The organism is Ruthenibacterium sp. (assembly GCF_017421385.1).
GTDB lineage: Bacteria > Bacillota > Clostridia > Oscillospirales > Ruminococcaceae > Ruthenibacterium > Ruthenibacterium lactatiformans.
Window position 1 is genome coordinate 1 of sequence record NZ_JAFOIN010000032.1, and the last position, 57671, is coordinate 57671.

52 protein-coding genes, 1 pseudogene and 2 riboswitches (1 of these 55 running past the window's edge) are annotated in these 57671 nt (G+C 59.6%); of the genes and pseudogenes, 26 read left to right on the plus strand and 27 right to left on the minus strand.

Going from position 1 to position 57671, the window contains the following annotated elements; all coding sequences use genetic code 11:
* Positions 1-231: 231 nt before the first annotated feature.
* The 3 genes from IIY41_RS03795 to secG form a co-directional block, all read right to left on the minus strand.
* Positions 232-498, minus strand: coding sequence for a pro-sigmaK processing inhibitor BofA family protein (locus IIY41_RS03795; protein WP_009326020.1), 267 nt, complete (start codon positions 496-498; stop codon positions 232-234).
* A gap of 175 nt (positions 499-673) precedes the next feature.
* Positions 674-2773, minus strand: a complete 2100-nt coding sequence (gene rnr / locus IIY41_RS03800; protein ID WP_287399783.1) for a ribonuclease R — start codon at positions 2771-2773, stop codon at positions 674-676.
* A 99-nt stretch (positions 2774-2872) separates the two neighbouring features.
* Positions 2873-3121 (minus strand): preprotein translocase subunit SecG, encoded by a 249-nt coding sequence (gene secG, locus IIY41_RS03805; RefSeq protein WP_009326022.1) that lies wholly within the window; start codon positions 3119-3121, stop codon positions 2873-2875.
* Positions 3122-3414: 293 nt separating this feature from the next.
* Here secG and IIY41_RS03810 point away from each other — a divergent pair, with 293 nt between their 5' ends.
* Positions 3415-5151 carry a gluzincin family metallopeptidase gene (locus IIY41_RS03810; RefSeq protein WP_287399785.1) on the plus strand — a complete coding sequence of 579 codons (1737 nt, stop codon included), beginning with the start codon at positions 3415-3417 and terminating at the stop codon, positions 5149-5151.
* Between the two features lie 99 nt (positions 5152-5250).
* Here the strand turns inward: IIY41_RS03810 and IIY41_RS03815 are convergent, their stop codons facing one another.
* The 4 genes from IIY41_RS03815 to IIY41_RS03830 all read right to left on the minus strand — a co-directional run bounded on the left by IIY41_RS03815 (position 5251) and on the right by IIY41_RS03830 (position 11807).
* A complete protein-coding gene (locus IIY41_RS03815) occupies positions 5251-7497 on the minus strand; it encodes a DNA gyrase subunit A (protein WP_050004433.1) in 2247 nt (748 codons plus the stop codon).
* A 114-nt stretch (positions 7498-7611) separates the two neighbouring features.
* On the minus strand, positions 7612-9591 hold the full coding sequence (locus IIY41_RS03820; protein ID WP_287399787.1) for a DNA gyrase/topoisomerase IV subunit B: 1980 nt from the start codon (positions 9589-9591) through the stop codon (positions 7612-7614).
* A 151-nt stretch (positions 9592-9742) separates the two neighbouring features.
* A complete protein-coding gene (locus IIY41_RS03825) occupies positions 9743-10672 on the minus strand; it encodes a hypothetical protein (RefSeq protein WP_287399788.1) in 930 nt (309 codons plus the stop codon).
* 16 nt (positions 10673-10688) lie between these two features.
* A complete protein-coding gene (locus IIY41_RS03830) occupies positions 10689-11807 on the minus strand; it encodes a putative NPN-dependent ornithine cyclodeaminase (RefSeq protein ID WP_055080972.1) in 1119 nt (372 codons plus the stop codon).
* Positions 11808-11928: 121 nt separating this feature from the next.
* Between IIY41_RS03830 and IIY41_RS03835 the strand changes: the two genes are divergently transcribed.
* The 3 genes and pseudogenes from IIY41_RS03835 to IIY41_RS03845 all read left to right on the plus strand — a co-directional run bounded on the left by IIY41_RS03835 (position 11929) and on the right by IIY41_RS03845 (position 15343).
* A complete protein-coding gene (locus IIY41_RS03835; RefSeq protein WP_270248419.1) occupies positions 11929-13359 on the plus strand; it encodes an aldehyde dehydrogenase in 1431 nt (476 codons plus the stop codon).
* A gap of 182 nt (positions 13360-13541) precedes the next feature.
* Positions 13542-14444: pseudogene (pyrB, locus tag IIY41_RS03840) on the plus strand (aspartate carbamoyltransferase); the annotation flags it as partial.
* Positions 14445-14770: 326 nt separating this feature from the next.
* The gene (locus tag IIY41_RS03845; RefSeq protein WP_117460870.1) at positions 14771-15343 is read left to right on the plus strand and encodes a hydrolase; all 573 of its coding nucleotides are present in this window, start codon (positions 14771-14773) and stop codon (positions 15341-15343) included.
* A 107-nt stretch (positions 15344-15450) separates the two neighbouring features.
* Here IIY41_RS03845 and IIY41_RS03850 read toward each other — a convergent pair whose 3' ends face one another.
* From IIY41_RS03850 to IIY41_RS03860, 3 genes are all read right to left on the minus strand, one after another.
* On the minus strand, positions 15451-16782 hold the full coding sequence (locus tag IIY41_RS03850; protein WP_287399792.1) for a redoxin domain-containing protein: 1332 nt from the start codon (positions 16780-16782) through the stop codon (positions 15451-15453).
* Positions 16783-16971: 189 nt separating this feature from the next.
* Complete coding sequence (locus tag IIY41_RS03855; protein ID WP_009326032.1) at positions 16972-17454, minus strand: RrF2 family transcriptional regulator; 483 nt, start codon at positions 17452-17454, stop codon at positions 16972-16974.
* Positions 17455-17669: 215 nt separating this feature from the next.
* Complete coding sequence (locus tag IIY41_RS03860) at positions 17670-17993, minus strand: winged helix-turn-helix transcriptional regulator (protein ID WP_009326033.1); 324 nt, start codon at positions 17991-17993, stop codon at positions 17670-17672.
* Between the two features lie 203 nt (positions 17994-18196).
* Between IIY41_RS03860 and acgA the strand changes: the two genes are divergently transcribed.
* From acgA to IIY41_RS03895, 7 genes are all read left to right on the plus strand, one after another.
* Positions 18197-18340, plus strand: a complete 144-nt coding sequence (gene acgA, locus IIY41_RS03865; protein ID WP_117460872.1) for an ACGX-repeat peptide — start codon at positions 18197-18199, stop codon at positions 18338-18340.
* Between the two features lie 98 nt (positions 18341-18438).
* Positions 18439-19470 carry a radical SAM/SPASM domain protein, ACGX system gene (gene acgM, locus IIY41_RS03870; protein WP_287399795.1) on the plus strand — a complete coding sequence of 344 codons (1032 nt, stop codon included), beginning with the start codon at positions 18439-18441 and terminating at the stop codon, positions 19468-19470.
* A 2-nt stretch (positions 19471-19472) separates the two neighbouring features.
* The gene (locus tag IIY41_RS03875) at positions 19473-20051 is read left to right on the plus strand and encodes a nitroreductase family protein (RefSeq protein WP_287399797.1); all 579 of its coding nucleotides are present in this window, start codon (positions 19473-19475) and stop codon (positions 20049-20051) included.
* 9 nt (positions 20052-20060) lie between these two features.
* Positions 20061-20357 (plus strand): pyridoxamine 5'-phosphate oxidase family protein, encoded by a 297-nt coding sequence (locus IIY41_RS03880; protein ID WP_287399799.1) that lies wholly within the window; start codon positions 20061-20063, stop codon positions 20355-20357.
* Positions 20358-20423: 66 nt separating this feature from the next.
* On the plus strand, positions 20424-20675 hold the full coding sequence (locus IIY41_RS03885) for a 4Fe-4S dicluster domain-containing protein (protein ID WP_287399801.1): 252 nt from the start codon (positions 20424-20426) through the stop codon (positions 20673-20675).
* A gap of 59 nt (positions 20676-20734) precedes the next feature.
* Positions 20735-21619, plus strand: coding sequence for an SIR2 family NAD-dependent protein deacylase (locus IIY41_RS03890; RefSeq protein ID WP_287399803.1), 885 nt, complete (start codon positions 20735-20737; stop codon positions 21617-21619).
* On the plus strand, positions 21612-22403 hold the full coding sequence (locus IIY41_RS03895) for a protein-ADP-ribose hydrolase (RefSeq protein ID WP_287399805.1): 792 nt from the start codon (positions 21612-21614) through the stop codon (positions 22401-22403). The genes IIY41_RS03890 and IIY41_RS03895 overlap by 8 nt, the downstream gene beginning before the upstream one ends.
* A 62-nt stretch (positions 22404-22465) precedes the next feature.
* Here IIY41_RS03895 and IIY41_RS03900 read toward each other — a convergent pair whose 3' ends face one another.
* On the minus strand, positions 22466-23302 hold the full coding sequence (locus IIY41_RS03900; protein ID WP_058723484.1) for a deoxyribonuclease IV: 837 nt from the start codon (positions 23300-23302) through the stop codon (positions 22466-22468).
* A gap of 133 nt (positions 23303-23435) precedes the next feature.
* Between IIY41_RS03900 and IIY41_RS03905 the strand changes: the two genes are divergently transcribed.
* Positions 23436-24128: a DNA alkylation repair protein gene (locus IIY41_RS03905; protein ID WP_050004441.1), complete on the plus strand. Its 693-nt coding sequence runs from the start codon at positions 23436-23438 to the stop codon at positions 24126-24128.
* A 66-nt stretch (positions 24129-24194) separates the two neighbouring features.
* Here the strand turns inward: IIY41_RS03905 and IIY41_RS03910 are convergent, their stop codons facing one another.
* Positions 24195-24818, minus strand: a complete 624-nt coding sequence (locus IIY41_RS03910) for a DUF6198 family protein (protein WP_009326046.1) — start codon at positions 24816-24818, stop codon at positions 24195-24197.
* 143 nt (positions 24819-24961) lie between these two features.
* On the opposite strand from IIY41_RS03910, the gene IIY41_RS03915 reads away from it, so the two are divergent.
* From IIY41_RS03915 to IIY41_RS03925, 3 genes are all read left to right on the plus strand, one after another.
* Positions 24962-25798 carry a MerR family transcriptional regulator gene (locus IIY41_RS03915; RefSeq protein WP_278886339.1) on the plus strand — a complete coding sequence of 279 codons (837 nt, stop codon included), beginning with the start codon at positions 24962-24964 and terminating at the stop codon, positions 25796-25798.
* A complete protein-coding gene (locus IIY41_RS03920; protein WP_117472325.1) occupies positions 25788-26099 on the plus strand; it encodes an MGMT family protein in 312 nt (103 codons plus the stop codon). Before IIY41_RS03915 ends, IIY41_RS03920 begins: the two co-directional genes overlap by 11 nt.
* A gap of 105 nt (positions 26100-26204) precedes the next feature.
* Positions 26205-27080, plus strand: coding sequence for an AraC family transcriptional regulator (locus IIY41_RS03925; RefSeq protein ID WP_050004443.1), 876 nt, complete (start codon positions 26205-26207; stop codon positions 27078-27080).
* 631 nt (positions 27081-27711) lie between these two features.
* Here IIY41_RS03925 and IIY41_RS03930 read toward each other — a convergent pair.
* Positions 27712-28644, minus strand: a complete 933-nt coding sequence (locus tag IIY41_RS03930) for a DUF1848 domain-containing protein (RefSeq protein ID WP_287399810.1) — start codon at positions 28642-28644, stop codon at positions 27712-27714.
* 400 nt (positions 28645-29044) lie between these two features.
* Here IIY41_RS03930 and IIY41_RS03935 point away from each other — a divergent pair, with 400 nt between their 5' ends.
* Both IIY41_RS03935 and glgB read left to right on the plus strand, forming a co-directional pair.
* Positions 29045-29611, plus strand: a complete 567-nt coding sequence (locus tag IIY41_RS03935; protein WP_058724044.1) for an MntP/YtaF family protein — start codon at positions 29045-29047, stop codon at positions 29609-29611.
* Between the two features lie 103 nt (positions 29612-29714).
* Positions 29715-31553 (plus strand): 1,4-alpha-glucan branching protein GlgB, encoded by a 1839-nt coding sequence (gene glgB / locus IIY41_RS03940; protein ID WP_287399812.1) that lies wholly within the window; start codon positions 29715-29717, stop codon positions 31551-31553.
* Between the two features lie 52 nt (positions 31554-31605).
* On the opposite strand, the gene IIY41_RS03945 is transcribed toward glgB, so the two are convergent.
* The gene (locus IIY41_RS03945) at positions 31606-32841 is read right to left on the minus strand and encodes a BaiN/RdsA family NAD(P)/FAD-dependent oxidoreductase (protein ID WP_009326056.1); all 1236 of its coding nucleotides are present in this window, start codon (positions 32839-32841) and stop codon (positions 31606-31608) included.
* Positions 32842-33290: 449 nt separating this feature from the next.
* Here IIY41_RS03945 and IIY41_RS03950 point away from each other — a divergent pair, with 449 nt between their 5' ends.
* The 3 genes from IIY41_RS03950 (at position 33291) to ytvI (ending at position 37181) form a co-directional block, all read left to right on the plus strand.
* The gene (locus tag IIY41_RS03950) at positions 33291-34514 is read left to right on the plus strand and encodes a helix-turn-helix domain-containing protein (protein ID WP_287399815.1); all 1224 of its coding nucleotides are present in this window, start codon (positions 33291-33293) and stop codon (positions 34512-34514) included.
* A 225-nt stretch (positions 34515-34739) separates the two neighbouring features.
* On the plus strand, positions 34740-35951 hold the full coding sequence (locus tag IIY41_RS03955) for a S1C family serine protease (RefSeq protein ID WP_009326058.1): 1212 nt from the start codon (positions 34740-34742) through the stop codon (positions 35949-35951).
* Positions 35952-36107: 156 nt separating this feature from the next.
* Complete coding sequence (gene ytvI, locus IIY41_RS03960) at positions 36108-37181, plus strand: sporulation integral membrane protein YtvI (protein ID WP_009326059.1); 1074 nt, start codon at positions 36108-36110, stop codon at positions 37179-37181.
* 72 nt (positions 37182-37253) lie between these two features.
* Here the strand turns inward: ytvI and IIY41_RS03965 are convergent, their stop codons facing one another.
* The 7 genes from IIY41_RS03965 to IIY41_RS03995 form a co-directional block, all read right to left on the minus strand.
* On the minus strand, positions 37254-38138 hold the full coding sequence (locus tag IIY41_RS03965) for a helix-turn-helix domain-containing protein (protein WP_287399817.1): 885 nt from the start codon (positions 38136-38138) through the stop codon (positions 37254-37256).
* Positions 38139-38289: 151 nt separating this feature from the next.
* Complete coding sequence (locus IIY41_RS03970; RefSeq protein ID WP_058723900.1) at positions 38290-38967, minus strand: ComF family protein; 678 nt, start codon at positions 38965-38967, stop codon at positions 38290-38292.
* 17 nt (positions 38968-38984) lie between these two features.
* Positions 38985-41195, minus strand: a complete 2211-nt coding sequence (gene recD2, locus IIY41_RS03975) for an SF1B family DNA helicase RecD2 (protein ID WP_050004562.1) — start codon at positions 41193-41195, stop codon at positions 38985-38987.
* 253 nt (positions 41196-41448) lie between these two features.
* Entirely contained in the window at positions 41449-41769 is a 321-nt protein-coding gene (locus IIY41_RS03980) for a hypothetical protein (protein WP_050004464.1), read from the minus strand.
* Between the two features lie 75 nt (positions 41770-41844).
* On the minus strand, positions 41845-43605 hold the full coding sequence (locus IIY41_RS03985; protein ID WP_117472339.1) for a glycosyltransferase family 2 protein: 1761 nt from the start codon (positions 43603-43605) through the stop codon (positions 41845-41847).
* A 292-nt stretch (positions 43606-43897) separates the two neighbouring features.
* Entirely contained in the window at positions 43898-45040 is a 1143-nt protein-coding gene (gene metK / locus IIY41_RS03990) for a methionine adenosyltransferase (RefSeq protein ID WP_050004466.1), read from the minus strand.
* Between the two features lie 73 nt (positions 45041-45113).
* Positions 45114-45213: riboswitch (SAM riboswitch) on the minus strand.
* A 44-nt stretch (positions 45214-45257) separates the two neighbouring features.
* The gene (locus tag IIY41_RS03995) at positions 45258-45824 is read right to left on the minus strand and encodes an ECF transporter S component (protein ID WP_287399822.1); all 567 of its coding nucleotides are present in this window, start codon (positions 45822-45824) and stop codon (positions 45258-45260) included.
* A 110-nt stretch (positions 45825-45934) separates the two neighbouring features.
* Positions 45935-46092: riboswitch (FMN riboswitch) on the minus strand.
* Positions 46093-46244: 152 nt separating this feature from the next.
* Between IIY41_RS03995 and IIY41_RS04000 the strand changes: the two genes are divergently transcribed.
* The 6 genes from IIY41_RS04000 to IIY41_RS04025 all read left to right on the plus strand — a co-directional run bounded on the left by IIY41_RS04000 (position 46245) and on the right by IIY41_RS04025 (position 50461).
* Positions 46245-47363: a mechanosensitive ion channel family protein gene (locus IIY41_RS04000; protein ID WP_009326067.1), complete on the plus strand. Its 1119-nt coding sequence runs from the start codon at positions 46245-46247 to the stop codon at positions 47361-47363.
* A complete protein-coding gene (locus IIY41_RS04005; RefSeq protein ID WP_287399825.1) occupies positions 47360-48088 on the plus strand; it encodes a hypothetical protein in 729 nt (242 codons plus the stop codon). The genes IIY41_RS04000 and IIY41_RS04005 overlap by 4 nt, the downstream gene beginning before the upstream one ends.
* A 270-nt stretch (positions 48089-48358) precedes the next feature.
* Positions 48359-48733, plus strand: a complete 375-nt coding sequence (locus IIY41_RS04010; RefSeq protein WP_009326069.1) for a GntR family transcriptional regulator — start codon at positions 48359-48361, stop codon at positions 48731-48733.
* 3 nt (positions 48734-48736) lie between these two features.
* Positions 48737-49600 carry an ABC transporter ATP-binding protein gene (locus tag IIY41_RS04015; protein ID WP_050004469.1) on the plus strand — a complete coding sequence of 288 codons (864 nt, stop codon included), beginning with the start codon at positions 48737-48739 and terminating at the stop codon, positions 49598-49600.
* Positions 49597-50238 (plus strand): ABC-2 transporter permease, encoded by a 642-nt coding sequence (locus IIY41_RS04020; protein ID WP_205485539.1) that lies wholly within the window; start codon positions 49597-49599, stop codon positions 50236-50238. The genes IIY41_RS04015 and IIY41_RS04020 overlap by 4 nt, the downstream gene beginning before the upstream one ends.
* A gap of 1 nt (position 50239) precedes the next feature.
* Positions 50240-50461, plus strand: coding sequence for a hypothetical protein (locus IIY41_RS04025; RefSeq protein WP_009326072.1), 222 nt, complete (start codon positions 50240-50242; stop codon positions 50459-50461).
* 110 nt (positions 50462-50571) lie between these two features.
* On the opposite strand, the gene IIY41_RS04030 is transcribed toward IIY41_RS04025, so the two are convergent.
* From IIY41_RS04030 to IIY41_RS04055, 6 genes are all read right to left on the minus strand, one after another.
* Complete coding sequence (locus IIY41_RS04030; protein ID WP_287399829.1) at positions 50572-51273, minus strand: L-ribulose-5-phosphate 4-epimerase; 702 nt, start codon at positions 51271-51273, stop codon at positions 50572-50574.
* Positions 51274-51288: 15 nt separating this feature from the next.
* Positions 51289-52872 (minus strand): xylulokinase, encoded by a 1584-nt coding sequence (locus IIY41_RS04035; protein ID WP_287399831.1) that lies wholly within the window; start codon positions 52870-52872, stop codon positions 51289-51291.
* Between the two features lie 125 nt (positions 52873-52997).
* The gene (locus tag IIY41_RS04040) at positions 52998-54473 is read right to left on the minus strand and encodes an L-fucose/L-arabinose isomerase family protein (RefSeq protein WP_287399833.1); all 1476 of its coding nucleotides are present in this window, start codon (positions 54471-54473) and stop codon (positions 52998-53000) included.
* A 32-nt stretch (positions 54474-54505) separates the two neighbouring features.
* A complete protein-coding gene (locus tag IIY41_RS04045; protein ID WP_009326076.1) occupies positions 54506-55141 on the minus strand; it encodes a DUF4867 family protein in 636 nt (211 codons plus the stop codon).
* A gap of 45 nt (positions 55142-55186) precedes the next feature.
* Entirely contained in the window at positions 55187-56680 is a 1494-nt protein-coding gene (gene xylB, locus IIY41_RS04050; RefSeq protein WP_287399835.1) for a xylulokinase, read from the minus strand.
* Between the two features lie 240 nt (positions 56681-56920).
* Positions 56921-57671: the 3' portion of an AraC family transcriptional regulator gene (locus tag IIY41_RS04055; RefSeq protein ID WP_287399852.1), read on the minus strand. Its footprint extends 200 nt past the window's final position; only the last 751 of its 951 coding nucleotides appear in the window; its start codon lies beyond the right edge, outside the window — the gene reads right to left on this strand; the stop codon is at positions 56921-56923.

A 57671-nucleotide genomic window follows, 5' to 3' on the forward strand; every position in this document is an offset into this window, starting at 1 on the left:
CCCTGTTTCGTCCAGGCCCAATACATGCAGGGCGTTCTTGTCCTGCTCGTCCCTGTCCGCCTCCAGCGAAAAGCCCTGCTCGTCCACGAATACCTCTTTGCGCAGCCCATGGGCCAGCGCCATGCGCGCTGCGTCGTCAAACCCAAACCATTCAAAGTGCAGCGTCAATTTTATTCCTCCCTCCGCGGCGCGGCATGCGCCGCCTTTGGGGAATATTGTAGCCGACGGACGTTAAAAAAGCAACAGCACACGCAGCAGCAGCATGGTGACCACGCCCGGCGCGCCCAGCACCACGGCTACAAACGCCGTGGCGTAATTAAGCGCGATGGAAACGCCCGTGTACCCTGCCAGCAAATTCACCGCGCCCAGAGATGCGGCCCCGCACACCGCGCTGCCCAGCGCCCGCAGCAGCGGCCGCTTTGCCTTGGATGCTGCCAGCACTACGCCGATCACGCTCATCAGCGCCGCGAACACTCCGATGGTCTGTACCAGGATCATTTTCCTCACCTCGCCACAGCATATGCGGACAAGGCCCCCGGTATGACACCCGGATGCGCCCGGGGAGCAGCCGCCGCGGCAGCGCTTTTCCCGGGCGCGCAAAAGCCCCGGCGGGTACGGCTGTCTGCCGCACGCCCGCCGGGGCCCGCCGGGCCGGAAGCACCGGCTCCTTCCGCTACTGTTCCTGTGCCGGAACGAAATCCACATTGCCCTGAGAGACATCCACGCCCGCCACACGCACGCGCATGACGTCGCCCAGCCGCCATTCCCGACCGGACAGAATATCCCGCAGCGCCACGCCCTCGGTGAGCGTAAGCGCGTTTTCCGAAAGCGCCTGCGCGCGCACAAGGCCTTCTACGGTATTGGGCAGCTCCACATACAGGCCGAACTGCGTGATCGACGAGATCACGCCGTCGAATTCCTCTCCCTCGAAGCGGCGCATGTATTCGGCCTTGTAGCAGTCCTCCACATCGCGCTCCGCCGTCATGGCCAGCACCTCGCGCTCGGAGGACTGCACCGATGCTTCGGCCGCGAACTGCGCATATTTTTTCTGCACCGCGCCGTCGTCCATACCCGCGCAAACGTCGGAAAGGATACGGTGGATGGCAAGGTCCGGATAGCGCCGGATGGGCGAGGTGAAGTGGGCGTAATCTGCCAGCGCAAGGCCGAAGTGGCCCTTGGGCTGCGGCTCGTACTTTGCCTTGGCCATGCTGCGCAGCACACTTGTGTGCACCGGGCGCTCCAGATTGGTGCCCCGGGTATCGGCCAACAGCTTCGCAAGCTCCAGCGTGGTGGGCGTATCGCCCGCAAAATGGAAGTCCACACCCGCCGCCGTCAGCGTCTGCTTCAGCTTTTCGATCCGCTCTGGGTCCGGCGCTTCGTGCACACGGTACACGAACGGCAGCTTCAGCCGCCGCGCCAGCGCCGCCGCCGAGGAATTGGCCAGCAGCATAAATTCCTCGATCATCTGCTCCGCCTCGCCGCGTTCGCGCTTCACCACGTCCACACAGCGGCCCGCCTCGTCCAGCACCAGCTTTGCCTCGCCGCTCTCAATATCCATCGCGCCCCGGGCTGCGCGCAGCTTGGCCAGCTTGTGGTACAGCTCGCGCATCAGCGGCAGCTCCTGCGCCACGGCGGCGTAACGCTGGCGCAGCGCGTTGTCCGCCGTGCCGTCAAAAATGGCGTTCACCTCTTTGTACACACCTTTCACGCGGGAACGGATGACGGATTTCACGAACGCGTAATCCACTACACGGCCCGCGGCGTCCAGCTCCATCATACAGGAGAATGCCAGCCGGTCCGCGCCCTCGTTCAGGCTGCAGATGCCGTTGGAGAGCTGGCGCGGCAGCATGGGAATGACGCTGTCCGCATAATATACCGATGTGCCCCGCGCAAACGCCTCGGCGTCCAGCGCGCTGCCGGGGCGCACATAATGGCTCACGTCCGCGATGTGTACGCCCAGCCGGTATCCCGTATCGGTCTTTTCCAGGGAAATGGCGTCGTCGATGTCTTTCGTCTCGGCGGAATCTATGGTGAAGACAGGCATGCCGCGGTAATCCCTGCGGCCCGCCGCCTCTTTTTCCGCCACGGCCGCGCCTTCGTACTTTTTCGCTTCAGCCTTTGCCTTGAGCGGGAAATGGCGCGAGAGCCCCGCGCCATACAGCAGTGCCTTTGCGCACTGCTTGGCCTCCCCGGCGCTGCCGAAGCGCATGGCTACGCCCGCCCGGTGGTCCTCGTGGGAATCGCCGCGCTCCAGAATCTCCACCGCAGCCTTTTCACCGTCGCGCGCGCCGCCGTCGGCGCTCTTTTTGATATAGATGGGGCAGTGCGGACACGCGTCCGGCACCAGCGCCAGCCTGCCCTCAATGGTCTCCACCGTTCCGGTAAAGCGGTTGTTTTCCTTCACCACGGCCAGCACCTCGCCCTCGGACGAGCCCTCTACGCGCGGATGCTCGAACAGCGACACCAGCAGCGTGTCGCCGGGCATGGCTCCCATCAGGTATTTGCCCGGAATGAAGATATCCTGCCCGTCGGGCTGCACAGGCCGCGCGAAGCCAAACTTGCCCGCCAGCTTCACCAGCGTACACTCCACGGCGTTCCCTGTTTTCGGGTCCGGCACGGCGTACACGCCCTTGCGGCACACCACCTTGTTCCGCTCCACCAGCTCGTCCACGGCGCGGGCCACTTTTTTGTCGTTGCCCAGCTTCGCCTTCAGCTCTTTCAGGCGGCGCGGCTTCTTTTGCAGCTCTTTCAGTATTTTTGCTTTGATTCCCATAATATGCTCCTTACTCCACACACATAACAATACTTTTCCCCGGTCTTCGGAGATATATAGCAAAAAAGCCCGCCAAAAGCTGGCGGGCTTTTTTCTGGCTTATTTCAGATAGATGCTGATGACGCCCACCAGGATAGCGAGCACAAAGAACACGATGGCCGCATACTTGGTGTATTTGGCAAGCATGGCATTGGAGGAACGCGAGCGCCCTTCGTTGCCCATCATCTCACCGCCGGCGATCGCACCGGACAGGCCGTTGCCCTTGGATTCCTGGAACAGAACCATCACGATGATGGCAATGCTGCACAAAATCAGCAAAACACCGCTGATAATCTCTAAAACACCCATTTTGAAACCTCCAGTTCATTCGCGTAAATAACTATACCATAGCCCGCGGCAAAAAGCAAGCATATTTCTCGCGCGGCGCGCGGGTTTGCGAGGCCTTTCGTGTTTTATCCCATCTTTTGGCGCGCCCGGCGCCCGGCCGCGGGGCAAATTTGCAAAAAAGAGCGGCTTTTCCCCGCGTTTTGTGGTATGCTATTAACAGCCGCCGGTGCGCCTGTATGGGCGCACCGGCCATGCGCGCGGCGCACCCCCGGGGCGTCCCGCCGCTTTCTAAAAAACGAGCAAGGAGAGATCATATGATTCACCGCCGTAAAGCCGGCCGCGCGGCCGCCGCCGTGCTGGCCGCCTGCCTGCTGTTTTCCGCCTGCGGGCCGAACCTGTTCCAGACGCAGGCCGAGGAACGCCCGCCCGTTGTGCATGCCGATGTGGATTTCAGTACGCTGGAGTACGCACGTCCCGATCTGGACGCGCTGAACGCGAAGATCGACACAGCGCTGGAGCAGGTCTCCGCCGGAGACAAGGAAGAAGAAACATTGGCCCTCTACGACGACATTCTGGCGGATATCAGCGAGCTGGACACCATGAGCGCCATCGCCGGCATCCGCTACAATATCGACCTTACGGACGAATATTACGAAGCCGAGGAGCTGGCTCTGGACGAAGCATACACCCGTCTGGACAACCGCATGAACGAACTGACGGGCGCGATCCTGGAATCCGGCTACGGCAAGGCCGCCCGTGCGCGCTGGGGTGACGGCTTTGTGGAGCGTTACGAGGTGAACAGCAAGCTCAATTCTCCTGAGATAGAAGAGCTGAGCATACAGGAACAGGCCCTTGTGAGCGAGTATCAGAAGCTGTCCGCCACCGAATATACGGCCGAGCGCGACGGAGAAGCCGTGACGCTGAACGATCTGGATCTGACGCAGGAATCCGATATCGCGCTGTACTATGCGATCTATGAAAAGCGCAACGCAGAGCTGGGACAGATCTACCGTGAACTGGTGCAGCTGCGCGTGGAGATCGCCAAAAAGCTGGGTTATGACAGCTACACCGATTACGCCTATGACCTCCTGGGCCGCGATTTCACCAAAGAGGATGCGGCCGCGTTCAGCGAAAAGGTCAAGGAGTACCTGGCCCCCATCAGCGACGCGATCTACAACCGCTATTACAGCGATATTGCCGCGGCACAGGCCCGCACGGACGTTACCTTTGACGACGGCATCCCTGTGCTGGAACAGGCGCTGAAGAACGGTGGATATCCCGCCGCCATGAGCGACGCGCTGACCTACATGCTGGAACACAACCTGTACAGCTTCGGCGGCGGCGCAAACAAAATGGCTGCGGGCTACACCACGCTGCTGAACCGTTACGCCGCGCCGTATATGTTTGTGAATACCGATTATTATACCGACCCGGGTACACTGTTCCACGAGTTCGGCCACTATTACAACTTCTACCTCATGGGAGAGACGCTCTGGAACGACGGCAACAATCTGGATCTGGCGGAGATCCACTCCCAGGGTCTGGAAGTGCTGATGTTCGACACCTACGAGGATATGTACGGCGAGGACGCCTCCTATATCGAGTACGCACAACTGATGAACCTGGTGGATTCCGTACTTCAGGGCTGTGCCGAGGACGAATTCCAGCAGGCCGTGTTTGAGGACCCGGACATGCCGCTGGACGAGATGAACCTTCTGCATGCCCAGATCTATCAGGACTACATGGGTTATCCTCTGGTTTACGAGTGGGTGGATATCCACCATCATTTCGAAACGCCGTTCTACTATGTCAGCTATGCCACCTCCGCCGTGTCCGCGCTGGAACTCTGGGCGGACGCGCTGGAAAACCGGGACAAAGCCATGCAGATCTATGATAAGCTGACGCAATATACCATCAACGTGGAATACCTGGAAACACTTAAGAAAGTGGGGCTGAGCGACCCGTTCTCCTCCGATTGCGTGCAGCGCGTGGCGCAGGCGCTGAATGACGAGATGCAGCTTTCCGGCAAGCCGGGCTCCAAGGCCGCATGACCTTTATTCCGCCACCATTCCTTCGTATCAAAAAAGCCGCCGCGGCTCCCGCTGAAACGGGGAGCCGCGGCGGCTTTTTTGATTCCGTTTTCCGGGCCCTTACAGCAGCTGCATCTGCTCGGCGGTGTCCTCGCCGCGCAGGATAGCACCTGCCGCGGGCAGCGTACGCACGCGGTAGCGGTGCGGGTCCGTCAATTCCAGATTGGCTGCGCGGCGCACATGGATGATGGACTGGTTCTTTTTAAGCGTAACAACGTTCACACCTGCGGTATTCTTTGTCTGCTTCGCGGGCACCTGGGCCGAATTCACCAGCAGCATGCGGCCTGCGCTGGTGTAAATGGCAAGCTCGCATTCCTCGTGCAGGTGTGCCGCGTACACCAGCGGCGATTTGTCGCTGAAGGCATTGAGCAGCTTGCGCCGGTTCTGCTTGGTGGCGTAGCTTTCCATGGGCACCTTTGCCGCTTTGCCGTTGGCAAACAGGAAGAACATATGGCCTTTGTAATCCGTTGTAAGGGCCATATACACGGGCGTTTCGCCCTCCTCCATGCCCAGCCGCGCGGCGATATAGTCGCCCATCACGCTGGCCTTGCCGTCGTCAAAATCGCCCACGCGGCACTTGTACACCTGGCATTTGCTGGTGAAGAACAACAGCTCGGCGTTGTTCTTCGTTTCCATCTGGACGGTGATCTCATCGCCCTCCTTGAGCTTTTGCTCACCGGACATCCGCAGGGACTGCGGCGTGATCTTTTTAAAATATCCTTCGCGGGTATAGAACACGGTAACGGGATAATCCGGCATGCCTTCGTCCTCGTCCTCATCCTCGGGCAGCTCCGCCTCGTACAGGATCTCGCTGCGGCGCGGCTCGCCGTATTGCTTGGCGACCGCCGCCAGTTCGTCGATGATGACCCTTTTGATTTTTGCCGGGCTGTTCAGGATATCCTTCAGCCGGGCGATGTCCGCTTCCAGGTCCGTCGTTTCCTGTGTACGCCTGAGGATGTATTCGCGGTTCAGGTGGCGCAGCTTGATCTCAGCCACATACTCTGCCTGCACCTTGTCGATGCCGAAGCCGATCATCAGGTTGGGCACCACCTCGGCTTCCTCTTCGGTCTCGCGCACAATGCGCACAGCCTTGTCGATATCCAGCAGAATGGCCTCCAGGCCCTTGAGCAGATGCAGGCGCTTTTCCTTGCCCTGCAGATCGTAATACGTACGGCGGCGCACGCACTCGGTGCGGAATGCGGCCCACTCGCCCAATATCTCGCGCACGCCCATCACACGCGGCATGCCCGAGATGAGGATATTGAAATTGCATGGGAAACTGTCCTCCAGCGGCGTCATGCGGAACAGCTTCTGCATCACCTTGTCCGCGTCCTGCCCGCGCTTGAGGTCAATGGTCAGCTTGAGGCCGTTGAGATCCGTCTCGTCGCGCATGTCGCTGATCTCTTTTACGCGGCCGGATTTTACGAGCTCGGCGATCTTGTCCATAATGGCCTCGATCGTGGTCGTGGGCGGGATCTGGGTCACCTCGATCATATTGCCGTCTTTCTGGTACTCATATCGGGCGCGCACGCGCACGCCGCCCCGGCCCGTCTCATAGATCCTGCCGATATCCTCCTCATTGTACAGGATATAGCCGCCGCCCACGAAATCCGGTGCGGGCAGGGTGGAGCGGATGTCATGATCCGGGTTCTTAAGCAGGGCAATGGTGGTCTCGCACAGCTCCGCCAGGTTGAATGAGCAGATGCTGGACGCCATACCCACGGCGATGCCCAGTGTGTTGTTGGCCAGGATCGTCGGGAACGTGACGGGCAGCAGCGTGGGCTCCTGCGTGGTGGCGTCGTAGTTGTCCACAAAATCGACGGTATCCTTGTCGATGTCGCGGAACAGCTCGTTGCACACCTCCTCCAGCTTCGCCTCGGTATAACGCGAGGCGGCGTATGCCATATCCCGGCTGTACGCTTTGCCGAAGTTGCCCTTGCCGGAAACGAAGGGCACCAGCAGGCTTTCGTTTCCCCGTGCCAGGCGCACCATGGTATCGTAAATAGCCTGGTCACCGTGGGGGTTCAGGTGCATGGTGCTGCCCACGATGTTGGCGGACTTTGTGCGGTTACCCTTCAAAAGGCCCATGTCATACATCGTGTACAGCACCTTGCGGTGGGCCGGCTTAAAGCCGTCGATCTCCGGCAGCGCGCGGGAGACGATGACGCTCATGGCGTAGGGCATATAGTTGGTTTCCAGCGTCTGGGTGATGGGTTCTTCCAGTACGCTGCCCGCGTCCAGTATCTCTACGCTGTCGCCCAACTGCGGGCGCGCGGCTGTTTTTTTCGGCTGTTTTTTCTTTGCCATCTGTTTTCCTCACATCTCAAGAATTGTGCGGCCGCCGAACGGGTCCAACGTATGGCCCTTGGGGCAGGCCGCGGACGCGGCTTGTTCAGCGTCCGTCCGGGAAGGACGCATCCGTCAGGACACGTCCAGCTCATCCAGATATTCGTAGCCATGGTTGGCGATATGCTCCTTGCGGCCCGCCAGGTTGTCGCCCAACAGCAGGTCAAACACTTCTCCCGTGCGCTTTGCATCCTCCGGCGTTACCTTGATGAGGCGGCGCGTCTCGGGGTTCATCGTCGTCAGCCACATCATCTCTGCGTCGTTTTCGCCAAGGCCCTTGGAACGCTGGATGGTATACTTTGCACCGCCGATGCGTTTCAAAAATTCAGCCTTTTCCGGTTCGGTATAAGCAAAGTACGTCTTGCCCTTGCTCTCGATCTCATACAGGGGCGATTCCGCGATATACACATAGCCTTCCTCGATGAGTGAAGGAACAAGACGGTAGATCATCGTCAGGATCAGCGTGCGGATCTGGTAGCCGTCCACATCGGCGTCGGTACAGATGATGACCTTGCTCCAGCGCAGGTTGGCGATGTCAAAGCTGGAGAGATCCTTTTTGCCCTTGCCGCCCAGTTCCACACCGCAGCCCAGCACCTTGATGAGGTCCGTGATGATATCGCTTTTGAAAATCCGGTCGTAATCCGCCTTCAGGCAGTTGAGGATCTTTCCGCGCACGGGCATGATGGCCTGGAATTCCGAATCCCGGCTGGTTTTGACGGCGCCCATGGCCGAATCGCCCTCCACAATATATATCTCACGGCGGGCAAGGTCCTTGGAGCGGCAGTCCACAAATTTCTGCACGCGGTTGGCGATGTCTATCTGGGCGGAGAGCGTCTTTTTCGCGCCCTGGCGCACCTTGTCCGCATGCTCGCGGCTCTGCTTGTTCACCAGCACCTGCTGGGCCAGCTTCATCGCCTCGTCAGGCTTTTCGATGAAGTACACTTCCAGGTTGTGCTTGAGGAACTCCGTCATGGCCTGCTGAATGAACTTGTTGGTGATGGCTTTTTTCGTCTGGTTCTCGTAGCTCGTCTGCGTGGAGAACGAACTGGAGACGAAAATCAGGCAGTCCTGCACGTCGGTGAAGGTGATCTTGCTCTCGCCTTTTTTGTACAGGTTTTTCGCCTTTAAAAATGCGTCGATCTGGTTGACGAAAGCCAGCTTCACGGCGCGGTCCGGGCTGCCGCCGTGCTCCAGCCAGCTGGAGTTGTGATAATATTCCAAAAGCTGATTTTTATTGGAAAAACAGAACGCGGCACTCATTTTGACCTTATAGTCCAGCCTGTCCTCCCTGTCGCGCCCTTCGGCGGTGGACTGGCAGAACACCACGGGGGTCAGGCTTTGAAGGTCGGCCACTTCCTCCACATAGTCCTTGATGCCGTTTTCGTAGCAGTATTCCGTTACTTCCTTTTTATCGCCGCTCTCGTCGGTGAACACAAAGGTGACGCCCGCGTTGACAACGGCCTGGCGCTTGATGACGTCCTTATAATATTCACTGGGCACGTTGATATCGGTGAACACTTCGGCATCCGGCTTCCAACGGATGGCGGAGCCCGTTTTTTTGCGGGTGGCAGGCTCTTTTTTCAGCCCTCCCGTGTTTTCCCCTTTGCGGAAATCCAGGTGATAATGGAAACCGTCCCGGTAAATATCCGCCGTCATCCATTCGGACGCATACTGCGTGGCGCACAGGCCCAGACCGTTCAGGCCCAGGGAATATTCGTAATTGTCCGCGCCGGCGGAGTATTTGCCGCCCGCGTACATCTCGCAGAACAGCAGCTCCCAGTTGTAGCGCTGCTCGTTTTTATTGTAATCCACGGGCATGCCGCGGCCGAAGTCCTCCACCTCTACCGAGCCGTCCTTAAACTTGGTGATGAGGATGCGGTTGCCGTAGCCCTCACGCGCCTCATCGATGGCGTTGGACAATATCTCGAAAATGGAATGGGCGCAGCCCTCCACGCCGTCGGAGCCAAAAATAACGCCGGGACGCTTGCGCACCCGGTCGGCGCCCTTCAGGGATGTGATGCTTTCATTGGTATAGGCGGCAGGTTTTCTTGCCATTCGGTTTGTGCCTCCTTGGAGCTTCATATTTGTGATCGCTTTGCCGTACAGAGCTATAAAACAGCCCTATAGCCATATGCTGTAACCGCGCACAGGGCGGCCCGTCTGGGCCGCCCGGCGCAACGCTGCTTTTGTTTTGGGCGTTCCCGCATCACAGCAGATACTGCGACACCAGCACCGCCCCCATCGTGAACACCGCGGCCGCGGCCATGGTGACAAAGGGCATATACCGCAGGATAAAATCCGCCGTGGAATCCTTCATGATGGAAACGCAGGCCTGCGGTGCGCCGCCCATGGCCGGAACGGCGGGCCGTTCCATTTCCTGCTCCGGTACGCCGCGCAGCGCGCGCGGCATCCAGGGCTTTTGCACAGCATACTGCACGCCGCCGCCCCGCTGCCCGCCGGAGCCGCCGGCGGGCGCTTCGTCCTGCACGGGCAAAAACTGCATATCCGCACCAAACTGGGGGCGTGCCGGCGCCGCGCCGCTCTGCGCATCGCGCACAGCCGCCTGCATCAGCACCTTTTCCACGCCGCACTCGCTGCAATAACGGATGCCGCGGCCCGCGTTGTAATTGAACGCGCCGCAGGTGCAGCGCCAGCCGTCGGCAGCCTCCTCGGGGTAATAATCCGCATCCTGCGTGCCCAAGGCGCGGCACACGGCCGCGCGTTCGCGCTGGGGCAGGGGCCGCAGCGCAGGCAGCGCCACAGCCGGGCAGCGGCGCAGGTCATGAGGCGCTCCGTCGTCGTAGGTGACGGAGCCCAGGCGTACCTCCACGCTGCCCAAAGGCTCGTCGCTGACAAACACCGCATCGTCGAAGCCGAAGCACTCGCCTTCCCCGGCATACACATTATCATAGGTAAAGGAGTCCTCCACCACCACTTCGCCGTATTTGTTCTTGCAGCGGAAATACGCTGTGAACGAGACCAGCGGGCGGGAGAACAGGTTTTTGAACGTAAGCGTCACGACCGTGGCGCCCGTGCCTTCCATGCGGAACAGCTCCACCATAACAAAATGCACCGGGCTGCCTTTACAATAATAGCTCGCGCGGGACTGCGCAAGCGGCGTAAATTTCTGACTCATTGGAGCAACACCACCCTTAACGGTTTATTTTATCATATTTTTCCGCAACCGGCAAGCCGAGCCCTGCGGCCACGCGGCACAAAAAGTCCTGTGCATTGGCCACGATGGGCACGCTGGAAAGGCTGCCCCTGTCCCGCAGTTTGTTGGTGACGAACTCGGAGACATCCACACAGTACAGGTATACCGGCCGTACCCGGCCGCCGCGCACACAGTAGGAAGGCGTCATATTGCCCGTGGCAATGGTATGCAGCTGGGTGGCCACACAGATGACGGTGGTGGCCTGCTGCACCAGCTCCCGCATGGCGTTCTGCGCCGCGTACACGTCGCCGTATACGCCGGGCAGCGGGCCGTCGTCGCGGATGGAACCGGCCAGCACATAGGGCACGCCGTGCGCCACGCAGGCATGCATAATGCCGTCCCGGATGCCGTTCTGTTCGATGAACGCCGGAATGGAGCCTGCAGCCCGCGCGGCGTTGATGACGTCGATGTGGTGGTAATGGCCGTTGGGGCGGCTCTCCTGCGTGTAGATATCCTGCCCCAGCGCCGTGTGCAGCAGCGAACCCTCCAGGTCGTGCGTGGCAAGAGCGTTGCCCGCCAGCAGGCCGTGGGCATAGCCGTTTTCGATGAGTGCCTGCATGGCCGCCTTGGCCGACGCGTCGAAGCTGCATGCCGGACCGAGCACCCATACCACATTGCCGTGCTCTTTTTCATGGCGCAGCAGCCCGGCCAGTGCGTCATAATCCCGCGTGAAAGCCGTTTCCCGGCTGCGCCCGGTGCGGAACGCGAACGCTTCAGCGCTTTTGCCGCCCGCGGAAAAGCCCTCCGTATGCATCAGAATGCCCTCGCTGCCATCGTCCGTGCGGCCCAGCACCACGCTGTCGCCCTGCACAAGATTGCGGAACTCCACAATGCGCAGTTCCCCGTCCGGGGCCAGAACAGGCACGCAGTCCATACGGCTTTTTTCAGCAAGACGCCACACGCCGTCCACTTTATAATATTCCGGATACATGCCTGTGGCATGATAGCCCGCAGGCGCGGCGCCGTCCGCAGGGGCCGGTGCCGTGCGCACGCTGGGCGCATTTTGTAAAAGCGGCGCGGAAAAATCCGGCGCGCAGTATTCGGGCAATGTAAACATATCATTCCCGCCTTTCCTCTGTTTTACAAGTATTCCGCAGGCGCCGGCCGCACGGCAGTGCGCGTTCGTTTTCGGAAAGCCGCGGCGCCGCTCCTGCAAACACAATGTTTACGAGTGCATTATAACATGCTATACTGACAGCAACAACCCATACCACTATAAACCACAGGAGGGCCAAGGCATGCAGATTGAAGAGCTGGTATCCGCCCAGAGGGCTTTTTTCAATACAGGCGCGACAAAAGACGCCGCTTTCCGCCGCCGCGCGCTGGCCGCGCTGAGGCAGGCGGTAACGGCCCGGGAGGCCGATATCTGCGCCGCCCTGAAGGAGGACCTGCACAAATCTCCCTTTGAGAGCTATATGTGCGAGACAGGCCTTGTACTGAGCGAGCTGACCTATATGGAAAAGCATCTGAACCGCCTGATGCGTGCCAGGCGCGCCAAAACCCCGCTGGCGCAGTTCCCCGCCCGCAGCTTCGTCGTGCCCGAGCCGCTGGGCGTGGCGCTGGTGATGAGCCCGTGGAATTATCCGTTCATGCTCTCGCTGGACCCGTTGGTCGGCGCGATCGCGGCGGGCAACTGCGCGGTGCTCAAGCCCAGCGCGTACGCGCCGGCCACCAGCCGCGTTTTGAAGGAGCTTGTGGAAAGCTGCTTCGCGCCGGACCATATCGCCGTCGTGGAGGGCGGACGCGCGGAAAACGAAGCCCTGCTGGAACAGAAATTCGACTATATCTTTTTCACGGGCAGTGTGGCCGTTGGCAGGCTGGTGATGGAAAAGGCCGCGCGCTGGCTCACGCCCGTGACGCTGGAGCTGGGCGGCAAAAGCCCGTGCATCATTGACCAAACCGCAGACCTCCCCCTGGCGGCAAAGCGCCTCGCCTTCGGCAAATACCTGAACGCCGGGCAGACCTGCGTCGCGCCGGATTATGTGCTCGTGCACAGGGACGTTCATGACGGGCTGCTGGCGCTTCTGGCCGGGGAGATTGCCGCCTTTTACGGCAGCGACCCGCTGGCCTGCCCGGATTACGGACGTATCGTGAACGAAAAGCATTTCCACCGCCTGATGGGCCTGATGGACAGCGGACGCGTGGTATGCGGCGGCACGGGCAGCGCCGAAACGCTGCAGATCGCGCCCACGGTGCTGGCGGATGTTTCACCCGACAGCCCGGTGATGAGCGAGGAAATTTTCGGGCCCGTCCTTCCCGTGCTGGCCTATGAAAGCCTGGATGAGGCCGTGGCGTTCGTGAACGCGCGGCCGAAGCCCCTGGCACTGTACCTGTTTACCACCGACAAAGCCGCAGAGCGCCGCGTGCTGCGGGACTGCAGCTTCGGCGGCGGATGCATCAACGACACCATCATCCACCTTGCCACCAGCGACATGGGCTTTGGCGGCGTGGGTGAAAGCGGCATGGGCAGTTACCACGGCAAGCTCAGCTTCGATACGTTCACACATTACAAAAGCATTGTCAAAAAATCAAACCGGCTCGATCTTCCCGTGCGTTACCAGCCCTATACAAAGGAAAAGGAGCGCATGCTGCGGCGTGTTTTAAAATAAGAAACGCCCTTTACAACCGCCGCCCGGCGCGGTATAATGTCCAAGAAATTGCCGCTGCACGGCAAGCATGTCTGCCCGGTGAATGCGAGGGGCAGGCCGGGAAGCATGGCGTGTCACCGCGCGGCCTGCAGCAAGCCGCGCGCGGCTGCCGTGCCCGCGAGGGATTCTTGGAGGGAATGTATATGCGCCATTTGATCGACCCGCTGGACTTTACCGTGGAAGAGCTGGACAGGCTTCTGCGGCTGGGCGAAGATATCCGCCGCGAGCCGGGAGCCTACTCGGAAAGCTGCAAAGGCAAAAAGCTTGCCACTCTGTTTTACGAGCCAAGTACCCGCACCCGTCTTTCGTTTGAAGCCGCGATGCTCAATCTGGGCGGCAGCGTGCTGGGCTTCCCCAGTGCCAACGTATCCAGCGTTTCCAAGGGCGAAAGCGTGGCCGATACCATTCGTATCGTCTCCTGCTACGCGGACATTGCCGCCATGCGCCATCCCCTGGAGGGCGCGCCCATGCGCGCGGCACGCTTTTCGCGCATCCCCGTCATCAACGCGGGCGACGGCGGCCACCAGCATCCCACCCAGACACTGACGGACCTGCTCACCATCCTGACGTGCCGGGGCCGCCTGTCCCACCTGAAGATTGGCTTCTGCGGCGATTTGAAATACGGGCGCACCGTGCACTCGCTGGTGAATGCGCTGGCCCGTTACGAGGGCAATGAATTCATGTTCATCAGTCCTGAGGAGCTGCGCGTGCCCGGCCACCTTATCGAAAACGTTGTCAAGCCCGCACACATCCCCTATGCCGAGGTGACGGGACTGGAGGAAGCCATGGCGGACTTGGACATCCTGTATATGACGCGCATCCAAAAGGAGCGTTTTACCGACGCCGGCGAATATGAACGCCTGAAAGGCAGTTATGTGCTGGATATGCCCAAAATGGCGCTGGGCAAAGCGGACATGGCGGTGTTGCACCCGCTGCCCCGCGTAAATGAGATCGCGCTGGCGGTTGACGACGACCCTCGCGCCGCCTATTTTGAGCAGGCGCAGAACGGCGTGTATGTGCGTATGGCACTGATCCTGACGCTGCTGGGCCTGGCGCCCTCCGGCCCGCTGGCCGAGCAGGCTCTTTCCGCACAGCGCGCCGCCGAGGCAACGGGTGCGCCGTGCCGGAACCCCCGCTGTATCACGGTTGCCGAAGAAGAGCTTGTGCCCCTGTACGTCCCCGACGCTCACGGTGTGCCGCGCTGTGTGTACTGCGAGCACAAAATGCCGTGATCTCTCCCCTGCGCGCTGCGGCGTAGGACGCAAGGCCGTCCTCTCTGCGGCGCGTTTTGTTCAGCTCCCCTCTTTTGTTTTTGCGCAGTATCTGCTACAATAAAGCCAATTTCCAAATTTTTTGAAAAGGGGTCTTTTCCATGACGCGTGAAGAAGCGCTTGCACTTTTAAAAAAATACAACAAAGAATCGTTCCATTTGCAGCATGCTTTCACGGTGGAGGGCGTCATGCGCTGGTATGCGAACGAGCTGGGGCACGGCGGCGAAGCGGATTTCTGGGCGCTGGTCGGCCTGCTGCACGACGTGGATTTTGAGCAGTGGCCGGAACAGCACTGCAAAAAAGCGCCCGAGCTGTTGGCTGAGATTGGCGCGGACGATGCGTTCGTACACGCGGTTTGCAGCCACGGTTACGGCCTGTGCAGCGATGTGGAGCCCGTGCTGGAAATGGAAAAAGTGTTATTTGCCGCGGACGAGCTGACGGGCCTTGTCGGCGCGGCCGCGCTGATGCGCCCCTCGAAGAGCGTGCAGGATATGGAGCTTTCCAGCCTGAAGAAAAAATTCAAAGACAAAAAATTCGCCGCGGGCTGCTCCCGCGACGTCATCCGCCAGGGCGCGGAACGCCTTGGCTGGGAGCTGGACAGGCTTCTGGACAGCACGCTGCAGGCCATGCGGGCCTGCGAGGATGATATTGCGGCACAGATGGCCTCTCTGTAAGCCTTTCCTGCGGGACATCCGTTCCCGGCCCACCAATCAGATGAAATCAAGCAAGGCGCCCCGGGCATTTTCCCGCCGGGGCGCCTGCTTATTTTCCGCCGGCTCCGTCAGCCCGCGCGTCTGCCGTCCAGCGTCTGCTGAACGATGCTGTCCATGATGTCCCGCGTCAATGTGCTTTCCACGTAACCAAACACATTGCCCTCCCGGTCGATCATAAACGTTGTGGGAAAGGCCCGCACACCGTATGCCGCGAACACCTCGCCCGTGGTATCCATCGCCACGGGATAGGTATAGCCGTTTTCCTCCAGAAACCGCTTCACCTCGTCTTCGCTTACATCCTGATTATACGGATATTGATCGGACTTTGGGTTCGCCACGGCCAGAACGACCACGTCTTCCTCGTTCAGCCCCAGATCCTCATACATCGCCTGGATGTCCGGCATCTCCCGCTGGCAGGGGCCGCACCAGGTCGCCCAGAAGTTCAGGAATACGACCTGGCCCTGATAATCCGAAAGCGTGTGCGTCTTGCCGAACTGGTCCGTCAGCGTGAAATCCGGTGCGGGGATCTCCGGCTGCTCCGAGCTGGCTGCAGAGCCGGAAGACGCCGACGCATTATCCGGCCCGGACGATGCATCGCCTCCCTGTCCCGCCGCGCTGTCTGACGGCACGAAAGACGAAGGGACGGCGGAAGACGCCGACGTCCCAGCGCCTCCCAAGCCGGAGAGATAGCTGGTAAAGCCGTTCATCCAGCCTGTCAGCATCATTACGCCCATCAGGATCATCAGCACACCGCCCGCCTTGACGGTATAACGCACCGCTTTCTGGTGTTTTTTGAAAAAATCCAGCAGCGAGCCCGTGAAAAGCCCTACCGCCAGGAACGGCAGCACGAACCCCAGCGTATATACGCCGATGAGCAAAAAGCCCTGTGCGGAAGAGCCAGCCGACGTTGCCATGATGAGCACGCTGCCCAGCGCCGGGCCGACGCACGGCGTCCACGCAAAACTGAACGTGAAGCCGAAAAGAAACGCCACCGCGGGATTCATTGAGAGACGGTCAAGACGGATGGGCAGGCGATGTTCGGTGCTGAGCGCGCGGGAACGGAACACGCCCAGCTGGTACAGGCCGAACAGAATGATCAGCACGCCGCCGATGCGCGCAAACAGCGCGCGGTTATCGGAGAAAAAGCGGCCCAACGCCGTAAACCCCAGCCCCAGCGCAAAAAAGGTAAAGCTGACGCCCAGCACAAAAAACACCGTATTGCGCATTACACGGCCGCGTTTGTAGCGCACTGTGCCGTCGGCGTCCACACTTTTCGCGCCGCCCGCCAGATACCCGATGTACAGTGGTACCAGAGGCAGCACGCACGGGGAAAAGAAGCTGAGGATGCCCTGCAAAAATACCGCTGCGGCGGAAACGCCTGTTTCAAGAGTAAAACCCATAGAAGTCTCCTTTTTGTTATATTTAAAAAATTCCGCAATAAAAAGGTTCATCTTGATGGCCGCAGGCCGGGGACGGCCCGCATGGCCTAAAAAATAGCCTCCGGCCATTTTTTATTGTTTTTCAATAAAATCCTTTCCCGGCAGCCCTCTAAAAAAGACACCGGAATGAAAACCGCCTGCGGGAGCCTTTTACTTCGCCCCGCCGTGCGCCGCGGCAGCTTTTTCTTTTTTTGCCCGGCCGCACGGCCCGGCCAGCGGCTTGCCGTCGAACAGCCGCGCCTCCAGCGCGGCTACCGTGACGCTTTGCAGACGTTCCTTGCACAGCGCGTCCAGGCCTGTGTACACTTCGTCCATCAATGCGCCCATGCCGCTTGCCACAAGACAGGGCTTATCCACGTCGCCGCTGCGCCACGATGCCGAAACGAACGCAGCACCTACCGCCTGCGCAATGTCGCACAGGGTCACGGTATCCGCCGAGCCCGCAAAGCGGTAACCCCCCACAGCGCCCTCGTGCGTTTCCACCAGCCCCGCCCGCTTGAGCTGGGCCATCACCTTGCGCACCCGGGCCGGGTTTGTACAAATATTCTCCGCCAGCACCTCGCTGGATACCATATCCCCCTTGTGATGCAGAAATACCATCGCGTGTACCGCGATGCCGAATTCGCTTGTCATCTTTCCGCTCCTTTTTAATTCCGCTATAAGTGCTCCGCACGGCCATTGCCGCCGGACAACTGTAACTTTTGTTATCTCAGTTTAATTGTTATACTATCAGTTACAGTTTGATTTGTCAACTCCTTTCGGCGCACAGCCTTTCCCCTCGCGGCAGTTTTATAGAAAAGGAAAAGCCCGGATGTCCCACCTGCAAAGGCGGGTATCCGGGCTTTTTCTCATCCCTGGTTTTTGTAGTTGTTTCCCCACACTTCCATCGCGTCCATGATAGGCCGCATGGATTCTCCCAACGCACTCAAGGCATACTCCACGCGGGGCGGAACTTCGGGATAAACCGTTCGGGTAATGATGCCGTCCTCTTCCATAGAGCGAAGGCTGTCGGTGAGCACTTTCTGGCTGATGCCCTCCAAATTTTTCCGCAGTTCATTGAAACGCCACGGCCGCTGCAGCAGATTCCGCATGATCAGCAGCTTCCATTTGCTGCCGATCAGCTGCACGGTGGTCGCGACCGGACAGGCCGGCATTTCTTCCTTTGTCAACATCAGGGAGTGCTCCTTTCCAATGCTTTAAATATGAATATTGCATTCAAATTATAATACAAAGGTGCTTTCACCGCAAGCGAAGGTCACCAAAAGGTAACTATGTAATAAAAAAGTGCGTACTTTTTTTCTTTGCCGCCGGCTTTTACAATACAGTCAGAGGGACAAACAACATCCCTCAAATAAAAAAGACGGAGGTAACGATCATGGCACTATCCAATCTGTTTGGCTGGGCACAAAAAAATGGGGAGGCTGCCGCCTCGGCCTGCGGTTCAGCCTGCGGCGCCGGGGACAAGCCCGAAGAAAAGCCCGCGGCCTGCGGTTCGGCCTGCGGCGCCGGGGACAAATAACTTCCCTGTTTTCCCGGCCGGGTTTCGGCCGGGTTCCTGAAAGTATAACCGGCCCCGGCCGGAGCAATAGAATTCGCCGATGGAACGGAGAGATCAAGATGAAAGAATATTTTGCCTTTCAATGGCACATAACGGACGAATGCGACCAACGGTGCAAACACTGCTACATTTTCTCGGAAAACAACTGCAAGCACCTGGATGCCATGACCTGGGAGCAAATTCAGGAAACCTTTTACAACTGTATGGACTTCTGCGAGGTATACGGCAGGCTGCCGTACTTTTACATCACCGGCGGCGACCCTATCCTTCACCCGGACTTTTGGCGGCTGCTGGCACTTTTGAAGGAGCACGACATTTCTTTTGCCATCCTGGGCAATCCGTTCCACCTGACCGACGAGGTCTGCATGCGTCTGAAGGGATACAGCTGCCGGAAGTACCAGCTTTCTCTGGACGGCATGCGGGAAACACACGACTGGTTCCGCAAGCCGGGCTCTTTTGACTGTACGCTGGAAAAGATCGGGTGCATCAACCGGGCGGGCATCCGTTCGGTGGTCATGACCACCGTTTCCGGCGCCAATATCAGCGAAGTGCCCGATATCATCGACACGGTGGTGAAAGCGGGCGCAGATGTGTATGCTTTCGCCCGCTACTGCCCTACCAGCGGTGAAAAGGACACCGGCATGACACCGCAGGACTACCAGCAGCTTTTGGATATCTGTTATCAGAAATATCAGAAATACGAGGCCGAAGGCTGCAAGACCTGCTTCAACAAAAAAGACCATCTTTGGACGCTTTACGAATATGAAAAAGGGATATTCAAAATCCCGGAGGATGCGCAGGACGGCATGATATACGGCGGCTGCAACTGCGGCAACTGCCATATGACCATTCTTCCGACCGGGGATATCTATGCCTGCCGCCGGGTCCAGAACAGCAAGGTGGGAAATGTTTTTTCGGACCGGATCGCAAACGTGTGGATCTGCCGGATGGAGGCCTATCGGGATTACAGCAAATTCGAAAAGTGCACAAAATGCGAACTGCTGCCTTACTGCCGCGGCTGCCCCGCAGTGGCAAGCGGCAAGGACGGAAACTTTTATGCGGCTGACCCGCAATGCTGGAAAGAGGTGTAAGCATGGAATTTTTCGATCTGGTAAAACGCCGGCGTTCCATCCGAAAATATCAGGACCGGCAAATCGAACGCGGCGATTTGGAAAAAATCATTCAGGCGGGGCTTTGCGCGCCCAATGCCGGCGGCGGACAGCGCGCGATCATCGTCGCAGTGCGAAACCGCGCGCTTTGCGAAAAAATCGGGAGGCTGAATATCGCTAAATTCAACCGAAACAGCCTGGCCGGCTCTTACGTATCATCAGAACAGCCCAGCATCATCGACGACCCCTCGATCCGAAGCGGATTTTACGGTGCCCCCACGGTCTGCGCGGTTCTCGGGCCGAAGAATTTTCTGTACAGCGTTGCGGACGCCTTCTGCTGTGCCGAAAACATGGCTCTGGCCGCCACGGAACTGGGGCTTGCCTCCTGTCTGATCGCACGCGGCGAAGAAACCTTCGACAACGAACCGGGGGCCGCGCTTTTGAAGGAATGGCGGATCCCGGACGGATATGTTGCACGCTGCTTCGTGCTTTTGGGGTACCATGCGGGAGCTTATCCGCAGGACAAGCCCCGAAGGGCCGACCGCAGCCTGGTCGTAGAATGAGGTGGGCTTATGGATGCACAGACCTGTTTGAAAAAGCTGCAGTGTGTCGGGGTGCTGAATTTTTCCACCGTCGGCCTAGACGGAACACCGCAGGCGCGCTGTATCAGCGCCATCCATTATACTTCGGACGCGCTTTATTTTTTCACTGCGCGCGGAAAAGAATTTTGCCGTGAACTTCTTCACGACGGACAAGTACAGATACTGGCGTATACCCGGTATAAAGAGATGATCCGTGTATCCGCAAAGGCCGTTCCTGTACCAGAAGCGGAACAAAAACGCTGTATCGACCTTATTTTTCAGGAATAGCCTTATCTTTCCAATGTGTATCCGGGCGCCACGCGGGAAATCGGAATCGTCTTTGTTGTCCGGGATATGCGGATCGAGTATTTCCATTTGGGTGTGAAGCCCATTTTCCGGGAGACGTATACGCTTGGAAAGGGAAAACACACGCCAAAAGGTTACGAGATTACCGGGGAGTGCATCGGCTGCGGGAAATGCGTTCAGATCTGTCCGCAGCAATGCGTTGCACCGGGAACACCCTACCGCATCGCACAGGAGCACTGCCTGCATTGCGGAAATTGCTTCGAGCAGTGTCCCGTACAGGCCGTCACGAAAAAAATTTGAGGTGCAGTATGAATGGCAAAGAAAAACAGCGGCTCCGGCGCGGAAGGAAGGCAGAGACAATGCTTAGGGCACGTACCCGGACAGAAAAAGACGTTTTTTCGAAAACGGAACGGCTGAAGCAGGCGCTTGAAACGGCCGACGCCGTTCTCATCGGTGCGGGTGCGGGGCTTTCCGCCTCTGCGGGATTTACATATTCCGGGGAACGCTTTCACCGGTATTTCAGTGATTTTGAAGCAAAGTACGGTTTTCATGATATGTATTCCGGCGGCTTTTATGCTTATCCCACTCTGGAAGAGCACTGGGCGTACTGGAGCCGGTATATCCAGGTCAACCGTTATGAAAATGCCCCAAGGCCCGTTTACGATTCGCTGTACCGGCTCATATCCGAAAAAGATTATTTTGTACTCACGACCAATGTGGACCACTGTTTTCAGAAAGCGGGTTTTGATAAAAAACGGCTGTTTTACACACAGGGCGATTACGGTTTGCTCCAGTGCTGCGAGCCGTGTCACCGGCAGACCTATGATAACCGGGCCCTTATCCTGCGCATGGTGGAAGAACAAAAAAACATGCGCATCCCCACCGCGCTGATCCCACGGTGCCCGAAATGCGGAAAGCCCATGGCGGTGAACCTGCGTTCGGACGACCGTTTTGCCGAAGACGAAGGCTGGCGGAAAGCCGCTGGCCGGTATGCGGATTTTCTGCACCGCCACGATGGCATGCACATTCTCCTTTGGGAGATCGGCGTCGGATACAACACCCCGGGCATCATCAAATATCCTTTTTGGCAGATGACCGCGCAAAATCCAAACGCAGTATATGCCTGTTTGAACAGCGGGCAGGCTGTTTGCCCCGGGGCGATCCAACGGCAGTCCATCTGCATCGACGGCGACGCGGGCATACTGCTGCAGGCGCTTCTCGCGCCGGAGGAGTCCTATGAATGAACTGGAAAGCCTATTGCAATTGAATAAAATGCTTCTGGCCGAATCGCCCCAGTACCTGGCACAGGCAGCCGCTTTCCCGCCGGATGCGGAAGCACAGTGGCGGCTGTTCCGCTCGCTCGTCAATGTACGGGCACCGAGGCCGGCCGGCGGGGATTTCTTAGCGCTGCAGGACAGCTTGCTGCAAAAAATAACCGCCTGCAAGGGAGTCACCGCCTTTCATTCGCTGACGCCGATGCAGAAAGGCCTGTACCTGTGGCGGGGCGATATCACCACCCTGCAGACTGATGGGATCGTGAACGCCGCAAACAGCGGGCTGACAGGCTGTTATCACCCCTGCCACCAATGCATTGACAATGCGATCCATACGTTTTCCGGTGTTCAGCTTCGGCTCGCCTGCGCTTCCATAATAAAAGCGCAGGGCCGCCCGGAGCCTGCCGGACAGGCGAAAATAACAAGGGCTTACAACCTGCCTTGCCGTTATGTCCTGCATACGGTCGGGCCGGCTGTGGCGGGAGCCCCCTCGCAGAAGGACCGCGATTTACTGGCGTCCTGTTACCGTTCCTGTCTTGCGCTGGCGGAAAAGCACGGGCTGCGCTCCATCGCATTTTGCTGCATCTCTACCGGAGAATTTCATTTTCCCCGCCGGGAAGCAGCGGAAATCGCAGTCAAAACCGTAAAAGAATATTTAAATGCCTCTCCCGGGCTCCTGGTCGTTTTTAATGTTTTTACGGAGGAAGTCCACAAGATCTACCATGATCTGCTCCGGCCGCTCAAGCACAGGTGAATCATCTTCCGCAAAAAGCAGAGGCCGCTTGAAAAAGCGGCCTCTGCTTTTTGCCATAACGTCTATCCCTCGTACGCTTCGCGCAGCATGGCGATTTCCCGCGCCCAACCGGCGTCGTCGTTTGGCGTCTCTAAAATAAAAGGCAGTTCACGCAGCGCGGGATGGTTGATGATGCGCCGGAAAGCCTCGAAGCCGATGTGTCCCTCGCCGATCTTTGCATGTCTGTCCTTATGCGCGCCCAGCGGATTCATACTGTCGTTGATGTGCACCGCACGCAGGCGGGAAAGCCCCACCGTTTTGTCAAACTGTGTCAGAACGCCGTCCAGATCGTTGACAATGTCGTAGCCGCCGTCCCACACATGGCAGGTGTCCAGACACACGCCCATTTTTTCGTCAAGCGCAACGCCGTCCAGAATTGAACGCAGCTCCTCAAAGGTGCGCCCTACCTCGCTGCCCTTGCCCGCCATGGTCTCCAGCAGCACCATGGTGCGCTGCCCGGGCAGCAGCACGCTGTTGAGCTGTGCCGTAATGAGCGCCACGCCCGTCTGCACGCCCTGCTGTACATGGCTGCCCGGATGAAAATTGTAGTAGTTGCCGGGCGTATGCTCCAGGCGCGCAAGATCGTCCCGCATCATGTTCTGCGCAAATTCCCGCAGGCCCGGGTCCGCCGCACAGGCGTTCATCGTATAAGGCGCATGGGCCACGATGGGGCCTTCCACGCCGTTTTCCGCCGCTTTGTCCAAAAATTCCGCCACATCAGCCTCATCCAGCGCTTTTACGCTTCCGCCCCGTGGGTTGCGCGTGAAAAATGCAAATGTGTTCGCTCCCAATTTGCGCGCCTGCCGTCCCATGGCGGCATAGCCCTTGGAGGAAGAAATATGGCTCCCGATCTTCAGCATTCCATCGTCCTTTCCGCCGTCGCCCTGCGCGGCCCGGCGCTGTGTGCTTCTGTCACGCACCCGTGTGGCGCGTCTCTGCACATATTGTAGCATATCCCGCCGGATTTTGGTAGAATGGACAGGGGTGATTTGTGTGGAGATCGACATAAAGGCTGAACTTGTCCGCCTGGCCGAACCGGAATACGCCGTTTTTTCCCGCAGGCTTTTGCCCGGCACGGAAAACGTGCTGGGCGTGCGCCTTCCCCTGCTGCGCCGCCTTGCGCGCCGCATTGCCAAGGGGGATTGGGCCGCCTATCTGGATACCGCAGGGGACGGCTCGTTTGAAGAAGTCATGCTGCAGGGAATGGTCATTGGTGCTATCTGCGCGCCGCCGCAGGAGGTTCTGGCCCGCACCGCTGCTTTCGTGCCGAAAATAGATAATTGGTCGGTGTGCGACAGCTTTTGCAGCGGACTGAAGCTGGCCCGCACGCATCCGGAGCCGGTGTGGGAATTTTTGCAGCCTTATTTTGAGGACCCCCGCCCCTTTGCCGTGCGTTTCGCCGTGGTGATGCTGCTGTTTTATTACATCGACGCGCAGCATCTGCCCCGCGTGCTTGCTCTGCTGGAGGAAGTACACAGCGACGAATACTATGTAAAAATGGCTGTTGCATGGGCTGCCTCCATGTGCTATGCCGCATTTCCCGACGAGACGCTGCCCTGGCTGCAAGCCGCGCGGCTGGACGAATTTACTTACCGCAGGACCATCCGGAAAATTTGTGAATCTCATCAGGTCAATGCAGAGCAGAAATCCCATTTGCGCGCACTGGAGCGGCGTCGGCAGGGTTGACGCACCATTGTCCTCAGCCAAAAATGGACGCGGTCAAAAGGCCGCGCCCGTTTTTTGTTTTTCGCCCTATGCTCCCTGCTCCGCCGCCGCGCACGGCGCGCCGATACGCTGGATGCGCTCGATGAGGAACGAGGACAGCGTCACCGTAATGAATGAGAATACGATGCGCCCTGCCGGAATGTACGTCAGCGACAGCGCCAGCACAATGGCGTCTGTCATAAAATAGGATTTGGAGAGCGTCAGCTTCGTAAACTTGTTCAGCAGCAGCGCCAGCACATCGTCGCCGCCGGACGCGCCGCCCGCACGTACAACAAGGCCCACGCCAACGCCCACGAACACTCCGCCCAGCAGCGCGGCAATCAGCGGTTGGCCGGAAAGGTCTGGCAAAACCGGGCCGACACGCTCCCACAGCATATAAAAGCAGGCGAAGCCCGCGCTCGCCGCGATGGCATATTTGAAAAACGCCTTGCCCAAAAAACGAAAGCCAAGCGCGTAGCAGATGACGTCAATGACAAATTCACTAACGCCCGGCGAAATGCCGAACCAGTGATGCAGCAGCAGCGTGGTGCCCAGCACACCGCCCTCGGTAACGCCGCTCTGGCTGTGGACATTGAACAAGCCGAAGCTGAGGATGGCCGCTCCCAGCAGCAGCACAGCATAGCGTGTCAGGGTTTCCTTTGCGGGTCTCATGGGTATCAAATCTCCTTCCAATGTTTGCAAAGCCATTATAAACCCTCGTATCGTCCTAAGGTCAAGCATCTTTTTCGCTTGTATTCTCCGCCCATGGACGGTATACTTTTTACAAAGCCTTTTACACCGCCGGGAGGAATTGGATGAAGGAATATTACAAGATCACCGAGGTGGCGCGGCTGTACGGCCTTTGCACGGACACGCTGCGTTATTATGAGGAACAGGGCCTGCTGCATCCCCATCGCAGCGAGGCGGGTTACCGCCTGTACAGCATCGACGATATCTGTAACCTGAACGTAATCCGCGCCCTGCGGGAGCTGGACATGCCCGTGGAGCACATGCGCCGTTATTTCGGGGAACGTACAGTGGCCTCCACACTGGACATGCTGGACGAGCAGGACGCTGCCATCCGGGCGCGCATTGCCGCCCTGCGGGACGCGCGTGCCGCCGTGGATGCGCGCCGGGCGCGTTTGGAGCGGTATGACGGGCAGGAACCGGGCCTGCTGCGCCTGCTGGAGCTGCCGGAACGTCCCTGTCTGCAATTGCAGGAGGATGTTATTCTGGAGCGCGAGATCGACTTCGCACTGAAAAAACTTGCCCACCGCCACGAGGAGGTCATTCGTGCGCTGGGTACCCAGTGCATGGGCGCGGTGCTGGACGAATCGCAGCGCGCCCGGGGGATCTACAACCATTTTTGCAGCGTGTTCTACCTGGGCTGCCGCAAGCGGGAAGCGGACGGCGCGCTGCCCGCGGGCGCTTACGCCAGCGTTTTTTACCGCGGTCCGTACAGCCAGCTTGCGGACGTATGCGCCGCGCTGTGGCCCCGTCTGGCCGCACAGGGCCTGCGGCAGGACGGGCCTGTGATGGAACTTTACCACATCGACGCCCACGACACCGCGCGGGTGGACGAGTATTTGACGGAGGTCCAGGTGCGCGTGGCGCGCGCGGGGCAGAAAGGGAGCGGGGAGCATGGCGTCTGAATTCACAAAACGCATTTATGAGGTCGTACGGCAGATCCCACGGGGCTGCGTGGCCTCTTACGGGCAGGTGGCGTTTCTTGCCGGGAATCCGCGCGGCGCGCGGGGCGTCGGCTTCGCGATGCACCGCAGCCCCGAGCCGGGCGGCATCCCGTGCCACCGCGTGGTATTTAAAGACGGCGGCCTGTGCGGCGGCCTTGCCTTTGGCGGCGAGGGCATACAGCGCGCACTGCTGGAGGAAGAAGGCGTGGTTTTCCTGCCGGACGGCCGCGTAGACATGGCCCGCTGCGGCTGGCTGAAATAAAATTCTTCCGCCGCTCCCCCTCCGCGTGACAGCGGACAGCACAGAATGTCAGGAACGGGAGCGCGGATTCCTTTATCATGGAATCACGCGGAAAGGGATGGCGCAATGAATTGGATCACCGGGATACAGCGGGCGCTGGACTACGTGGAAGCCCATTTGATGGAATCCGTTGACTATGAAGAAGCAGCGAAGCAGGCCTACTCGTCCAGCTTTCATTTTCAGCGGGTGTTCAGCATCCTGTGCGGCTTTACGCTGGGAGACTATATTCGAATGCGGCGGCTCACTCTGGCCGGCAGCGAACTTGCATCGTCGGACATTCGGGTAATCGACGCGGCTTTGAAATATGGCTATGATACGCCGGAGAGTTTCAGCCGTGCCTTTACCCGCTTTCACGGCGTGCCTCCCTCACAGGCAAAGCATGGCGCGGCGCTCAAAGCTTTTTCCCCTCTTTCCGTGAAACTTACTTTGGATGGAGGAAGCACAATGGATTACAGAATCGAAACAGTGGAAGCCTTCCGGCTCATCTGCCGAAAAAAGCAAATTCCCAGCCGGGCCGAATTGACGGAGGCGGTGATCTCCCCATTTTGGCGCGAATGCACCACCGACGGAACCATTGAGGCGCTGTGCCGCTATATCCCGGAACCCAATATCTTTGGCGACCGAATCGTGGGTGCCAGTTTCGGGCGGGATGCCGCGGATGCGGAATTCCCCTACGCCATCGGCGCGCCTTACAACGGAGCACCCGTCACGGATGCGGGATTGACCGTAGAAGACATTCCGGCCCACACTTATGTTGTATTTCCCTGCACCGGGCGAATGCCGGAGGCCCTTCAAAACCTTTACCAAAAGGTATGCAGCGAATTTTTCCCGGCCAGTGAATATCAGCCCTGCGGCGGAACGGATTTTGAGGCGTATCCCTCGGCAGATGTGGACGACCCCAACTACACCTGCGAAATCTGGGTGGCGGTTGAAAAGAAATGATTTTTCAGACGGTCGAAAAAGGCAAAGAAGGAAAAGGAACGTCCGGGAAAAAAGCTGGCGGTGGCAAAGCCATGCATCTTTGAGCAGCAAAGTGCAGGCCACGCGGCGAATGCCGCAAAAAAGGGGGTGGCGACCGCGCCCGCAGGCGCGTATCGGAGCGGCGCAAAGCCTCCCTTGCGGACCACCGCGCTGAAAGCGCGGCTCTTAGCGCGCAGACGCCCCTTTTTCATTTGAAATAACCCCGCGATGCCCCGCAGGGCCAGTGCCGAGGCGTGTAGAGCGAAACGACCGCCGAGGGCCGCCGTGTGCGGCGAACGGGCCGAAAGCCCTGTTCGCCGGCAGCCCGGCGCAAAAGCGCAGCTTTTTCGGCAAGCTGTCTGTCCACTTGAAAAAGAATAAAAATCGTTTGCCCGCCCGGACCTACGCCGGCCGGGCAAACACCTTGCAGCACAAAAGGGGTGATTTGTGTGCGAAGCGCTCAAGCTTCCCCCTTGTGCGCCGGAAAGGAGAACCGAGGAAAACAATGAGCGGCAGCGCCGTACAAAGCGTTTGGTATTCTCATAGGGCTGCGGCTTTGGCGGCCCCCTCAAAGGAAGGAGACCCATCTCCGGGTCTCCTTCCTTTTTGACTTTTAAAGGTTGTCAAACAACGACGTCTGTTCCGCACGCAGCGAAGGGCCCGTGCGGTCTGTGATCTGTTCGCCTCCCCGCGGCCATCCGGTGAGCATCGGCGCGTCCGGTGCATGGACGGCGCGGGCGCGCCGCAGCAGCGCCGGGCGTGTGGTGGCATAACAGTAGGTGCAGCCGTTGGGACAGGTATTGTATACGCCGATATCCACGGACGCCGCACAGCCGCAGGCCGGGCGCTGGCCGGGATCCCTTTCTACCCGGATGGGATACCCTGCGATACGTTCCACTTTCGCGCTGTCGATGCACGCCGCGTGCCGGATGCCGTATTCGGAAAGCTCCACAGCCTCGGCACAGGTGTACAGAGGCAGCCCATACTCTCCCGCAATGTCTGCAAATCCTTTCGCCAGCAAGCGCATCTGCGTTTCCTCCAACGGGGCGATGGACGGACGAATGCCCGGATATGGGTCCGCAAAGCTGAAAACACACCGCCGGGTGGCTCCGTGCAGCGCACGGCACAGCGCACCGAAACGCTCTAACTGCCACGCGGGAGTGATGGAGGAAGTAAGAAGCACCGGGTCGAACCGCCAGTCCACGCCCTCCGGGCCGAGGCGCTCGGACAGACGAAGAAACGTATCCACCGTGCGCGCTTTTTCAGGCAGGCCCGGCTCCAGTGCGGAGCCGTAGCCCGTTACTGTATATTCAAAATAGTATTTGTATCCAAGCGCGTCGAGCTCATCCAGCAGCGGCAGCATGGGCGCGGCGTTTTTCGTCCAAAAAACGATGCAGTCCACATTGCCCGGCGAAAGGGCCACGCGGCTGATACGCGACGCGTTATACGGGTTCGGCACAAGCACCTCTCCCGCCCTCAGGCGCGCCATCATCCACTGTCCGTAGTACGCTGGAATATCCGTGCGGCGGCTCGCGCTGATGATCATTCCGTCTTTCCCTTCCTTCTGCCGCGAAGCGGCCTCACCAAAACCGCACCTGCTTCGGTTTTGCATGGTTCAATGTTCTCAAAGCCCTGTGCGCCGGCACAGGGGCGTGTGCCTTGCACACGCGCGGCTGCGCAAGCGGCAGCTTTGAGGTTATTATACCATGACGCCGCGAAGCGGCCTCAACAAAACCGCACCCGCTGCGGTTTTGCATGGTTCAATGTTCTCAAACCCATGCGCGAAAGCGCATCCGCGCGTGCAAAGCACGCGCACGGCCGCGACAGCGGCGGGTTTGAGGTTATTATACCACATGCCTAAGCTTCCTGCCTCCCACCGCGCACCAAATCCCGGCCCGGCCATATACTGATGACAGGGGCTTTTTCCCGGAATGGAGGCGTTATGCATGGCACAGTGGATTTCTGCGTGTCTTTTCGCGCTTTCAGCCAATATTGATAATTTCCCCATCGGCATTGCTTACGGGCTGCGTGGTATGCGCATCGGAGCGGGCGGCAACCTTCTCATCGCATGCCTTACCAGCCTCGGTACAGCGGCCGCAATGCTGCTGGGCGGAGGGCTGGCACGGCTGATCCCGCCGGACACGGCAAATGCATTGGGCTGCATGCTGCTGGTCTTGATGGGCCTGTGGATGCTGTACCGCGAGGCGCAGGGCGGAATGGGAGCGCCGGAACAGCCGCCTGCGGACGCCTATGGAACGCGGCTGGGCCTGCGGGAAAGTGCCGCTCTTGCCGCCGCACTGATGGTGAACAATATGGGGTTTGGCGTGGGTGCGCGCATCACAGGGCTTTCCATTGTCAAAACAACAGCATGCACGTTCGTGTGCAGCCTGATACTTCTTGCGGGCGGCGCCGCTGTGGGCAGGCGGTTCGGCGGCGGGCATCTGGGCAGGTATGCGGGAGTATGCTCGGCGGCGCTCATTGTGGCGCTGGGCGTTTACGAACTTTTTATTTGACGCGCCTTATACCCGACAACCTCCCTGCATTGTCGATTGACTTCCCGTTCCTTCACCGCCTATAATGAAAGAACAAAAAAGCATCATGGGGAGGCCGCCAGAAATGGACCTGCACGATTTTTACACCGGCCGTACATTCGACGCGCACCGTTTTTTCGGCGCGCATTTTGAGGGAGACTTCGTAACCTTCCGCACCTATGCGCCCGGCGCACAGGCTGTGGAGTTGATTGGAGAATTCAACGGCTGGCAGGGTATGCCCATGGCCCGGGAGGGACAGGGCGGCATATTTTCCTGCCGTATACAGGGCGCAAAGCCCGGCATGCTGTATAAATACAAAATCCGTCCCGCTGCGGGCGGTGAGGCGGACCATTGCGACCCCTATGGCTTTTGGATGGAACTTCGTCCGGGCAGCGCCTCCGCGCTCTGGCCTTTGGGCGGGTACCGTTTCACAGACGAAGCCTGGATGGCGGCGCGCAGCCGCGCTTTCGATGCGCCCGTCAATATTTATGAGATGCATTTCGGCTCCTGGAAAAAAGACGAGGCCCGCGAAAACGGATGGTACCGCTATGATGAAATCGCGGACAAGCTGATTGCCCACGTAAAAGAAAACGGCTATAACTATATTGAATTCATGCCCCTGAGCGAGCACCCGGCGGACTGCTCCTGGGGGTACCAGAACACCGGCTTTTTCGCGCCCACGAGCCGCTACGGCACGCCCGACCAGCTCAAGGAGCTCATCGACAAATGCCACGCCGCGGGCATAGGCGTGCTTCTGGATTTCGTACCCGTGCATTTTGCACTGGATGCATACGCACTGGCCAATTATGACGGCACAGCTCTGTATGAATATCCCCATTCGGATGTGGGCGTCAGCGAATGGGGCAGCTGTAATTTCATGCACTCCCGCGGAGAGGTGTGCAGCTTTTTGCAGTCTGCCGCACACTACTGGCTGGAGGAGTTCCACTTCGACGGCCTGCGCATGGACGCCATCAGCCGCATGATCTACTGGCAGGGCGACCCCGCCCGCGGTGTGAACGGGAATGCCGTTTCATTTTTGCAGACAATGAATGCCGGCCTGCGGCGTCTGCATCCCACAGCGATGCTCATCGCAGAGGATTCCACCAATTTCCCCAAGGTGACTGCTCCTGTGGAATACGGCGGGCTGGGCTTCGACTACAAGTGGGACCTGGGCTGGATGAACGACACGCTGGACTACTTCAAAAAAACGCCGGAGGAGCGCCGGGCACAGTACCACAAGCTGACGTTTTCCATGGCGTACTTTCCGCAGGAACAGTATCTTCTCCCTCTTTCCCACGACGAGGTGGTCCACGGCAAAGCAGCCATCGTGCAGAAAATGTACGGGGATTACGAACAAAAATTTCCGCAGGCGCGGGCGCTGTACCTGTATATGATGGCGCATCCGGGTAAAAAGCTGAACTTTATGGGCAGCGAGCTTGGTCACATGCGCGAATGGGACGAAGCCCGGGAACTGGATTGGATGCTGCTGCAATACCCCATCCACGATGCGTTCCGCCATTTTACGGAAGAGCTGAACCGCCTGTATCTTTCCAACGACGCCTTTTGGCAGGGCGAGTATGATCCCGCACATTTTCAATGGCTGGACTGCCAGGCCGACGGGACCTGCCTGTATGCGTTCCTGCGCAGAGGCGGCACGCACACCGTGGCCGCAGCATTCAATTTCGGCGATACGCCCGCGCCCAGTTACCGCCTGCACATGCCCTTCGCCTGCCGTGCCCGGGTGCTTCTGCACACGGAGTGGAAGCGCTTTGGCGGTGCTCTGCCGGAGGAAACGCCTGCGGTGCGCTCGCGGGCCGCCCGGGAAGGCCACGTGCTGACATTTCCGTTGCCCGCGTTCAGCGGCCTTGTGCTGGAACTGGATGCGCCGGACGGCAGCCGCATGACGGGCAAACCGAATCAATGACCGAAACAAAACACACGGGGCTGTTTCCGTCAGCCCCGTGTGTTTTGTTTTTTTACAGCCCCCGCGCCGCGGCCCGGCCTGCTGCGATTCCCGTTGCCCAGGCCCATTGCAGGTTAAAGCCTCCGCAGTCCCCCGCCGCGTCCAGCACCTCGCCCGAAAGATACAGGCCCGGGCACCTGAGGGAGGCACAGCCTTCCGTCTTCACCTCGGCCAGCGGCACACCGCCGCCCGTCACCTGCGCCTGCGTCCAGGGCAGCGTGCCCTCTACGGCAAAGCGCCAGTTTTTAAGCGCACCGGCCAGAGCGTTCACTTCCCTGCGGGAAAGGCTGCCCGGCGCGCGCGAAAGCGGCTGCAGGCCGCAGCTTTTCAGTATCGCATGCCCCAGCTTTTTGGCCACGAGCCCCAGCAGAAGCGTCTCCAGCGAAGCAAACATGCCCGACGCGCAGCGCTGCTCCAGCATCCCGCGCAGGACAGGAAACGCCATCTCCGGAAAAAAATCCACGCTTGTCCCCGCCTTCTTCACGCCCGGGCCAAGCAGGCACGAAAGCTGCATGGCCGGGATTCCGGAGAGGCCGTATTCTGCGAACTGTACTTCTCCCCGTTCGGTTCCGGCGCACCGGCCATCCAGGTACAGCGAAAGCGCACAGTTGGCCCGCACTCCTTTCAATCCGACGGGAAACCCTGCGCACCGCAGCGGAACAAGGCATGGATACGGCTCCGCCACACTGTGGCCCAGCATGCGCGCCAAAGCAAAAGCGGAACCATCTGTGCCGAACTGCGGCCCGGCCTGACCGCCTGCAGCCAAAACCACACGCGCGGCCGAAAAGGCCCGGCCGTCCCGCGTACGCACCGAAAAACCGCCGGGCCCTTTTTCCACCTCCGCCACCTCGCAGCTGCACGCCACATCCACGCCTGCACGCTCCAGTGCCGCACGCAGTACATCCAGCACCATGGATGCCTGATAGCAGTAGGGATATACTCTTCCGTCGGCCTGGGTATCACACAAAAGGCCCATCTCCCCAAAAAAGTCCAGCACTGCGTCCGGAGGGGTTCGCTCCAATATATCCGCCAAACGGGCCGTATCCGCACTGTGATAATGTTCCGGCGCGGCGTTTCGGTTCGTCAGGTTGCAGCGGCCGTTGCCCGTGGCCAGCAGCTTTTTCCCCACACGGTCCAAGCGTTCCAAAACCGTCACGCACCGTCCTCCGCACTCCTTTGCAGCCGCCAGCGCAGCTGCAAGGCCGGACGCGCCGCCGCCGATGATGATGATCTTTCCGTTTTTGCTCATAACGTCTCCCCGTTTCCGCACGCAAACCGCGGCTTTACATGGTTCAATGTCCTCAAAGCTCTGTGCGCCAGCACAGGGGCGTGTGCCTTGCACATGCGCAGCCGCGCAAGCGGCGGGCTTGAGGATTATTATACCATATTTCTAAGCTCACACTTCGCGTACCGCTCGTGTTCACTAAGAAATATGGTATCTATGCCGCTAAGTTCATGCTTCGCCTGCGGCTCGCATTCACCAACCGGACATATTATACCACATCCCCCGGCAGGCTTTATACGTTCTTTTTCAAATCACCTGACAAACTTCGTCTCAACATGCTACAATAAGGTCATGGCAACCGCCGGTTGCCGAAATGGAACACCCAGTTGGTGGCCCCGCGCCCGCGCTTTTGTTAGGATGAAATCGGAGGGCGGGCCTGTTCCCGCCTCACTTTTCCTCAGGAGGACACAACTATGACGATCAACGAACGCATTCTTGCGCTGCGCCGGGCGGCAGGCCTTTCCCAGGAGGCTTTGGCCGAACAGGTGGGCGTCTCCCGTCAGGCCATCGGCAAATGGGAGAGCGGCGCTTCTCTGCCCGGGCTGGATAATCTGCAGGAGCTGGCCCGCGCGCTGGGCGTAAGCTGCGACGAACTGCTGACAGGAAAAGAGTCCGGAACGGAAAATACCGCCGGACAGGACGGTGTGGCGCTGGAAAGCGTAAAAGCCCTGCTGGACGCGCAAAATGCGGCGCAGGCCCATGCGGCCCACCGCCAGCGCATCCTTCTTGCGGGCCTTGCCGCCGCGCTCGCCTGCGTGGGTGCGGCGCTGGTGTACCTCGGTGTGTATTACGGGGGCCGCATGCGGGAGCTTTCCAGCCGTGTGGACGACATCGGCGCAAACGTGGCCGGCATCGAAGGCAGCATCGATATGCGTATCTCATCCATCCAGTCCAGCATAGAAGAGAGCCTGCGCCAGCAGGCCAGCATCGTGGCTGGTTTTGATTGGGACTACGGTGTCCCCGGCACAGAACGCCGCATACCGTTGACGGTTACGGCCACCCCCAAAAACTACCGCGACGGTCTTTCCGCCGTGTTCACTCTTACGCCGGAGAGCGGTGTGCCTCAGACAGCCGCCGGGACGCTGCTGGCGGGCAATGCGTTTCGTGCGGAGTTGGCCGTTCCCCTGGAAATGGAATACCAGGACTTTTCGGTATCCGTCAGCTTCACGCTGGATGGGGAGGCCCAAACGGAGGAACTGTTCCGGGAATACGATTTTGTCTCGGGCTACCAGACGACGGTTTCGGTGACGCCCACAGACTTTAAAGCACAGCACTCCGGGCGCAGGACGGACGGTACCGCCGGAATGACGCTGGGCGGGGATTTTGAGCTTTCGGTAAATCGCGCTTACCGCGAGAACTCCGCCGTTCCCGCGCATGCGGTGATCGAGCTGGTGATCGACGGCGAGGCGGTACAGCGGCAGGAGATGGATCTTTCGGCTGATTTTCAGCTTGTCTCCGGCGGCGCCGGAACCGCCGATGAACAGGCGGAAGAGATCCTTTCCGGCATCACCTACTATCTTTCCTTCCCGGAAGAGGTCTACGCCGCACCGCAGAGGGAGGCGGAGCTTGTGGCCGCCGTCACCGACAGCAGCGGGCTTACCGTCACCGCACGGCGGGACCTGTATCGTGTTGGTTGAATCCTATACTCCAAACGCCGTGCGGCGGCATTCTGCCCGTTGCACGGCGTTTTCTGTCTCCGGCCGCATTTGTTTGCCTGTGCGTCCGTGTTTTGACAAAATTTACTTTTTGTCTCTTTTCTTCTTTGTGCGCAGCGGGTATCATAATAGCATACGTTGGGGCGGCACGTCTTTTCACCTCCGGTATGGCGGAGCACGCTCCATCCACAACAGGAGCGATGAAGTATGAGCGTTTATTCTTACGGCCCGCAGGGGCCGGACGGACAGGGGTATCATTCGCAGGGAAACCGGCGTGCGGACGAGCCGTTCGCTGCGCCGGGCGGCAGCGGGCCCGTGATCGACATGGTCCCCGCAAGGCAGAGAAAGCGCCACCCGTTTTTGTACGGGCTTGTGCTGGTGGCTCTGTGCGGCGCAGCGGCCTATTTCGGCACTGTATACGCCAACAGCCGTACCATGCCCGAACCGCAGAACGTCGTGGTGTATCAGGCGCCGTCCGGAAACGCGTCCGTGACCGGGGGCGCGCGCCTGGATGCGGCCAGTGTTGCCGCGGCGGCCAGCGATTCCGTGGTTGAGATCACAACGGAATCCGTGCAGACCGGCAGCTATTTCAACCAATATGTTGCCACAGGCGCAGGCAGCGGTGTGATCATCTCTGCCGACGGCTATATCGTCACAAACGACCACGTTATCAGCGGTGCAAACAGCATTGCGGTGCGCCTGCATGACGGCACCACCCTGGATGCCGCTTTGGTGGCCACCGACGCCAAGACCGACCTCGCTGTTATCCGCGTACAGGCACAGGGGCTCATTCCCGCCACACTGGGCACCTCGGCAGACCTTGTGGTGGGCCAGCCCGTGGTTGCTATCGGTAACCCGCTGGGCCGTTTGGGCGGCACGGTAACGGACGGTATCATCAGCGCCAAGGACCGGGTGATCAGCATTGACGGAGAGCATATGACGCTGCTGCAGACCAACGCAGCCGTCAACCCCGGCAACTCCGGCGGCGGACTGTTCGACGCGCAGGCGCGTCTGGTGGGCGTGGTGAACTCCAAATCCTCCGGCTCGGACGTGGAGGGCCTTGGCTTCGCCATTCCCATCGACACAGCGCGTCCCGTCATCGAGCAGCTCATCACCCAGGGCTATGTCAGCGGCAGGCCGTCGCTGGGCATGGAGCTGGTGGAGCTGACATCCTACCGCTCTGCGATTTTCGCAGGCACCGGACGGCTGGGCGTATATGTGAACAACGGCGGCAAAACGGGCCTGACGAACGGCGATTACCTTCTCTCCATCGACGGGCTTGCCATTGAAACGATGACCGACGTAAAGACCGCTCTGTCCGGGCACTCGCCCGGGGACACGGTGACGGTGCAGTACCTGCACAGCGGTGCGGTACGGGAAGCCGCCGTGGTACTTGTGGAGGATATTCCCGCTGCATGAGCTTTTTGCGCACTTTTTGAAAAAAACGTAAACTTTTGCGGATATCCTATATTTTCCGCACGGACAGGGGTATAATAAAACATTATGGGTGCTGTATATTTTTCACGGTGCCCAATCACCGGCACGCGCTGCGCAGCCGGACATGGAGGTGGGCGCTTGCAAATCGAAAAGATGCGGGCCTTTATCATCAGGGTCCTGTTTTACTGCATCATCCTCGGGCTGGCCTATGCCGTGCTGAAATATGCGCTGCCGTTCCTGATGCCCTTTCTGGTAGCGTTTCTTATTGCCTTTATCCTGAAACCCGTTATCAACTGGGTGACACAAAAAACAAAGCTTGGGCGCAAGCCCGTTTCGGTTTTGCTGCTCATTGCGTTTTATGTTCTGGCGGCCGCTCTCATTACGGTGCTGGGTACGCGGCTTGTGATTTTCTGCCGCGATATTTTCTACGCGCTGCCGCAGGTGTACGACACGGTTGTGGCCCCGGCGCTGAATTCGCTGCAGGACACACTGGAAAACTGGGTGATGGCCCTGAACCCCACGCTGACGGATTTTGTGGAAAGCGCCGGCAACAGCCTGTCGTCCTCGCTGTCCTCAATGGTCACCGCCATCTCCACAGGCGCTCTGAGCGCGGTAACGAATGTGGCCGGTTCCGTGCCGTCGTTCCTCGTTAAGTTCATCATCACCATCGTCGCGTCGTTTTTCTTCGTTTCGGATTATTATGCCATCACCTCTTTCCTGGCGCGTCAGCTGCCCCAAAAAGCACGGGACATGCTGTTCAAGGTGAAAGAAAAGGGCGTGGACGTTATTTTCAAATTCGGACGGGCCTACGCCATTTTGCTGAGCATCACCTTTGTGGAGCTTCTCATCGGTTTTTCTCTGTTGCGGGTGGACTACGCCCTGCTCATCGCGCTGCTCACCGCCATTGTGGACATCCTGCCTGTGCTCGGCACCGGCACGGTGCTCATCCCGTGGGCGGCGGCCATGCTGATTCTGGGCAACTTCCCGCTGGGCATCGGGCTTCTTATTTTATATGCCATCATCACCGTGGTCCGCCAGATGCTGGAGCCGCGCGTGGTAGGCAAGCAGATCGGCCTGTATCCGCTGGTAACGCTTGTGTGCATGTTTGTCGGCACCTATCTGTTCGGTTTTGTAGGGCTGTTCGGCCTTCCCATCATCGCCACGGTCCTGGTGCAGCTCAACCAAAGCGGAGACATCCACCTGTTCAAGTGAGCCTGTGCAGAGCATGAAAAAAGCGCGTTTGACATTTTGTCAAACGCGCTTTTTTATTTTTCCCGGTATGGCTCAGCGCTCTGCGGGCCGCACGGGCAGCAGCTCAATATAGCCCCGGTCACCCACAGGCTCCAATTGTATGCGTGGGTTCGCGCCGTCCCACACATAGCCCAGACAGGCGGGGTCGTACTTCTCGATGGCGCCGCGCACCTGCCCAATGGCCTCGCAATAATCCGCCTCTGCAAACGGCTCACCCCGAAACATCAAATATTCCGCCGCCGGCAGGCGGATCACATCGAAGCCCTCGGGTACGGGTCCGTCATAATCCATCGCAACCTCCACACCCTGTACATATTCAGACGTGCCCGGAGCGCGCTGCTCCGGCGGCAGCCACAGGCACACCGGCTCTCCGCAAAGGGACTTCATACTGGTGAGCGTGCCCCAAACATCGCAGCCGACCTCCTCACAGTAGGCGAAATAATCCCGCGCCTTTACTCCGCGCTTCAAAATGACCTTCCGCGCGGGCTTTTCCACACGCTGTACAAACACCGTTTTCACATTTTCCATTTTTTTCGGCTCCTTTCGCAATTCCCGGTATCTTACCCCGTAGGGAACAAAAAGGCACAGCGGGACAGGCTTTGCCGCGTATTCGCCCGGGTTGCAGCCGAAGGCGCGAAAAAACGCCCGCTGATAACCGTCCACGCTGCCGAACCCCAGCTCGAACGCCACGTCTGTAATGCGGCAGCCTTCGTCCCGCAGGCGCAATGCGGAGCGGGACAGACGCAGCCGACGGATATAATCCGCCGGCGTCAGCCCTGTGTACCGCCGGAACAGCCGGTACGCATACCAAGGCGAAAACAGCGCAGCCCGGGCCAGGTCCGCCGGAGTGATCTCCCCAGCCAGATTCTGTTCGATATAATCCTGCATGCGCTGTACCGCTTCGATCTGCTGCGTCATGCCGTTCCCTCCCGACACCGAGGCTTCCGTCCTGCCGCCAGACGCTTGCTTCGCCTTAAGCGCACCTTCGCCCGCGGCCCGCATCTGCCAGGCAGGCATAGGATACCACACCGCCTCCGGCCCGCGCTCGACCTTTTTTGCCTTTTCGGCCTCAGCGCGTCGCCGCCGCGCATACGCCCCGGCATTCCGCCGCGCCTGCCGCGCGCAGGGCTTTTGCACATTCGTTCAGCGTGGAGCCGGTGGTGAGCACATCATCCACCAGCAAAATCCGCTTTCCCTCCAGCGGCGCATCCGGCCGGGCTGAAAATGCATTCTTCAAATTTTTCCGGCGCTCCCCACCGGAAAGAGCCATCTGCCGGGGCGTTTCCCGTATTTTGCAAAGCGCCTGCATCACAGGCAGCCCCAGCTCCCGGCCCAGCGCGCGCGCCAGCATCAACGGCACGTCATAGCCGCGGCTCCGCCGTTCCCCTCTGCCGGAAGGCACCGGGACCAATGCATCCACATCCCCCAGACACCCCGCCGCTTTCAACGCCTCTGCCTGCAGCAATGCCAACGGGCGTGCAAGATCGGTGCGGTTTTCAAATTTCAGCCGCAGAACCGCGTCCCGCACAGGCGGCTCATAGAAATACGGCGCATACGCCGCATCCAGATGCTCCAGCGCGTGCCCCTGCTTCGGTACCGGCTGCCTTAGAGGACGGCGTATGCACGCCAGCGCCGGCCCGCATACGGCACATGGACCGGAAAAGCCCAAAACCGCATCGCAGAAAGGGCAGCGGCGCGGGAACAGAATATCCCCGCACAGCTCAAACAGCCGCTTTGATTTTTTCAAAGAGCTATCCCCCCTGTTCACAGCGTTTCGTCCCGGATCAGATCGGCCAGACAGGAAAACCGTTTGTTCCTCCGCACGCTGCGCACCATCTGCGCCACCTCCGCGCTATGGCCCGCAAGGATACAAAGCGTTTTTGCACGTGTGACGCCTGTATACAGAAGATTGCGGTAGCACAGCTTGGGCGGCACGTCCATCACCGGAATGATGACAGCCGGGAATTCGCTGCCCTGGCTTTTGTGGATGGTGACGGCATAGGCCGGCTCCAGCTCCCGCACATGCTCGGCGGTGTATACCAGCAGCCTGTCCTCGCTGCGCACCGTCACACTGCCGCCGCGCACGTCCACATCGACGATCACGCCCATGTCGCCGTTAAACGCGCCTGCGCCCTCCTCGCCGCCGTCGGGCCGGGTATACGGAATGTCGTAATTGTTGCGCACCTGCATTACCTTATCGCCCACACGCAGGATCTTGTCGCGGATATTCAGCTGCGGGCGGCCCGGTGCGGGCGGGTTCAGCCGCTGCTGCAGCGCCGCGTTCAGCGCAACCGTGCCCAGCGGGCCAATTTTAGACGGACACAGCACCTGAATGTCTTCGAACGGGTCGAATCCATAGCTCTGAGGCAGGCGGCGGCACACAAGGTCGCACACCAGCTGCTGGCAGGCTTCGCCGTCGGATTCCAGCATGAAGAAATCACTGTCCCGCGAGCCCTTGCCGGGCAGCTGTCCTGTGACGATGCGGTGCGCGTTGGAGACGATCATGCTCTCGGCCGCCTGGCGGAAGATATCCCGCAGACGGATCGTAGGCACTACGCCGGATGCGATAACGCCGCCCAGCACGTTGCCGGCGCCCACGCTGGGCAGCTGGTCCTCGTCTCCCACCATAATGATCTTGCATTGCGGCTTGAGCGCCAGCAGCAGGCTCTCAAACAGCATCACATCCACCATGCTCATCTCGTCAATCACCACAACGTCGCATTTCAGCAGGTTTTTTTCGTTGTGGATAAAGCGCACGGTGTCATTGTTCGTATAATCCACCTCCAAAAGGCGATGGATGGTCTTTGCCTTGCGGCCTGTCAGCTCCGACAGGCGTTTCGCAGCACGGCCTGTAGGCGCGGCCAGGGCCACACGGTCCCCATTCTGCTCAAACGCGGCCAGCATGCCGTTTACGGCCGTCGTTTTACCTGTGCCCGGTCCGCCTGTGAGCACCAGAGCATTGGCGCCAAGCGCCGCTGCGATTGCCTCCCGCTGCAAAGGCGCATAGGTGATGCCCTGCGCCGCTTCGATGCGGGCGATGGTCTTTTCCGCGTGCTCGCCCCCGGCGCAGGGATACTTGATCAGCCAGCGAAGGTGGCGGGCCACGGAAAGCTCCGCCCGCATATATTCAGGCAGGTATACCCATGCTTTTTCCCGGTATTCCACGGCGCATAAATCGTTGTTTTCCAGCATGAAGGCCAGCGTGGAAGCCACAGTCTCCGGCTCCACGCCCAAAAAACCGGAGGCCGCGCCGCACAGCTTGTCCTGCGGCAGGCAGGCGTGGCCGTTCTGCAGATTGTGGCGCAGCACGAACAAAAGCCCTGCGCACACGCGCTCCCGCGCGTCATACTCAAGGCTCATGCTCTGGGCAATGGCGTCCGCCACGCCGAAATCCTGATAAGCGGGATACCCGCACAGCACGTACGGATTGTGGGAGACGACCTCGACCGTATCAGGCCCGTACTGGCGGAACAGCGCGACAGCGGCGGAGGCCGGCAGGTTATATCGCGCCAGATATCCGATGGCCTCCCGCACGCCGAAGATACGCTTGAATTCGTTGGAAGCCGCCAGAGCCTTTTCCGGCGTGATGCCCTTGATCTTCGTCAGCGCCATGGGATCGCTGGCGATGACCTCCAGCGCATCCGCGCCGAAAACATCCACGATACGCCCTGCCAGTGCTTTGCCGATGTACGGCAGCGCGCCGCTGGCAAGGTAGCGCCGGATTGCCGTTGCGCTTTCCGGCATGCGCACCTCACACGCCTCCACGCGGAATTGTTCGCCGAAGCTGGGGTGTGTGACAAAGCGGCCGTGCAGCGTCACGTCTTCTCCCACATTCACATCCGAAAGCTCGCCCACCGCGGTGTAAAGGTCTCCCCCGCTGGAAAATTCCAGCACCGTGTAGCCGTTTTCCTCGTTGCAGTATACGATATTTTCAACTGTGCCCGAAAGGGTCTGCCATTCCTGTTCCTGCGCCATGCGCGTCTCCCTTTTATTCTTTCGCCTGTCGAAAAAGCCGGGCTTCTCCGCCATGCTGCCTGCGGACAGCGCTTCCGGCCCTGTTCGCCGTACAAGACGGCCCGGGGCGGCATTCGCCGTGTGGCTTGTACTTTGCTCCGCAAATGCATCCGGCTTTTCGGCTGCCGGCTTTTTCCCGGGTATTTCTTTTTCCTCTTTGTTTTCTTTGATGCACCGCGCTCTTCTCTGCTTCACGCCGGAGCTGCGCGGTGCGTTATTCCTGCACCTTGAGCTGAGCCTGCACCACTTGCGCCAGTGTGTCCGGCGTAGCGAAGGCCACACCCCGCATTCCCGCTCCCGGCGGCGTGAAAGCGTCCTCCTGCGGGCACAGCACCACCACCGCGGTGTCCGGCAAAGCCGCGCGTGCATCCAGCACGCCGGCCCACATCTGCTCGCTTGTGTCCGCCCGAAGCACCACCAACGCTTCCGCCGCTTTTCTGCGGCGGAACAGGCAGTTCGTCAGAAGGTCCGACAAATAATACGCGCCCAGCACCGCGAACATCGTCACGATGATCAGCATCACTCCGCTCAGCATTTCATGCACCCCCGTTTTCCCTGACACTACTCCCAGCATATGAAAAACAGGGCCGGACTGTGCGGCGCGGGCGGTTTATTCACCGCGCTTTGCCTGCTGCTCCAAAAATTCATGCAGCTCACCGCGCGCCTCCAGGCAGCGCATGTCCGCGATCATGTCATCATAATAGCGGCGCATATCCGCCAGCGTGACGTTGAAGCACAGCGAAGCATCACTGTAAAAATCCGCGTCGCTTTTGCGGTATGCCTCCATGCGCGCGGCCGCATCGCTTTGGGCCGCGGGCTGCACGAAAAGGCTGGTGGCCCGGCGCACGTCCGGCGCATGGGGGGTGATGCGGCGCCCGTGCTCCAGATATTTCAGCCACATCCCCCAATCCTCATGGGCTTCCAGCGTTTCGATGAGGCCGCCGTACCGCTCGAACAGACTGCGGCGGAACAGCACGGTCTGTATAGGAATGCGGCAGTTTTGACACATGGTAAAACGGTCGATGCGGTCGAATACCATGGGGCGTACCTCCGTGACGGTTCCGTCCTTCGCCACGAACATCGCCATGGCGCTGCCCAGCACGAGGTCCGCTTCCGGGTGCGCGCACAGCACACCCGCCAGCAGTTCCAGGTGATCGGGATAAAAGAAATCATCATCGTCCAGAAAGTTGCACAGCGCTCCCCGCGCCGCCGCAAGCCCCCGGTTGCCGTTGGCTGCACGGCCGTGGAACCGGCCATCGTTCAGATAGCGTATGGGCAGCTCCGCAAAATCCCGCTCCACCATTTCCCGTGCCGCAGGCGGGCCGTCCTCCGCGACGATGATCTCAAAACTGCGGTATGTCTGCCAGCGCAGGCTCTCCAGCGTGCGCTTCAGTGTCTGCGGCCTGCCGCAGGTGCGCACAATGACGGAAATGAGCGGCGTTTCCTGCGGCGGCGTAAATTTCCACAGGCCTCTGTCCGGTGAAAAGCCGCCTTCGAAGCGTGCCGGACGCGCGCCGTATTCGGCACGGTGAGAAAAACGCCAGAACAGGAAAGGCCACAGCTTTATAAAATGACGCAGATAATTTTTTGCCAGAACGCGGCGCACACCGTTGAAATGCAGCGGACGGCGAAGCGCGCCCAAATACATTTTATGCCCGCGCCAGATATCCCGCCAGGAGCCGAACTTATAACGCAGCAGCAGATTGCCGTAGAAGCTGCCCGCATATTCTCCCAATTTGGGGCCGCCGTTCTCATAGGAATAATGGGTGACGCGCGCTGCGGGCACGTATTGCAGCCGGTATCCTCCGGCGCGCAGCCGCCAGGAGAGGTCCACATCCTCGCAGTACATGAACAGATGTTCGTCAAAACCGCCGACAGACGTAAAAGCGGCGCGCCGGACGGCCAGCGCCGCGCCGCTGGCCCAGCTTGTCTCCAACGTTACGGGATCGATGTGATGCCCTGTTTCATAGGGAAGCTGACGGCACTCAAACGCCGCCGTTTCCTGCGGCGCGCGCACGGCGGCCTCGTCCAGGCGGAGGAATACGTCGGGCCAGACTTCGGTGTCCAAATTCAAAAAAAACAGCAGCGGCGCGCTCCCTTTTGCCGCGCCGCGGTTGCATGCCGCGCCGAACCCAAGGTTCGCGCCGTTTTCCGCCACGGTAAAGCCGCCGAAAGCCGGGTATTCCCCTGCCATGCGCCGCAGCTCCTCCAATGTGCCGTCGGTGGAGCCGTTGTCGGCGAAAACAAGGTGCAGCTCCTCCAGCGGATACTGCACGGCGGCCAGCGCGGCCACACATGCGCGCAGCCATTTCATGCTGTTGTAGGTCACCATCACGATATCATAACGCACGGTGTTTTCTCCCTTTTTCATCGTTGTCACGGCTCCGCCGGCGGATGCATTCATTGCTCCCGACACCGCTGCAGCGGCGGGGCGGAACTATTTTATAGCTTTGCACAGCAAAGCCATAAAAAGCTCATCTTAATGGCCGCAGGCCAGGGACGGCCTGCATGGCCCCCAAAAATAGGCCGTGGCTATTTTTTATAGTATAACACAAACCGGAAGGCAAAAAAAGCGGCGCGCGCCCTTTCTGCCCTCCGGCTCCTTCTTTTTTATTTCCTCAGCATTTTATGCGCTGCGCCGTGGAAAACGATGCATTTTCCGTTTACAGGCCCATGGCCGCACGCAGGGCCCCCGCTTTATCCGTCTGCTCCCATGCAACGCCCAGCTCCTCACGTCCCATATGGCCGTAGGCCGCAAGCTGACGGTAAATAGGCCTGCGCAGGCCCAGCTGCTCGATGATGGACGCCGGCCGCAGATCAAACACCTGTTCCACCGCGGCTTCGATGGCAGCCTCATCCGCCGCGCCTGTGCCGAAGGTGTCCACGCGGATGCTCACCGGCTCGGCCACTCCGATGGCGTAGGCAAGCTGCACCTCACACTGCTCGGCCAGCCCCGCGGCCACCACATTTTTGGCTACCCAGCGCGCGGCATAAGCCGCGCTTCGGTCCACCTTCGTGGGGTCCTTGCCGCTGAACGCACCGCCGCCGTGGCGGCCATATCCGCCGTAGGTGTCCACGATGATCTTGCGGCCCGTCAGGCCCGAATCGCCCTGCGGCCCGCCCACAACAAAACGGCCCGTGGGGTTGACATAGTATTTCGTCTGTTCGTCCAGCAGCTCGGCGGGAACGACAGGGCGGATCACATGCTCCAGAATATCTTTGCGCAGCGCCTCCATCTCCACCTCCGGAGCGTGCTGAGTGGAAATGACCACAGCGTCCACACGCACGGGCCTGTTGCCCTCGTATTCCACAGTCACCTGGCTCTTGCCGTCCGGGCGCAGATAGTCCAGCGTACCGTTCTTGCGCACGTCCGTCAACCGCTTTGCCAGCTTGTGCGCCAGCGAAATGGGCAGCGGCATCAGCTCCGGCGTCTCGCGGCAGGCGTAGCCGAACATCATGCCCTGGTCGCCCGCGCCGCCCGGGTTCACGCCCATGGCGATATCGGGGCTCTGCTCGTCGACATTGGAAAGCACGGCGCATGTGTCCGCGTCAAAGCCGTATTTGGCGCGGGTATAACCGATGTCCCGCACAACGTCGCGCACAATCTTCTGGAAATCCACATATCCTTCCGTGGTGATCTCACCCATGATATGCACAAGGCCCGTACTGGCAGTCACCTCACAGGCCACACGGCTGTTCGGGTCTTTTTCCAGCAGCGCGTCCAGAATGGCGTCGGAGATCTGGTCGCAGATCTTATCGGGATGCCCCTCGGTGACGGATTCGGAGGTAAAAAGTTTTCTTGCCATTTTTGTTTTCCTTTCTTGTTTCCTGCAAAAGCGCGTAAAAAAGGCCCGGCAGACAACACCGGGCCTTTGCATCAGCTTATCTTTCGGTGTTACCCGCAGGATTTGGCACCTTGCTGTTACAGCAGGTTGCCGGACGTCACAGGGCCTGTTCCCTCAGTCGCTCTTGATAAGGTTTATTCATTTGTGTATAACAGTATAGCAGAACACCATGCGCCTGTCAAGAGGCGGCCGGTTCTTTTTCGCCGAACACCAGACGGCTGATGGGCTTATACACAAGATACGTAATGACGCTGTTGATGGCCGCCTTGGCCAGGTTGAACGGGATGATGGCCGGCAGCAGCAGCTTCACCACCTCGCCCACAGGCGACCCCATAAACAGCGGTGTGAACACCAGGTTGCACACACACATCACGGCCGTCATGGCCAGCGTGCCCGCGGCAAGGCCCAGCAGCGCGGCCTTGCGCGTACGATGCGCCCGGTACAAATTGCCTGCCAGAAGCACAAACGTGCCCGTGGCCAGAAAATGCATGATGATGCCGATGGGGCCGCTGGCCGCGCTGACCGTTACGCCCTGGATCACGCATACCACGGCTGTGAGCGCCAGCCCCGCGGCCGGTCCGAACAAAAAGGTTCCGATGAAAATGGGGATGTCCGCGGGGTCATATTCAAGGAAAGGCGCGGCAGGTACCAGCGGGAAATGGATGAGCGCCACCAGGACGATGGCCAGCGCGGCCAGCATGGCCATCGTGGTGAGCTTGCGGGTATTGGCGGAAACATTGCGCATGGATAAAACCTCCAAAATAAAATTTCGAGGCCTGCTCGTGGGTGTCCGGGCCGCCGCCAAAACAAAAACGCCCTTCTGCGAAACGCAAAAGGGCGAAACATCTGGCACTGCCGCCGTTTCTTTCATCCGGACTCGACACACCGCGCAAAAACACGGCACGCACACCGTCGGCTTTGGAATTTCACCAAATCAGCGGTACATGCTGCGCATATACCGGTCGCGGGCTTTCACCGCCGGTGGGGAATCTCACCCCGCCCTGAAACAGACTTTCTGTACCATATTATAGCGCATTTTCGCGCGATTGCAATAGAACGGCCACAAATTTCCCGGCAAATATGTTATACTATGTATTATCTACTCAAACGGTTGGTTTTGCGTTCGGCACATCCGCGCGCGGAGCCGCAAAAGGAGGTACTGTTTTTGACCGAAACTGTGGAGACCATTGAAAATATTTCTCAAAACAGCAACACGCTGGTGCAGTGCCTTATCTGCGCCGCGTGGTTCGCCGGTTTTTTCATCGCCAGCCGTGTGTTCAAGCATGTGGTCGGCCCGCGCCTTACCCGAGCCGCGCAAAAAATTGAACGTCCCTATCTTTCCACGCTGCTGCAAAGCTTCATCCGGCCGTGCGCTCTGTTCATTGCGCTCATCGGCCTGTACATCGGCGTGCGGCTGCTGCCCTTTGATTTCATCCACACCGACGCATGGCGCACCGCGCAGAATCACGCCGTGCGTATCGCTTTCATCGTGCTGCTGGCCTGGGGACTGCTGGGGGCTTCCAAATGTGTAGAGCTGGCGCTTGTGGGCACGCGCAGCCGCTTTGACCTGGGCGCGGGCGATACCGTCATCCGGTTTCTGGAACGCATTTACAAGGCTGTGATCCTGCTGTTCGCAGGAGTACTCGTCGTCACCGAGATGGGCTACAATGTCAACAGCCTCATTGCCGGGCTGGGCCTGGGCGGCCTGACGTTTGCGCTGGCTGCCCAGGACTCCGCCAGCAACTTTTTCGGCGGCCTTGTCATTATTTTTGAAAAGCCCTTTGAACTGGGAGACTGGATCAGCACCGCATCTCTGGAGGGTTCGGTGGAGGACATCACCTTCCGCAGCACAAAGATCCGCACGCTGGCCAATGCCCTCACCGTTGTGCCCAACTCCAAGCTGTGCGGAGAGCCCATCACCAACTGGACACGTATGAAAATGCGGCTGGCGCAGTTTACGCTGGGCCTGACCTACGGAACGCCCAAGCGAACCGTGGAAGCCGTAACGAACCGGGTACGCGCCATGCTGGAAAACCACCCCGGCGTACACAGCGAGACCGTGCAGGTACGCCTTTCCGAATTCGCAGACAGCAGCATCGACATTGCCGTGCAGTTCTACACCAAAACCACCGACATCGTGGAATACCGCGCGGTAAAAGAGGACGTCAATCTGCGCATCATGGACATCATGGCCGGGGAGGGCGCCTCTTTCGCGTTCCCCTCCCGCAGCATTTACATTGAAAACGCGCCGTCCCTGCCGGACGGCAAAGGAGGACTACAATGAAAAAAATAACAGCCTTTGCATTTTGTCTGACGCTGGCGTTTTTCCTCGCCGCCTGCGGTAAAGCTCCCGTTTCTTCCACGGGCGGCGCTTTCCTGCCGCCGGCTTCTTCCGGCAGCGCTGCATCCTCCGGCGCGTTATCCACAGCGGGCGGCGCTTCCTCCGCGCCCGCGTCTTCCAGCTCGTCCCCGAGCAGCGAATCCCCCTCTGTGGATACCTCCGGCTGGACGCGCCGCTTCATATCCCTGCCTGTCATGCATCCGGACGGCGGCGCCGGTGAAAAAGCCCTCGTCATCCTCAGCGCGCCCACGGACTGGGAGTACGACAATTACACAACCTTTACGCGGGACGGTATCAAGGTTGCCGAAGTTCTGAACCTGTGGCCCGCCGCCTCCGGTGCGTCTCCGTTCACAGACGCCATGACGGAGCCGTATGCGGACAACAGCTTTTACCCCGAGGGATACGGCCTGCTTTCCACCGAAGACACGGAGCTGAACGGCAATGCGCTGCGCATCCTGCATATGAAGACCTGGCCCGATGACGCGGACAAGCCCTGGTATCCCCAGTATATGTTTTATGAACTGGACGGCTATGTGGTGGAGCTGCATTTCCTTACGGATGAAGAGAACGGCCGCAGCGCGGACATTTTCCGCGCCGTACTGGGCACGATGGAATTGCATTTCAGCGAAAAAGAGGCCGGCGGCAGTTCTTCTTCAGGCGGCGCCTGACCGGCTTTCTTCTTCATCCTCTTTTCTCATCCTTTGCGGGGCGGCTTCGGCCGCCCCGCTTTTTACAGCTTTGCAAAGCCAGACCAGCGGAGTGTTCCGGCCCACGGCCCTAAAATTACGGTGTGGGACGCAAAGTGGACGGATGCATATAAAAATATGCCGGACCGGCCGCGGCCATTTTTATAAAAATCCTGTTTTTCCTATTGACAGCGTGTGTATACAGGTATATATTGTATATACAGTATATATACAATATTTCCGAGGTGACTCATGGATATCATCATCAGCAATGCCAGTGGTAAGCCCATTTACGAGCAGATCACAGTGCAGATCAAAAGCCAGATCCTTTCCGGCGCGCTCACGGCGGGGGACGCCCTGCCCAGTATGCGCACGCTGGCCAAGGAACTGCGCATCAGTGTGATCACCACGAAACGCGCCTACGAAGACCTGGAGCGCGACGGCTTTATCGAAACCGTTGCGGGAAAGGGGAGCTTCGTGGCCTCAAAGAACGCAGAATTCCTGCGCGAAGAAGCGCTGCGGCGGGTGGAGGCTGCCTTACAGCAGGCTGTGGACACCGCGTCGCGCAGCGGCGTATCGCCGCAGGAGCTGCGCCAGATGCTGGAACTTTTATTGGAGGGAAATTAGAATATGAACAGCGCGATCGAAGTGCGCGGGCTTTGCAAGCATTACAGGGATTTCTCCCTGCGGGACGTCTCGTTTACCGTACCGGGCGGCTCTATCATGGGCTTTATCGGCGAGAACGGCGCGGGCAAAACCACTACAATCAAATCCATTCTGGGCCTGCTGCACACGGATGGAGGCTCCATCTCGGTACTGGGGCGCGACCCTGTCACGGACCGCCGCGCCATCGGGCAGGATATCGGCGTTGTGCTGGACGGCAGCTTTTTCTACGAGGGCATGCGCGCGAAGGATATCTCGGCCGTGATGAGCCGCCTGCACAGCCGATGGGACAAAGAGTCGTTCGCGTCGTACTGCAAGCGGTTCGCTCTGCCCATGGAAAAACCGTTTAAGGAATTCTCAAAGGGCATGCGCGCCAAGCTGGCGCTCACCACGGCGCTGGCGCACCATCCCAAACTGCTGGTGCTGGACGAGGCCACCAGCGGGCTGGACCCCGTAGTGCGCAGCGAAATGCTGGATCTGTTCCTGGAATTCATTCAGGATGAGGAGCACAGCATCCTGCTCTCCAGCCACATCACCAGCGACCTGGAAAAAGTGGCGGACTATATCACGTTCATCCACGCGGGAAAGATCGTGTTCAGCAAAACAAAGGACGATATCCTGGAGCAGTACGGCGTGGTGAAATGCGAAAAAGCGCGCGCCGCGGCCCTGGACGGCGCGCATATATTGGGCCGGCGCGACAGCAAATTCGACGCCGAGCTGCTGGTGGACAACCGGCCCGAAGTGGCCCGCCTGTACCCCGGCATACTGACGGAGCAGGCCACCATTGACGATATCATGACTTTTTTTGCCAAAGGAGCGTACGACGCATGACCGGACTGATGCTGAAAGATATGTATTCTCTTCGCACTTATTTTCTCAAGCAGCTCGCGCTGATGACTGTGCTGTATTTGGCCATCTCCGTGGGCCTGATGAAAAACTTCTCTTTTCTTTCCCCGATGCTGACGATGAGCGTGGTGATGATGCTCATTTCCAGCTTCAGCGTGGACGAAGCATCCAGGTGGGATTCCTACGCGCTGACACTGCCCGTCACGCCCCGGGCCATCGTGGGCGCGAAATATCTGCTTTTTTACGGCGCTCTGCTGGGTACGGGCGTTATCGCATCTGTCCTGTGCGGCGTGCTGGACAGTTTTACCTACCGCAACGGCTTTCTTGAGATCGCGGCCAGCACCGGCGGCGTCATCGTCGTATACATGCTTGTCACCGTGTTCATGCTGCCGTTGTTTTTTAAGCTGGGTGCAGAAAAGGCCCGCGTTGCCATGACACTGTGCTTTATCCTCCCCTTTCTGCTCATCGTCTGGGGCTTCAGCTGGCTCGGTGACGGAGCCGCAGCTTTTGTTGAGAGCCTTCCCTGGCCGATGATCGCCACGGTGGGCGGCCTTATTCTGGTGCTGCTGTGCGCCGCCTCCTTTTTCGTGTCTGTGAAATTTTACGAGAGCAAGGAGTATTGAGATGAAAAACAGCCGTCGCTGCTCCAAATGCGGCGGTTCGGACATCGTCCGTATACCGGACCGCCGCGGCCGCTGCGCCAGCGGGAACAATATTTATACTTCCAACTTTGAAAACTTCGGCAAGATACCGGTCATCCGCTATGTGTGCTGCAGCTGCGGCTATGTGGAAAACTGGGTGGAAGATCCTGCCTCCCTGCAGGCCATCCGCACGCGCTTCGGTTAACTTGCAAATGGAAAACCGCTCCCGCCGCACGCCCATTGAATGGGCTGCAGGGAGCGGTTTTGTTTTTCTTTTATGGTTCAGCGGCGGCGCTCTGCGCGGGCCGTGCGGCTCTATCCGCGGGCCTGCCCGTAATATGCGCCCGGGCCGTGCTTCCGCAGGAAGTGCTTGTCCTGCACATATTGGGGCGCAGGAGCCGCGCCCGAGTCGATCTGAACCGTCAGAAGCGCCATTTTCGCCACTTCCTCCAGCACCGCGGCATGATATACAGCCTGAGCCGCGTCTTTGCCCCATGCGAAAGGCCCATGGCTGCGGCAGATGACACCGGGCACATGGACCGGATCAATGTCCCTCGCACGGAATGTCTCAACGATGACCGTTCCGGTATTTTTCTCGTAATCTTCTTCCACCTCCGCGCCCGTGAGAGAGCGCGCGCAGGGCACCGGCCCGTAGAAATAGTCCGCATGTGTTGTGCCGTAGCACGGGATATCCCGTCCGGCCTGTGCCCAGGCCACCGCATGGACGCTGTGAGTATGCACCACGCCTCCGATCTCAGGGAATGCCCGATACAGCTCCAGATGCGTTTTTGCGTCCGATGACGGATGGAGCGCCCCTTCCACGCTGTTTCCATTCATATCCAGCACCACGAGGTCTTCCGGGCGCAGCGCAGAATATTCCACCCCCGACGGCTTGATGACCATCAGGCCCTTGCTCCGGTCAATACCAGACACATTCCCCCATGTGTATGTGACAAGGCCCCGGCGAGGCAGCTCCAGATTGGCCTCATATACCGCTTTGCGCAGTTCTTCCAGCATATGGCCTCCCCTCCCTTAGCGCAGCGCGGCCGCGGCGGCTTTTTCCACCGCCAGCCCGCTTTTGTAATCCGTCAGAAAGCGCGCGAAACCCGCCGTATCGGCAGCGTCCGGCTGCTGCACGCTGCCCTGCGCTCCCCGGAACACCGTGTCAGCCAGATATTCTTCCAGCGTTTGGCCTTCGGCCCGGCGCACGCAGTAAGCCGCCAGAAGCGCCATCCCCCAAGGGCCGCCCTCTCCCGCTGTTTCCATCACGGCCACAGGCACGCCCAGCGCGCCCGCCAGCAGCTTCTGCCCCGCCACCGGAGTCTTGAACAGCCCGCCGTGGCCCAGCAGCGTGTCCAGCCGCACACCTTCCTCCACCAACAGGATATCCATGCCCAGCTTCAGCGTTGCCATTGCCGCGTAAAGCTGCACACGGGCAAAATTGGCCAGTGTGAAGCGTGCATCCGGACGGCGCATAAACAGCGGCCGTCCGCTCTCCACACCTGTCACCGGTTCGCCGGAGTAATAGTTGTAGCTCACAAGGCCGCCGCAATCCGCTTCGCCTTCCAGCGCCTTTTGATAGAACAGGTCGTAAAGGCGCGGCTTTTCCAGCTTCGCGCCGGCGGCTCCGGCCATTTCGCCCAGCACGCGCACCCATGCGTCCAGATCAGATGTGCAGGTGTTGCAGTGTACCATCGCCACCGGTCGCCCCGTGGGGGTGGTGACCATATCGATCTCCGGATACACCCTGGCGAGCGGGCGTTCCAGCACCGCCATGGCAAACACGCTGGTGCCCGCCGAAACATTGCCCGTGCGCACGCCCACGCTGTTGGTGGCTGCCATGCCCGTGCCCGCGTCCCCCTCCGGAGGGCACAGCGGCACACCGGGGCGCAGCACGCCGGTGGGATCCAGCAGACACGCGCCCTCCGCTGTCAGCGTGCCCGCGTCCGCGCCGGCGCAAAGCACCCGGGGCAGAACATCCGCAAGGCGGTAAGGCATACCTTCCTGCGCCAGAAGCGCGTCAAATGTTTTTTCCATTCCCGCGTCGTAACCACATGCCGCGCTGTCAATGGGGAACATGCCCGACGCTTCGCCCACGCCCAGCACCCTTTCCCCCGTCAGCCGCCAGTGCACATAGCCCGCCAGCGTGGTCAAATATGCAATGTCCCGCGCATGGGGCTCACCGTCCAGTATCGCCTGGTACAGATGCGCAACGCTCCACCGTTGTGGAACGTTGAACGCAAACCGCTCCGTCAGCAGCGCCGCGGCGCGTTCTGTTGTCGTGTTGCGCCAGGTGCGGAAGGCTGCAAGCTGCGCGCCGTCCCGCGCAAAGGGCAGGTATCCGTGCATCATACCGGAAACACCCATTGCGCCCACGGTATGCAGCGGCGTGCCGTACCGCTCCTGAACCTGCCGGGCCAGCCGGGCAAATGCATCCTGCACGCCCGCCCATACGTCATCCAGGGCATAGGTCCAGTATCCGTGCTCCAGACGGTTTTCCCAATCGTGCGCACCGCTGGCCAGCACAGCATGCTCCGGCCCAATGAGCACCGCTTTGATGCGCGTAGAGCCAAGCTCCAGCCCCAGCGCTGTTTTTTCAAGCTGTATTTCCGCCATGAATCTCCTTCCTCTCATCTCCGACAATTCCAATCGAACGGCCGGGATGCGCGATGGCGCATCCCGGCCGTAGTTTTCCTTTACCCTCATCCGGGCAGTCCGGCCGCAAAACAAACCCGTAAATATTATACAAACGGATTCTCGCCGGGGTACGGCAGGCTCCTGGGCTGATTGTAGGCAATGTCCGTCACGCCCAGATACTTGAACACCTCAAACAGCGCCTTGCCCCAGTGCCCGAACGCCACCGCGCCGTGGTGCGGGTAACGCTTTGCAATCAGTACATGGCGGTAGAAGCGGTCCATCTCCGGAATGGCAAACGCTCCGATGGAGCCGAAGCTCTCGCAGTCCACGTCCAGCACCTGCCCCTGCGCGACGTATGCCTTCAGCTGTGTGTCCGCGGTGGACTGCAGACGGAAGAACGTGATATCGCCGGGCTTGATGTTGCCTTCCATGGTGCCGCGTGTGATGTCCGGCTCCGGTAGCTCCGGCTCCAGATCGCGTTTCATGATGAGCTGATAGCCCATGTGCGGGTCTTTCAGCATCGCACAGCTGGTGTTGCCGCAATGGAAGCCCATGAAGGTCTCGGGCAGGCGCACATCGTATCTGCCCCCGATGGCTTTGTCGTAAATGGATGCGGGCACGGTGTTGTTGATGTCCAGCAGCGTGGTGGGCGCGCCGGAAACGCACACGCCGATGTACTCGGACAGCGCGCCGTAAATATCCACCTCGCAGGAAACGGGAATTCCCATGGCCGCAAGGCGGCTGTTTACATAACAGGGCACAAATTTGAACTCCGTCTGGAACGCGGGCCAGCACTTGTTGGCAAACGCCACATACTGCCGCGCGCCTTTGTGGGCCTCGGCCCAGTCCAGCAGCGTCAGCTCGTACTGGGCCAGACGGGGCAGAACACCCGCATACTTGTTGTTTCTGCCCAGCTCCGCCTGCATCTCGGCCATTTTGGCCGGAATGCGCGGGTCGTCCGCATGCTTGTTGTAGGCGACCAGTAAATCCAGCTCGCTGTTTTCTTCCACCGCCACGCCCAGGTCGTACAGCGCTTTGATCGGCCCGTTGCACGCCAGAAAATCATCGGGACGCGGGCCGAAGGTAATCAGCTTCAGCCCTCTCAGGCCCAGGATGGCCCGGGCGATTGGCACAAATTCCGCCACCTTTTCAGCCAGCTCCGGCGCCGTACCCACGGGATATTCGGGAATATACGCCGTTTTTCCCCGCAGGCCCAGATTGTAAGAGCAGTTGAGCATACCGCAGTAGGCGTCGCCGCGCCCGTCGTGCAGGTCTCCGTCGCCCTCGGCCGCGGCCGCATACATAATAGGCCCGCTGAACCATTCGGCAATCAGCGTTTCCGGCGTTTCCGGGCCGAAATTCCCCAGGAACACGACCAGCGCATTCACGCCCGCAGCCTGCACATCCTCCACGGCCCGCCTGGCGTCCAATTCATTTTCCACCGTGACGGGACACTCGTACAGGCCCTCGCCATAGGCAGCCTTTATCGCTGCGCGGCGCCGCTCGGACAGCGCCATAGGGAAGCACCCGCGGCTCACCGCAATGATGCCCAGCTTTACTTCGGGAATATTTGCAAACATCTCCATCTCTCCTTTTCTGTTGTCCGGCCAGCTCACAGGCTGTCCGAAATATCGATATTTTCTCCTGCAAGGCCCACATAAGCGCCCTGTGCGGCTTCGTCCGACGCAGCGTGTGCCAGCAGCCATTTATTGCGCGCCCACAGCAAAGCATCCTCCCCGCCGCGCTGTACAACGGACGGCTTTTCGGTATTGGTGCCGCGCGGCAGCACAACGGCCGTGCAGAAGCCTTCCGCCGCATTTGTATGGCAGGGCGCATAGTGCAGCGTGGTGGCGTACACCTCCACGGCCATACCCGCCGGCACGCGGAACGCCTTTACTTTTCCGGTGTCCAGCACCCCGTTTTCGATCTCGTCCTGCTTTCCCAGCAGCAGGATAAAATCCCGCGCGCCCACATTCACCTCGCTGTCCCGGTGGTATTCCAGGCAGTTCAGCCTTGTGTTGTAGCCCCAGCACAGGCCCAGCTGTATGGGCATCCCTCCATAGGCGTTATTTTGCAGCGCGCCGTACAGCGCACATTCCTCCAGTACGGGGATGGAAGGTTCGTAGGCCGTGCCCTGCTCCGGCATGGGGATGGACCGCATGGCCGCACACAGAGGCGCGGTGTCGTAACCCTCCAGTATTTTGCCGTACGGGCGGAACGCCGCGTCTGTAACAGAATAAATTTTCATCGCACTTCTCTCCTTCGTCTTTGTAAACGCATACCGGGCCGCCGTTTACAGCAGCTTTGGAAACAACGCCCGGCATACCGGATAGATCTGTCGGAACTGTCGGTAGCGTTCCTCGTACAGCGCCGTCAGGGAAGCGTCCGGCTCCACGGTATCCACTGTGCGCACCAGCGCGGAACATGCCTGCGCCACGGTCTCATATTCTCCGCAGGCAACCATCGCCAGCAATGCCGCTCCGTAGCCCGGGCCTTCGGAGGTTTTCACCACATCCAGCGGAATTCCCAGCACATTGGCCAAAATGCGTTTCCATAGCATGGAGCGCGAACCGCCGCCGCAGATATTGGAGCGCGGAACGGAAAGCCCCAGCCCTTTCGATACTTCAAAAGAATCCCGTATGGCGAACGCCACGCCTTCCAGCATGGCCTGCGTCATATCCGCACGGGCGGTGTCCATCGTCATTCCCACAAACATTGCGCGGGCGTTGGTGTCGTTGATAGGGCTGCGATCGCCCATCAGGTATGGCAGGAAATACACATGATTCCTGCCCAGCATTTCGGGTGCGATCTTTGCTTCTTCGCCCTTGTAGTCATTCGTGCCGATGATCGCATCCTGCCACCATTTGTTGCAGCTGGCTGCGCTGAGCATACAGCCCATCAGATGCCAGCCGCCGTCCGCATGGGCAAAAGCGTGCAGGCCGTTGGTGGCGTCCACGCCAAACTTTTCCGAGGAAATAAAAATGGTGCCTGAAGTGCCCAGAGAGATATTGCACCTGCTGTCCGCATGGGCCGCTCCTGTGCTCACCGTCCCGGTGCCCACGGCCGCCGCCGCGTTGTCCCCCGCACCCGCGCATACCGTCACGCCCTGCGGCAGGCCCAATGCCGCAGCGGTCTCCGGAAGCAGCGTGCCCACGGGTGCAAAGCTTTCGTACAGGCGCGGCATCTGGCTTTCCGAAATGCCGCACAAAGCCAGCATGTCGCGGCTCCAGCACTTGTGCTCTACATCCAGCAGCAGCATACCGGATGCGTCGGAGTAATCCGTAGCATGCACACCGGTCAGGCAGTAGACAAGATAGTCCTTGGGCAGCATGATTTTCCGAATACGCGCGAACAGCTCCGGCTCATGCTTTTTCATCCAGAGCAGCTTGGGCGCTGTAAAGCCGGCAAACGCGATGTTTCCCGTGCGCGCGCTGAGCACCGGGCGCCCCACCGTATCGTTCAGCCAGGCTGTTTCTTCGGCGGTACGGCCGTCGTTCCACAAAATGGCCGGGCGCAGCACCGCGTCCGTTTCATCCAGCGCAACAAGGCCGTGCATCTGGCCGCCCACGCCCATGCCGCGCACCTCCCGCGCGTCAAAGCCGGCCAACAGCTCCGGCACGCCCTCCCGGCACGCCGTCCACCAATCCCCGGGGTCTTGCTCGCTCCAGCCCGGATGTGGGAAGCAGAGCGGATATTCTTTGGAAACGGTATTCCGCACACAGCCTTTTTCATCTACCAGAAGAAGCTTGCAGGCCGAAGTACCAAGGTCGATACCAATATACAGCATAGACACACCTCCTGTTGTCTCTTTCAGTATACCGCTGCAGCGCCCTGCTCTCTTTGACGATTCCGCATTTTAAATTAGACAAATTAGCTGTTTTTGAACTTTTGCTATTCTGTCCAGACGGAAAGGTGTTTCTTTATTCAAAACAGCAAAACCCGCCGGAGGCAAACGCCCCGGCGGGTATCCGTTTCCGGCCTGATATCTGCCCGCATGCCTTCCTCACCGGTTTGCGCATCGTACGGCTTATACGCCGGGAGCGTATTTCGCCTCGAAACGTTCCAGCAGTTCCAGGCTTTTTTCACGGGAATAAAACCGTTCCAGTGAATGGAGGCTGTGGTGTACCTGCATTTCATCCAGCACCGGGCTCTGGGGCTGACGGCTGTACTCCTCCGGCGTCATACCCAGCCGCTTTTGAAACGCCGCTGAAAAATACCTGTAATCGGAAAAACCGGACGCTACGCATACATCCAGCATTCGCCGCTGTCCCGCGGCGATGAGCTTGCACGCGCAGTGAAAGCGTACCGTATTCACATACTCCTGAAAGCTCTGTCCCAGCGCCTCTTTTACAAAATGCGAAAGATAGCTCATGGAACGGCGCTCGGCCCGGGCAAAATCCGACAGGCGTATCTTGTGCATATAGTTCTGGTCCACAAAACGGATGAGCCGCAGCAGGCGCGCGTTCCGCCGCTCGCGTTCGGCATTTTCCTCTGCCGTGAGCAGAACATGCGGCGCCGCAGCCAGCAGGCGGTACATCAGCAGGTGCACGTGTCCGGCACAGCACAGCTCGTAGCACGCGGGGCGCTCCAGATATGCGCGCATCACGTTCAGCAGGCCGCGCTGCACCTGCGCAAAAACGTCAGGAGACAAATATATGCCGGGGCACACGCCGCCTGTCCGGATGTTCCGTATGGCGGGAAAGCATCCCGCAAGCATCGTGGGAGCAACCTGCAGGCACAAAAAGGTGCAGTTCTCCTCCACCTTATGGAATTCATGA

Coding starts and splice junctions, on each gene's coding strand:
- IIY41_RS03795 (WP_009326020.1), bottom strand. CDS start 498: ATGATCCTGGTACAGACCATCGGAGTGTTCGCGGCGCTGATGAGCGTG.
- rnr (WP_287399783.1), bottom strand. CDS start 2,773: ATGGGAATCAAAGCAAAAATACTGAAAGAGCTGCAAAAGAAGCCGCGC.
- secG (WP_009326022.1), bottom strand. CDS start 3,121: ATGGGTGTTTTAGAGATTATCAGCGGTGTTTTGCTGATTTTGTGCAGC.
- IIY41_RS03810 (WP_287399785.1), top strand. CDS start 3,415: ATGATTCACCGCCGTAAAGCCGGCCGCGCGGCCGCCGCCGTGCTGGCC.
- IIY41_RS03815 (WP_050004433.1), bottom strand. CDS start 7,497: ATGGCAAAGAAAAAACAGCCGAAAAAAACAGCCGCGCGCCCGCAGTTG.
- IIY41_RS03820 (WP_287399787.1), bottom strand. CDS start 9,591: ATGGCAAGAAAACCTGCCGCCTATACCAATGAAAGCATCACATCCCTG.
- IIY41_RS03825 (WP_287399788.1), bottom strand. CDS start 10,672: ATGAGTCAGAAATTTACGCCGCTTGCGCAGTCCCGCGCGAGCTATTAT.
- IIY41_RS03830 (WP_055080972.1), bottom strand. CDS start 11,807: ATGTTTACATTGCCCGAATACTGCGCGCCGGATTTTTCCGCGCCGCTT.
- IIY41_RS03845 (WP_117460870.1), top strand. CDS start 14,771: ATGACGCGTGAAGAAGCGCTTGCACTTTTAAAAAAATACAACAAAGAA.
- IIY41_RS03850 (WP_287399792.1), bottom strand. CDS start 16,782: ATGGGTTTTACTCTTGAAACAGGCGTTTCCGCCGCAGCGGTATTTTTG.
- IIY41_RS03855 (WP_009326032.1), bottom strand. CDS start 17,454: ATGACAAGCGAATTCGGCATCGCGGTACACGCGATGGTATTTCTGCAT.
- IIY41_RS03860 (WP_009326033.1), bottom strand. CDS start 17,993: ATGTTGACAAAGGAAGAAATGCCGGCCTGTCCGGTCGCGACCACCGTG.
- acgA (WP_117460872.1), top strand. CDS start 18,197: ATGGCACTATCCAATCTGTTTGGCTGGGCACAAAAAAATGGGGAGGCT.
- acgM (WP_287399795.1), top strand. CDS start 18,439: ATGAAAGAATATTTTGCCTTTCAATGGCACATAACGGACGAATGCGAC.
- IIY41_RS03875 (WP_287399797.1), top strand. CDS start 19,473: ATGGAATTTTTCGATCTGGTAAAACGCCGGCGTTCCATCCGAAAATAT.
- IIY41_RS03880 (WP_287399799.1), top strand. CDS start 20,061: ATGGATGCACAGACCTGTTTGAAAAAGCTGCAGTGTGTCGGGGTGCTG.
- IIY41_RS03885 (WP_287399801.1), top strand. CDS start 20,424: ATGCGGATCGAGTATTTCCATTTGGGTGTGAAGCCCATTTTCCGGGAG.
- IIY41_RS03890 (WP_287399803.1), top strand. CDS start 20,735: ATGCTTAGGGCACGTACCCGGACAGAAAAAGACGTTTTTTCGAAAACG.
- IIY41_RS03895 (WP_287399805.1), top strand. CDS start 21,612: ATGAATGAACTGGAAAGCCTATTGCAATTGAATAAAATGCTTCTGGCC.
- IIY41_RS03900 (WP_058723484.1), bottom strand. CDS start 23,302: ATGCTGAAGATCGGGAGCCATATTTCTTCCTCCAAGGGCTATGCCGCC.
- IIY41_RS03910 (WP_009326046.1), bottom strand. CDS start 24,818: ATGAGACCCGCAAAGGAAACCCTGACACGCTATGCTGTGCTGCTGCTG.
- IIY41_RS03915 (WP_278886339.1), top strand. CDS start 24,962: ATGAAGGAATATTACAAGATCACCGAGGTGGCGCGGCTGTACGGCCTT.
- IIY41_RS03920 (WP_117472325.1), top strand. CDS start 25,788: ATGGCGTCTGAATTCACAAAACGCATTTATGAGGTCGTACGGCAGATC.
- IIY41_RS03925 (WP_050004443.1), top strand. CDS start 26,205: ATGAATTGGATCACCGGGATACAGCGGGCGCTGGACTACGTGGAAGCC.
- IIY41_RS03930 (WP_287399810.1), bottom strand. CDS start 28,644: ATGATCATCAGCGCGAGCCGCCGCACGGATATTCCAGCGTACTACGGA.
- IIY41_RS03935 (WP_058724044.1), top strand. CDS start 29,045: ATGGCACAGTGGATTTCTGCGTGTCTTTTCGCGCTTTCAGCCAATATT.
- glgB (WP_287399812.1), top strand. CDS start 29,715: ATGGACCTGCACGATTTTTACACCGGCCGTACATTCGACGCGCACCGT.
- IIY41_RS03945 (WP_009326056.1), bottom strand. CDS start 32,841: ATGAGCAAAAACGGAAAGATCATCATCATCGGCGGCGGCGCGTCCGGC.
- IIY41_RS03950 (WP_287399815.1), top strand. CDS start 33,291: ATGACGATCAACGAACGCATTCTTGCGCTGCGCCGGGCGGCAGGCCTT.
- IIY41_RS03955 (WP_009326058.1), top strand. CDS start 34,740: ATGAGCGTTTATTCTTACGGCCCGCAGGGGCCGGACGGACAGGGGTAT.
- IIY41_RS03965 (WP_287399817.1), bottom strand. CDS start 38,138: ATGACGCAGCAGATCGAAGCGGTACAGCGCATGCAGGATTATATCGAA.
- recD2 (WP_050004562.1), bottom strand. CDS start 41,195: ATGGCGCAGGAACAGGAATGGCAGACCCTTTCGGGCACAGTTGAAAAT.
- IIY41_RS03980 (WP_050004464.1), bottom strand. CDS start 41,769: ATGCTGAGCGGAGTGATGCTGATCATCGTGACGATGTTCGCGGTGCTG.
- IIY41_RS03985 (WP_117472339.1), bottom strand. CDS start 43,605: ATGAAAAAGGGAGAAAACACCGTGCGTTATGATATCGTGATGGTGACC.
- metK (WP_050004466.1), bottom strand. CDS start 45,040: ATGGCAAGAAAACTTTTTACCTCCGAATCCGTCACCGAGGGGCATCCC.
- IIY41_RS03995 (WP_287399822.1), bottom strand. CDS start 45,824: ATGCGCAATGTTTCCGCCAATACCCGCAAGCTCACCACGATGGCCATG.
- IIY41_RS04005 (WP_287399825.1), top strand. CDS start 47,360: ATGAAAAAAATAACAGCCTTTGCATTTTGTCTGACGCTGGCGTTTTTC.
- IIY41_RS04010 (WP_009326069.1), top strand. CDS start 48,359: ATGGATATCATCATCAGCAATGCCAGTGGTAAGCCCATTTACGAGCAG.
- IIY41_RS04015 (WP_050004469.1), top strand. CDS start 48,737: ATGAACAGCGCGATCGAAGTGCGCGGGCTTTGCAAGCATTACAGGGAT.
- IIY41_RS04020 (WP_205485539.1), top strand. CDS start 49,597: ATGACCGGACTGATGCTGAAAGATATGTATTCTCTTCGCACTTATTTT.
- IIY41_RS04025 (WP_009326072.1), top strand. CDS start 50,240: ATGAAAAACAGCCGTCGCTGCTCCAAATGCGGCGGTTCGGACATCGTC.
- IIY41_RS04030 (WP_287399829.1), bottom strand. CDS start 51,273: ATGCTGGAAGAACTGCGCAAAGCGGTATATGAGGCCAATCTGGAGCTG.
- IIY41_RS04035 (WP_287399831.1), bottom strand. CDS start 52,872: ATGGCGGAAATACAGCTTGAAAAAACAGCGCTGGGGCTGGAGCTTGGC.
- IIY41_RS04040 (WP_287399833.1), bottom strand. CDS start 54,473: ATGTTTGCAAATATTCCCGAAGTAAAGCTGGGCATCATTGCGGTGAGC.
- IIY41_RS04045 (WP_009326076.1), bottom strand. CDS start 55,141: ATGAAAATTTATTCTGTTACAGACGCGGCGTTCCGCCCGTACGGCAAA.
- xylB (WP_287399835.1), bottom strand. CDS start 56,680: ATGCTGTATATTGGTATCGACCTTGGTACTTCGGCCTGCAAGCTTCTT.